This is a genomic window from Pseudomonas sp. JAI120 (assembly GCF_014207255.1).
Lineage (GTDB): Bacteria > Pseudomonadota > Gammaproteobacteria > Pseudomonadales > Pseudomonadaceae > Aquipseudomonas.
Genome location: NZ_JACHCZ010000001.1, coordinates 2,307,515 through 2,365,185, shown reverse-complemented (window position 1 = coordinate 2,365,185; position 57,671 = coordinate 2,307,515). Strand labels below are relative to the sequence as shown.

Here is a 57,671-nt window from a genome sequence, read left to right as displayed (position 1 = left end):
TAGCCTTTGCCGAAGGGCAGGGCGGGGGCCGGCACCTTGAATATTCCATCCTGTTCGCTCAGGTGTGCACCGGGGATCAGCAGGCTGTGGCGGATGCCCGGCTTGAGCGCCAGGCGCCGGTGCTTGGCGTCGAGATAAGTGCGTACGCCACCGCTGGCTGGGGCGTAGAACATGGTTATGTCAGCGATATGCACGATGAACATCCCTCCGATCCATTGCTCTCCCCTACGTGGACCTGAGGTAAGGATAGATGTTCGATCGGGATAGGTGTCGCTGCAGTCATCAGCTGGAAACGGGCCAGATGTGGGAGCAGGGCTGCTCCCACAAGGTTTTTTGCAGTGAGTGTCAGATCCGGAAGCTGCCCACCAGCTGTTTCAACCGCGCCGCCTGCTGTTCCAGGTCACCTTCGCCGTCGGCGATGTCCTGCATCGCGCGAGTCATCACGTGCAGCGGCTGCAGCAGCACGCATATCAGCATGCCGAGCAGGGCGATGATGATCACCACGGCAATCACGGTGGCGATTACGGCGGAGGTGCGAAATTTGCTGAGCATTGCGTAGGCATCGTCCTTATCCACCAGGGTCTGCAGGCTCAGGTCGCCGCCGACCACACCGATGCTCTGGCTATCTTGGCGCTGGGGGGGCGATGGAGATTCAGGGTTTCTGCTCCAGCAGGCTGGCAACCGCACCGGGTTCAGGGTTAATGGCGATGTTCTGTGCGGCGTTTTCTACCAGCGCGATACGTCAGGTCAGCCAGGTCTGGATACTGTTCGCGGTGACGTCGCCCATCTCGTGCAGGTAGCTATTGGGGTCGTCGCGTATCGCATTACGTTGCAAATAGTCGTTATAAAGGGTGAGCAGCGTAAATGCGGCGATGACGATAAGGGCGGCTGCAAGCAGGATTTTATGGCTGAAACGCAGATTTTTATTCATAGCTTGAAGGGGCCGCTAAGGTCTTAATATCCGAGACGCGTCCTTGTGGAACACGCGGAAGTGTAGCGTCAAAAAAAGTTTGATATTTCCGTTGGTCCCTGTAGGAACTATCTGAGCGTTTTTTAGACTTTGTAGGTCTCACATCTGTCTTATAGACCTGGCGATACTAAAGATTAACCATGGGTGACGAAATGCCTGACTCCACGCAACTCCTTATCGGTGCCGGTCTTGACGGCCAGCCCATTGCCCAGGCCATGCGCCTGGCCAACCGTCACGGGTTGATCGCCGGCGCCACGGGCACGGGCAAAACGGTCACATTGCAACGCCTGGCCGAAGCCTTCAGTGATGCGGGCGTGGCGGTATTTGCGGCTGATATCAAAGGTGACCTCTGTGGCCTGGGTGCCGCCGCCAGCCCCCAGGGCAAGGTGGCCGAGCGTATCGCCGGCATGCCTTTCCTTAATTACACGGCCAAGGCGTACCCCGTGACGCTGTGGGACATCCACGGGCAGTCCGGTCATCCGCTGCGCACCACCATCAGCGAAATGGGGCCGTTGTTGCTCGGCAGTTTGCTGGAGCTCACCGATAGCCAGCAGTCGGCCCTTTACGCGGCGTTCAAGGTGGCGGATCGCGAGGGCCTGTTGCTGCTGGACCTCAAGGACCTCAAGGCCCTGCTCAACCACCTGCGCTATCACCCGGAGTTGCTCGGCGAAGACGCGGCGCTGATGACTACTGGCTCCAGCCAGGCGCTGTTGCGGCGTCTGGCAGTATTGGAGCAACAGGGCGCCGAGGCCTTGTTTGGCGAGCCGGCCCTGCAGCTTGAAGACATCTTGCAGCCCACCAGCGACGGGCGCGGACGTATCCATCTGCTGGACGCCAGCCGCCTGGTGCATGAAGCGCCGAAGGTGTACGCGACCTTCCTGTTGTGGCTGTTGGCGGAATTGTTCGAGCAACTGCCGGAGCGCGGCGATGCCGACAAACCGTTGCTGGCGCTGTTTTTCGACGAGGCGCATTTATTGTTCGCGGATACGCCCAAGGCTTTGCAAGAACGATTGGAGCAAGTGGTGCGACTGATTCGTTCCAAGGGTGTGGGGGTGTATTTCGTTACCCAATCGCCGGGCGACCTGCCAGACACCGTGCTGGCGCAACTGGGTTTGCGGGTCCAGCATGGCCTGCGGGCGTTCACTACGAAAGAACAGAAATCCTTGCGGGCGGTAGCAGACGGGTTCCGGCCGAACCCGGCGTTTGATGCTTTATCGGTGTTGACCGAGTTGGGCACCGGAGAGGCATTGGTGGGCACCTTGCAGGAAAAAGGTACGCCGGAAGTCGTCCAACGCGTACTGGTCGCGCCGCCGCAATCGCGAATCGGGCCGCTGAGCGCCGCTGAGCGCGCCACATTGGTGGCCAGTTCGCCGTTGCAGGGGCGCTATGACAAGCCGATTGATCGCGAGTCGGCCTATGAAGTATTGATGGCGCGCAAGGCGCTTGGACCGACCGAAGAGGCCAGGCAGTCCGACGAGGAGCCTAGCTTCACTGACAAGGCCGGGGCGTTTCTGGGAACCACCGCAGGCAAGGCGCTGAAATCCGCGATGCAGCAGGCGGCCAATCAGATGGGGCGCCAACTGGTGCGTGGCTTGCTGGGGTCTTTGCTGGGAGGTAGTAAGCGCAAGTAGCGGTTCAGGGTTTGGGCTTGCCATGGGCGGCCAGCCGCTCAAGTGCCGCGCGCAAGCCCGGATCGCTGATCCCGTCGGCCGTGGCCTGAATCGTCTCGGCCGCCGTCTCCGACAAGTCCATCGTGTGGCCCGCCGCGCCTTGCTGCACGGTCGGCGGCTGCACCTTGAACTGGATGCGCGTCAAGCTGGCGAACTCATCGAATGCCATCAATTGACGCTGCAGGCGTTTTTGCTGATAGCGCAAGCGGGTCGCCCAGTGGCCATCTGTGACAATCAGCAGCAGGTTGCCTTCACGCCAGGACGCCACATGGCAGTGTTCGCGGGCGGCCGGTTGCAGTTGGCTTTCGAGCAGGCGTTGCAAGTGGCCCAAGCGTTGCGCATGGCCAAAGATGGCTTTCAACGGCTTGGCTTCGCGAAGCAACACGCTGGGCGCGCGGGCTGTAAGAGGGCGAAATGCCATGATTGGACACCTTAAGTAACAGAGCGGCCATCTTAGCAGAAAGCGTCTACGCGGCCCCGGGCAATGCATTGCCGGGGCTTTATCCACAAAATCAATGAGCTCCACGGGTTGAAGTTCGCGCAAAAGCCCTTATTTTAAACAATCCCTCTCACAGCCCCTTGCCCGCCTCGGGGAACAACGCCACTTTCCTCACCCACGATTCCGGGTAGAATGCGCGTTCGCATGCGGCCGTGAGGGCTGCTCGGGCCACTCACGGTGCGCCCTCCATCCCTATGTGTGGAAGAACCTGCCGATATGTTTGCGCCTTTGTTAAAGAAACTTTTTGGAAGCAAGAATGAGCGCGAAGTCAAACGCATGCTCAAGACGGTGCAGCTGGTCAATGCCTTCGAAGAGCAGATGGTTGCCCTTTCGGACGAGCAATTGCGCGCCAAGACCGAAGAGTTCAAGGCCCGCATAGCCAAAGGTGAAACCCTCGACAAGCTGCTTCCCGAAGCCTTTGCGGTTGCTCGTGAAGCCGGTAAGCGTGTCATGGGCATGCGCCACTTCGACGTCCAGTTGATCGGCGGCATGACCTTGCATGAAGGCATGATTGCCGAAATGCGTACCGGTGAAGGCAAGACCCTGGTAGCCACCCTGGGTGTTTACCTCAACGCACTGTCCGGCAAGGGCGTGCACGTTGTGACGGTGAACGACTACCTGGCTCGCCGGGACGCCAACTGGATGCGCCCGCTGTATGAATTCCTCGGCCTGACCGTCGGCGTGGTAACGCCGTTCCAGCCGCCGGAAGAGAAGCGCGCCGCCTACGCCGCCGACATCACCTACGGTACCAACAACGAATTCGGTTTCGACTACCTGCGCGACAACATGGCGTTCAGCATGGAAGAAAAATTCCAGCGCGAACTCAACTTTGCCGTGATCGACGAAGTGGACTCCATCCTCATCGACGAAGCCCGTACCCCGCTGATTATCTCCGGCCAGGCCGAAGACAGCTCGCGCCTGTACACCGAGATCAACAAGTTGATCCCGCGTCTTGAGCAGCACATCGAGGAAGTGGAAGGCGTGGTGACCAAAGAAGGTCACTTCACCATCGACGAGAAGACCCGCCAGGTCGAACTCAACGAAGCCGGTCACCAGTTCGTCGAAGACATGCTGACCCAGATCGGCCTGCTGGCTGAAGGCGAAAGCCTCTACTCGGCCCACAACCTGGGCCTGTTGACCCACGTGTATGCCGGCCTGCGCGCCCACAAGCTGTTCCATCGCAACGTCGAATACATCGTGCAGGATGGCCAGGTCGTACTGGTCGACGAACACACCGGGCGTACCATGCCGGGCCGTCGTCTGTCCGAGGGCCTGCACCAGGCCATCGAAGCCAAGGAAGTGCTCAACATCCAGGCCGAGAGCCAGACGTTGGCGTCCACCACCTTCCAGAACTACTTCCGCCTTTACAACAAGCTGTCCGGCATGACCGGTACCGCCGACACCGAAGCGTTCGAATTCCACCAGATCTACGGTCTGTCGGTGGTGGTTATCCCGCCGAACAAGCCGCTGGCCCGTAAAGACTTCAACGACCTGGTGTTCCTGACCGCCGAAGAGAAATACGCGGCGATCATCAACGACATCAAGGACGGCATGGCCCAAGGTCGCCCTATCCTGGTGGGTACCGCTACCATCGAGACTTCCGAGCACGTGTCCAACCTGCTCAACAAGGAAGGTATCGAGCACAAGGTCCTCAACGCCAAGTTCCACGAAAAAGAAGCCGAGATCATCGCCCAGGCCGGTCGCCCAGGCGCGCTGACCATCGCCACCAACATGGCCGGTCGTGGTACCGACATCCTGTTGGGCGGTAACTGGGAAGTGGAAGTGGCCTCGCTGGACAACCCGACCCCCGAGCAGATCGCCCAGATCAAGGCAGACTGGCAGAAACGCCACCAGGCCGTGCTGGAATCCGGTGGCTTGCAGGTGATCGCGTCCGAGCGTCACGAATCCCGTCGTATCGACAACCAGTTGCGCGGTCGTGCCGGCCGTCAGGGTGACGCCGGTTCCAGCCGTTTCTACCTGTCCCTGGAAGACAGCCTGATGCGTATCTTCGCCTCGGATCGGGTGAAGAACTTCATGAAGGCCCTGGGCATGCAGTCCGGTGAAGCGATCGAGCACCGCATGGTGACCAATGCCATCGAGAAGGCCCAGCGCAAGGTAGAAGGCCGTAACTTCGACATTCGTAAGCAACTGCTCGAGTTCGATGACGTCAACAACGAACAGCGTAAAGTGATCTATCACATGCGTAACACGTTGCTGGCCGCCGACAACATTGGCGAGACCATCGCCGATTTCCGTCAGGACGTGCTCAACGCCACCGTCAGCGCACATATCCCGCCACAATCGCTGCCTGAGCAGTGGGACGTCGCCGGTCTGGAAGCGGCGTTGAAGAGCGACTTCGGTGTCGACTTGCCGGTCCAGCAGTGGCTCGACGAAGACGACCACTTGTACGAAGAGACCCTGCGCGAGAAGCTCATGACCGAGCTGCTGGCCGCGTACAACGAGAAAGAAGAGCAGGCGAGTGCCGAAGCACTGCGCACCTTCGAGAAGCAAATCGTACTGCGTGTGCTGGACGACCTGTGGAAAGACCACCTGTCGACCATGGACCACCTGCGTCACGGTATCCACCTGCGTGGCTATGCCCAGAAGAACCCGAAGCAGGAGTACAAGCGCGAGTCGTTCACGCTGTTCTCTGAGTTGCTGGATTCGATCAAGCGCGATTCGATTCGCGTGCTGTCCCACGTTCAGGTGCGTCGCGAAGACCCGATCGAGGAAGAAGCTCGCCTGCGCCAGGAAGCCGAGGCACTGGCTGCGCGCTTGCAGTTCCAGCACGACGAGGCACCTGGCCTGGAAGCGCCTGAAGTATTGGGTGAAGAGGTCGATGTGGTCCTGGCCCAGACCCCGGTTCGCAACGAGCAGAAGCTGGGCCGCAACGAACTGTGCTATTGCGGTTCGGGCAAGAAATTCAAACACTGCCACGGCCAGATCGAATAAGATTTTCGCCTGACGCTGCTACACCCCGCGCCGCGACCGGCCCCTGCCGTCGCGGCGTTTTGCCATTAATTTCACCGTCGATCACGACGGCACAGACATCACCTATATTTAAGGAGCGCATTCATGGCTGTTGGTCTTGGTCCTTTGCCCACATTGCACCCGGTTGCCGGGTTTGAGCTCGGTATCGCTTCGGCCGGCATCAAGCGCCCAGGGCGCAAGGATGTGGTGGTGATGCGCTGTGCCGAAGGCTCGACCGTTGCGGGCGTGTTCACCCTCAACGCCTTCTGTGCCGCGCCGGTGATCCTGGCCAAGCAGCGTGTTGCCGGCTCGATCCGTTACCTGCTGACCAACACCGGCAATGCCAACGCCGGTACCGGCGAGCCTGGACTGGTCGCCGCTGCGCGCACCTGCGCCAAGCTGGCCCAACTGGCCGGTGTGGACGCCAGCCAGGTGCTGCCTTACTCCACGGGCGTCATCGGTGAGCCGCTGCCGGTCGAGAAAATCGAAGGCGCCCTGCAAGCCGCGCTGGATGACTTGTCTGTGGATAACTGGGCAGCTGCCGCCACCGGCATCATGACCACCGATACCCTGCCAAAAGGCGCGAGCCGCCAGTTCGTTCACGACGGTGTGACGGTTACCGTGACCGGTATCAGCAAGGGCGCGGGCATGATTCGCCCGAACATGGCCACCATGCTTGGCTACATCGCCACTGACGCCAAGGTTTCCCGCGATGTGCTGCACAGTCTGATCCTGGACGGTGCCAACAAGTCGTTCAACCGCATCACCATTGATGGCGATACGTCCACCAATGACTGCTGCATGCTGATCGCCACCGGCCAGGCCAACCTGCCGGAAATCACCGAGGCCAGCGGCCCGCTGTTCGCGGCGCTGAAGCAGGCGGTGTTCGAGGTGTGCATGGACGTGGCCCAGGCCATCGTGCGTGACGGTGAAGGCGCGACCAAGTTCGTGACCGTTGAAGTCAACGGCGGCGGCAACCACCAGGAATGCCTGGATGTCGGCTACACCGTGGCCCACTCGCCGCTGATCAAGACCGCGCTGTTCGCCTCCGATCCGAACTGGGGTCGCATTCTGGCTGCCGTCGGCCGTGCCGGCGTGCCGGACCTGGACGTGAGCAAGATCGACGTGTTCCTGGGCGACGTGTGCATTGCCAGCCGTGGCGCCCGCGCCGAAACCTACACCGAAGCCCAGGGCTCGGCGGTGATGCAGCAGGAAGAGATCACCATCCGCATCGAACTCGGTCGCGGTGAGTGCAGCGAAACCATCTGGACCACCGACCTGTCCCACGAGTACGTGAAGATCAATGCGGAATACCGCACATGATAGAAGAGGATAAGCGCGGTGAAACGAGTGCATGTAGCAGCAGCGGTGATCCGCGGTGTCGACGGCAGGATCCTGCTGGCGCGCCGTGCCGATACCCAGCATCAGGGCGGCCTGTGGGAGTTTCCCGGTGGCAAGGTGGAGGCCGATGAGTCGGTCGCCACGGCCCTGTCCCGTGAGTTGCAGGAAGAACTGGGCATCCAGGTCACCACGGCGAGACCGCTGATCAAGGTGCAGCATGACTACCCGGACAAACAGGTGTTGCTGGATGTCTGGGAAGTCTCGGCCTTTACCGGCGAGCCCCACGGTGCCGAGGGACAACCGCTGGAGTGGGTGGCCCCGCGCGATCTGCCCAACTATGAGTTCCCAGCGGCCAATGCGCCGATTGTGGCTGCTGCACGCTTGCCCGCCGACTACCTGATCACGCCGGGCGAGCTGGAAACGCCGACGCTCTTGCGCGGGATTCAGAAGGCTGTCGCCGGCGGTATCAAGCTGATCCAGCTGCGGGCGCCCAACGGTTACGATCCCAAATACCGCGACCTCGCGGTAGATGCGGTGGGCCTGTGCGCCGGTAAGGCGCAGTTGATGCTCAAGGGGCCGTTTGAATGGCTCGGGGACTTCCCGGCGGCCGGCTGGCATATGACCTCGGCCCAACTGCGCAAATATGCGAGCAAAGGTCGACCATTGCCGAAGGACCGCTGGTTGGGGGCGTCATGCCATAACGCGGAAGAACTGGCGTTGGCGGAATTGATGGACGTGGACTTTGTCACGCTGTCGCCGGTGCAGCCGACCCAGACCCATCCCGATGCCCAGCCGTTGGGCTGGGAGCCGGCAGCGGAGTTGATCCGTGGGTTCAGCAAGCCGGTGTTTCTGTTGGGTGGGGTAGGGCCTGCGCAGCGGGAGCAGGCGTGGGAAGCCGGGGCTCAAGGTGTCGCAGGGATTCGGGCGTTCTGGCCTGAGGTTTGATGGTGCTCTGAAGGGCTCTATCGGGGGCAAGCCCCCTCCCACATTCGACCGAGTTCCAACTTTGGAATGTGATCAAAATGTGGGAGGGGGCTTGCCCCCGATGAGGCCCTGTCAGTCACCGAATCATCATCAGTGTGGCTTTGCCGCCGCCTGCCACAACACTTCTGCAACACCCTGGCGCTTGGCAATCACCCGCGCTGCCACAAACAGCAAATCCGACAGCCGATTGATATACGCCAACCCCACCCCTTCCAACGGCTCGACAGCATTCAAATGCTGACAGCGCCGTTCGGCACTGCGCGCCAGGCTGCGGCATACATGGGCCTGGGCAATCAGCGCTGAACCACCAGGCAAGATAAAGTTTTCAAGCGGTCCGACTTCCTCGTTCCAGCGGTCAATCGCCGCTTCCAGCCGATCAACTTCCGCCGCGTTCAGTGCCTTGTACTCTGGCATCGCCAACTCGCCGCCCAGATCGAACAATCGATGCTGGCAAGGCGTAAGCACCTCGATCACGTCCTGTAAGCCTGGATGCTGCCCGCCGAGCGCTTCGAGATACGCCAGCAGTAACCCCAACTGGCTATTCAGCGTATCCACCTCGCCAATGGCTTCCACCCGGGGATGGTCCTTGGGCACGCGGCGACCGTCGCCCAGGCCAGTTTCGCCTTTATCGCCGGTGCGGGTATAAATCTTCGACAGGCGAAAGCCCATGGTCAGTGCTCCAGTTGGGTGAGTTCGTAAGGTGGCAGTTGGCCCGCCAAGGGCAGGCGCAAGGTGAAGCAGGTGCCTTGGCCGAGGGTGGAATGCACTTCCATCTGGCCTTTGTGGTTATTGGTGATGATGAAATACGACACCGACAGCCCAAGCCCGGTGCCCTGGCCGATTTCCTTGGTGGTAAAGAACGGCTCGAAGGTGCGTTTGCGCACGTTCTCGCTCATGCCGATGCCGTTGTCTTCCACTTGGATTTCCGCCCACGGCGGGTTAAGGCGCGTGCGCAGGATGATGCGCCCCGGTTCGCTGTCGTCTTCGCGCAGATGAATGGCCTGGGCGGCGTTTTTCAGCAGGTTGAGCAGCACCTGTTCCAGTTCGTTGGCCGTGCCGGGCACGGGGCCCAGCTGCGGGTCGAACTGACGGATGATCGCCTGGCCCTTGAAGTCGAAGCCAATAGCCAGGTCAAAGTCGTTACCGGCGATTTCTACCGCCTGGTCGATCAGCGCCGGCAAGTCGCAAGGCGCCATCTGCCGGTTGCTGCGGCGGCTGAAGCTGAGCATGTGGGTGACGATTTTCGCCGCCCGCGCCCCTGCCTGTTGGATACCGTCGAGCAGTTGCGGCACTTCGCGGCTTTGCAGGTAGCGGTTGACCGTGCCCAGCTCAATGCCCACCTGTTCGGCATGCTCCAGGTTCTTGGGCAGGTCCGGGGACAGGCGACGGCGAATGTTCTGCACGTTATGCAGGATCGCCCCCAGCGGGTTGTTGATCTCGTGGGCCATGCCGGCAGCAAGCCCGCCGACGGACAGCATTTTTTCCGACTGCACCATCATTTCTTCCAGTGACAGGCGCTGGGTGATGTCGTCGATACGGATCACCACGCCGCGCCCGGCACCGCCCATCAGCGGATAGAAGGTCAGGGCGTAATGCTTGGGTTCGTCGTCTTTGATCCAGGTAACGCGTTCGATGCGTTCCACCGTGTGTTGCTCCACCGTGGCCTTGATCTGCGGTAGGTATGGCTTGAGCGGCTGGAAGGCGAGGTAGATCGGTTGATTCAGCGCTTCATCCAGGCGCGTGCCGGACAAGGCCGTGGCCTCCTGATTCCATTGGGTGACGTAGAGCTGTTCGTCCAGGGCGATCAGTGCCGAAGGCATCGAGTCGATGATGCTGTTCAGGTAGTTCTGGAAACCGGTGAGCTTTTTCTCGATCTTGCTGCGCACCTGGACTTCCAGCTCCAGCTTGCGGTTGGTGTGACGTGTCTCTTCGGCCAGACCTTGTGCCTGGTCGTAGGCCGCCTGGGAGTCGTCCCGCGCGCGCTTGAGTTGCTGCTCCCGGGCTTCGATGCGCGACAGCATGGTGTTGAAGGCTTCGGCCAGGCTGCCGATTTCGTCGCGGTTGCCCCGGCCGGCACGCAAGGCGTAGTTCTCTTCGCGGGTGACCTGGCGTGACAGCTCTTCGAGTTCATGGATCGGCCGGGTGATCAGGCGTTTGATCTGCCGGGCGATGATCAACCATAGCAGCACACTGAAAATCAGGATGCCCAGGCTCGCCGTCAATGTGCCGGTATAGAAAGCCACCGGCAGCTCACTGCTGGCCACCAGCAGCAGGTGACCGGACGGTTGGCCGGGGCGGGGCAGGGTGATGACCTGGTTACTGCGAAATTCGGTCACTCGCCAGGCTTCGATATGCCGGTAGTTGTCCGGCAGGTGCAGGCGATCGCCGTGTTGCATCTGCGCCAGGCGATTGCCTTCGCCGTCGTACAGGGCGGCGGCGCGCAGGGGCGAATAGCTGGTCAGTTCATTGAGCAGCGCATCAGCCTTGGCCGGGGATTCAAGGGCTTCGGCGGCGAGGGCCGGGTTGGACACCAGTCGGCCAATGGCCTGCAAGGCCTGGGGTGCCATGCTTTCCTGGGAGATCCAGTAGGCGGCACTGATAAAGGTCAGGTTGGCCACCAGCAGGACAGTGGTGAGCAGCACCAGCAGGGCGGCCAGCAATTTCTGCCCGACCGGTAGGTTTTCTAGACGCTGGCGCAGCGGCATCAGGGTTTTTCCAGGTGATAGACAGGCGGGCAGGGTAGCGCGTGGCTCAGTCGCTGGGCAATCCGCGTGCAAGTAACTGCTCAACCAGGCGCACTTGCAGTTGTTGCAAATGCGGCAGGCTCAATTGGTGACGGGCGGCCGCCTGGCAAGCATAGCCCAACAAGTAGCTGATTTCGGTGCGGCGGGCATTGGCCACGTCCTGGTACATGGACGAGTAATTGGCAGCCGTGGCCTGGATCACCCGTTCCACTTCGTGCTGCAGATCCAGCGCGGCAGCGGGCTGGCCGCAGCATTCCAGCAGTTCGCCAAGTTCGGCGCACAGGGTAGCGATTTCACATTGATGGTTCTGCAGTTCGCCGTTGCGGCACTGGTAAAGCACAGTCAGCGGGTTGATCGCGCAATTGAGCGCCAGTTTGCGCCACAGGCGCGTCAGGATGTCGGTACTCCATTCGTGGGGGATGCCGGCAGCGTGCAGATCGTCCAGCCACAGCGGTGGGGTAGGGTGGCTCGCGTCCCCCAGCCAAGTGTAGCCGTGGCCGGCGAACACCACGCGCCAGTCACCGTCGCGAAACGCGCCTTCGGTGCTGGAGGCAAAAATGCAGCGAGCCTGGGGCAGTTGCGCGGCCACCGCGTCCTGGCTGCCGAGGCCGTTTTGCAGCAGGATCAGCTCGGCGTCCGGTGCCAGGCGATGTTGCAGTTGTGCGACCGCGCCCTCGGCGTCGTAGGCCTTGCACGCTACCAGCAGGCGATGAATCGGCTCGGGGCTGTCGGGTTTTTCGGCGAACACCGGGTAGGTATGGGCTACGCCGTGTTCCACCAGGGTCAAGCCTGATGAAGCCCGGTAGCTGGCCAGTCGCGCGGCATCGCGCAGGATCAACCTGACGGGCAAGCCGGCGCGAGCCAGGCGGGTGGCCCACAACGTGCCCAGGCTGCCGGCGCCGAGAATATGCCAGGTGGTCGACATCAGTTTTTGCTCCGTAGGGTCGCTCACAGTGAACGGGACGAAAGAACCGCTATAATGCCCCGGCATTTTAGCTCGGGCGCGCTCCATCTCTACTGAGCCCGCCCCTTATATTGGAGAAATCACATGCCTTCGTTCGACGTGGTATCTGAACTGGACAAACACGAAGTCACCAACGCCGTCGAGAATGCCGTCAAGGAGTTGGACCGCCGCTATGACTTGAAAGGCAAGGGCAGCTTCGAATTCAAGGAAAAGGAGCTGACCGTCAACTTGACCGCTGAAGCCGATTTCCAGCTGGAAGCGATGATCGAGATCCTCAAGCTGTCGCTGGTCAAGCGCAAGATCGACGCACAGTGCCTTGAAATCAAGGACGCCTACGCGTCCGGCAAGCTGATGAAGCAGGAAGCCGTACTCAAGGAAGGCATCGACAAGGAGCTGGCGAAGAAGATCGTCGCCCATATCAAGGATGCCAAGCTGAAAGTCCAGGCTGCCATCCAGGGTGAGCAGGTTCGCGTCACCGGCAAGAAGCGTGATGACCTGCAGGACGCCATTGCGGCCCTGCGCGCCAAGACCTTCGACATGCCGCTGCAGTTCAATAACTTCCGCGACTGATGGCACATTGGGGAACCTGCGTGCGTTTTCGACGTCCCACGCCCCAGAACCCGCGCCTGCAAATGAGCCCCACGGGGCTCATTTGCGTTTCCAGGCAGTCAATAAAGCCGCACATCCGCCACACAGGAGAAGCTACATGGATTTAAACGCTGAAATGGATCACTTGATCAAGACTTCGCAGTCGTGGATCCCGATGATCATGGAATACGGCAGCCGGGTATTGCTGGCGGTGATCACCCTGGCCATTGGCTGGTGGCTGATCAACGTATTGACCCACCGTGTGGGCCGCCTGCTGGCCATGCGTAACGCGGACCTTGCACTGCAGCACTTCATCACCAGCCTGGCGAACATCGCGCTGAAAGTCATGCTGATTGTCAGTGTGGCCTCGATGATCGGCGTGGCGACCACCTCGTTCGTGGCTGCCATCGGTGCCGCTACCCTGGCCATCGGCCTGGCGTTGCAAGGCAGCCTGGCCAACTTCGCCGGTGGCGTGCTGATTCTGTTGTTCCGCCCGTTCCGCATCGGTGACTGGATCGAAGCCCAGGGCACCTCGGGGACTGTCGACAGCATCCAGATCTTCCACACCGTGCTGCGTACCGGCGACAACAAGACCGTGATCGTGCCCAACGGCATCCTGTCCAACGGCATCATCACCAACACCAACCGTCAGCCGACCCGCAAGGTGGTGTTTGATGTGGGTGTGGACTACGAGGCCGATCTGCAAAAAGCGCGTGAAGTGCTGCTGGAACTGGCAAAAGACCCGCGCGTACTGACTGATCCTGCTGCAGTGGCCGTGGTGTCGACCTTGGGCGATAGCTCAATCACCGTTTCCCTGCGCTGCTGGACCAACACCCCGGATTATTGGGATGTAGTGTTCATGCTGAATGAACTGTCGCGCGACCGTTTAAAGGCGGCGGGGATTGATATTCCATTTCCGCAGCGAGTTATTCGCGTGATGCAGGAAGCAACCCCGAAGTAAACGAAAGAAGCGTGTTTAACTTGGCCGACAGGTCAGGTTAAACGTGTCACCTGAATCTCGTTAGTTAGCTTGCTAGTTATTATTTGTCGAAATAAAACTGCAATGAAAAAGCCGCTCCCTTGTAAGCAGGGGAGCGGCTTTTTGTTTAAGGCCGAGGCCTTAAGTCATCGTTGTAATTGAACCAGCAATTACAAGATGTTCAGCGGGTATTGCGCGATCAGACGCAGTTCGTCGATGGACGAAGAACCGTAGTACACGCCGTCAGACGAGCGATAGGTCGCTTGGCGAATACGCAGGCTCAGATCTTTGGCTGGGCCGCTCTGGATCACGTATTTACCTTCGATGTCGCGTTCCCACTCTTTACCGTTCGACGTCGTGGCGGTGTTGGCGCCGCTACCGGTCACGTAACGAGTCATGAAGCTCAGGCCAGGAATGCCGAAGGTTGCCATGTTGATGTCGTAACGAGCCTGGTAGGACTTTTCGCCTTCGGCGTTGAAGTCGGAACGGGCAACGGAGTTGGCCAGGAACACTGTGCCGCCGCCGTCTACACCGTAACCGTAGTCGCCGTCGCCGGTAACCTTCTGAGCTGCCAAGGTAAAGGTGTGAGCGCCGATGGTGTAGGCACCTTGCAAGCTGAATGCGCGGTTGTCGAGCTTGGTACGCTGATCAAATGGCAGCGCGCTGTCTTTGGAAGCGCGTTGCAGGCCTTCGCCTTCGCTCTTGGTGTCGTAGATGTTGAAGTCCAAGGCGAACGACTGGTCGTCGCTAAGCGCATGGGTCCAGTTCAGGTTGCTGTAGTACTTGCGGAAGTAATCTTCGGTTTTCGCGTAGTACAGGCTGCCGGTGAACTCTGGGGTAAACGAGTAGACGCCGCCGACAAAGTCGGTCTTCGTCAGGCCCAGGCTGTCATGGTAGGTCTGGTTCTGCGCAACGCTGGAAGTGAAGTGACCGCCTTCCAGTTTCAAGCCCTTGATCTCGTTGCTGGTGATCGAGATGCCTTGTGGCAGCTCTGGCAGCAGACGGCTGTCATCGGACGCGAACACTGGAGCTGTGGTGTACTGGTCACCTATTTTCAGGACGGTATCGGAGATACGGAACTTAATGGCGCCACCGCCTTTGGAGTAATCGTCTTGTGAACGACCATCGGAGCCGGTTGGGAACAGACCGGTACCCGCACGACCCTTGCCGCTATCGAGCTTCACGCCCAACAGGCCGATTACGTCAACACCGACACCGATGGTGCCTTGGGTGAAGCCCGATTGGTACAGGGCGTTGAAGCCCAGGCCGGACTCTTCAGTGCGGCTTTGTGAGGTCGGGCCCGACGGGTTGTTACGGAAGTCGCGGCTGAAGTACAGCGCGCGAGTGTTGATGCTGAACGTACTGTCTTCAACAAAGCCCTTGGAATCGTCCTGGGCGGACGCCATTGCGAACTGCGAGGTGCCTGCTGAAACAGCCAGGGCGATCATGCTCCACTTCATCACGCGCATCGTGATTTGCTCCTTTGGTTTTAGGAAGAGTACTGCCGTCCCACCTGTATTTTTATCTGGGCGGCTCTTTCTTTTTTGTGTCGGCGCAAAGTTATATCACGCAGACTCTATTGACGATACTTACCCATCTTTCCTTTCAGCTTCTTTACGAGGCTGTCGTAAATTGCTAGCTCCGTGTCGCAAATTCACAGTCCGAGTGTAACGGGACTGACAACTTCAATGCTGTTTTCAAACGTCTTTAGAAGTTTGAGGTTTTCCTTGAGGCGCATTGAAACGCTGCTTTTCTTCTATCGCGAAACACCTGCTTCCCAGCGGGTGTCGTTGCCGACGATATGGGTGTGAATGCAACAAGCGCGCCCAAATCGGTAATCGAATGTCATTTTTTCGTGAAAAACGTGAAAATCGTGTAAAGACCTCATAAACACGGGCTTTTTACGCCGTTTTGTTTGCGCTTGACGCGTCTGCGTTGTCCCTGACTCGTGAGGCAAAAATGCCGTCCCAGAGAAAAACGTTACCGGTTCACCCTGAGAGTGGGTAATCGGCGGATCCCTTTGAAGCACAAGTGGGTCATTTTGGTGCGCCCCTGGGAGGCCCGCGTTAGCGTAGCTCAAATATTGGCCTGCCTCTAAAGGGTGCAGTTTTTTATCGCGGTGCATTCGGTTTTCAGCATTCGCCGTGAAGCCAGGGGCGTTCGAAGGTATGCTGGCGCCCTGAACTTGACCTGCCCAACGGAGTGCCCGTGGTGTTCGCCTTAGATCAACGCTTGCAACAAGACACACTGCTCATCGGGGACTTCCCCCTGTGCCGCCTGCTGCTGTCCAATGACTCGAACTACCCCTGGTTCATTCTGGTGCCACGCATCAACGGTATCAGCGAAGTGTTTCAGCTGGATGTCGCAGATCAACAAATCCTCTGGAAGGAAACAACGGCCCTGGCGCAGTGGCTGAACGAAGGTTTGGCCGCCGACAAGATGAATATTGGTGCGCTGGGTAATGTCGTCAGCCAATTGCACGTGCATGTGATCGTACGCAAGCGTGATGACGCCGCCTGGCCGGCACCCGTGTGGGGCAAGCATCCGGCAAAGCCGTACACTGAAGAACAAGTGGCGGCCATTCGTGTGCGCCTGCGCGAGTTGCTGCCGGCCGACTTCATCTTTACCCAGGGCTGAATCATGGATCTGCAAGACCGCGTTACCGATCTGGAAAGCCGCCTGGCCTTTCAGGACGACACCATCGAAACTCTCAATGACATCCTGGTCGCCCAGCAGCGCGCGGTTGAACGCCTGCAACTGCAGATGACCGCGCTGCTCAAGCGTCAGGAAGAAATGAGTGGCCAGTTCGAGACGTCCGAAGAAGAGGCGCCGCCACCGCACTATTAATCCGAGTGCAATAAAAAACCGCGACCCAGCCAAGCTGGATCGCGGTTTTTTTTGCTGCGACGGCTGGAATCAGCGGCGCGGCAGGGCAGCGATCACGTCTTCGGCTTGCAGGCCTTTGTCGCGGTTCATGACGGAGAATTCCACGCGCTGGCCTTCCACCAGGACGCGATGGCCTTCGCCACGGATGGCCCGGAAGTGGACGAAGATATCGTCGCCCGAATCGCGGGAAATAAAGCCGAAGCCTTTGGAGGTGTTGAACCACTTGACGGTACCGGTATCCCGATTGGTCATGTCGTAGTTTTGCGACGCGGCCGCCGGGGACGAACGGTAGAAGCTGATGGCCAGATGAAGAACGATGGCGACCACAGCAATCACCAGGCTGAGCAGGATGGCCGGGTGGCCGCCGACTTCAGGCATAGGTGCCAGGAGGGTGAGGGTTTGTACGACAACGGTCAGTACCAGCAGCGCGCTGACCAGGTTTTGCAGTTGATGACGCGTGCCTTTGTTCCAGTAAGGGATTACCGGAGCGAGCGTCAGGTTAAGAAGGCCGAACAAGGCCAGGTACAGAGCGTCGTGTTGTTGCAGGTAGGGCAGGCTTTCAGGCTGCAGGCTCGGGATAAAGGACAGCAGCAACGCTGCAACGCCCGTTAGCAGGTGGACGATTTTCAACATTTTGATTAACTCACGTTAAGACGGATCACAAGGAAGAGCTGACTGGCACGGTTCGCTTCTGAACAATGGGAGGCGCTGGGCACGTGCGCGGGTATCAGCCTATGCCGCTTGCCGTGGAAATTAACGGCGGCGACACGCTGCCTATTTAACAGCAAAGGCCGTGCCTACTCAAATCAAGCATTTTCCGGGGCTGAAAGGGGCACGGCATTTCTGCGGGAAACGCTTGTCCTAGACATGTGCAGGTGTTTCAGGCGGCTTCAAAGGAAATTTCCTATGCGCCCCAAAGGCTTGTCCTGCAAGTGCTGATCGGTCGTGCAGGGACGATTTGCCGCATCTCGCCCGAGGGTGTCGGGCTGCGTATCTCCGGCGCTCTTGCTAGAGTGGTCCTGCACCTGATCAATGAATGCTTGTCAATTGAAGGGGATAAACATGGCAATCGATATCGGTATCAGTGAAGAAGATCGTAAATCCATCGTCGATGGGCTTTCACGACTGCTTTCCGATACCTATGTACTGTACCTGAAGACCCATAACTTCCATTGGAACGTCACGGGCCCTATGTTCCGCACGCTGCACCTGATGTTCGAAGAGCAGTACAACGAGCTGGCGCTGGCGGTGGACTCCATAGCCGAGCGTATCCGTGCCCTGGGTTTCCCGGCGCCGGGCGCCTATTCGATCTATGCCCGACTTTCCTCCATCAAGGAAGAAGAGGGCGTACCCAGCGCAGAAGAGATGATCAAGCAACTGGTGGCGGGCCAGGAGGCGGTCACACGTACCGCACGCGGTATTTTCCCGTTGCTCGACAAGGTCAGCGATGAGCCGACCGCGGACCTGCTGACCCAGCGCATGCAGGTTCACGAGAAAACCGCGTGGATGCTTCGCTCCCTGCTCGAAAACCAGTAACCGTCACCCGCAGTGGCGCCGTTATGGCGCCACTTGCTTGTTTCCACGCATTTCCTGGCGTTGTCCTACGCCTATCAACGCCCCGTCTTCTGGCTGCCTGCCTCGTCCTGCTGTCTTATAGGGCTACTGTCCAATGGGAGAACCCATGGGCTGTTGTTTGGCAATGGAGTGTCAGGTGTATGTCACGTGGAGTGGATGTTGGAGTGATGGAAACCGGTGGTTTCCACAAGATAAACGTCGACCCCTTCGCCAAGGGTTTCGATATGGGGCTGGCCAAGCCATTGTCCCGATCGGTAAGGCTCAATGGGTTTTCCACTTGTCTTCGGCTTGAGCAGATCTATTGGAATATCCTCACGGAAATAGCCAGGATCAATGCCTGCTCTGTCAGTGCATTGCTGTCCTATGTCGATCGGGAAGTGCACTTGCGGTATGGAGGAGTGAAGAACTTCAGTGGGTTGGTCAGGGTGGTGTGTGTGGTTCATCTGTTAAAAGGCCGTGCTACCTCACCGAACCCTGAGTAATCGGCAGGCCTCCGGGCTGGTCCGCCGTTGAGGTGGACCATGCTCCGGGCAGAAAGCCGGCTGCGCTGCCTTGATTTACCAGATATAATCCCGCGCTTTGCTGCTGCCGGGGCTTTCTCCCTCTGCTCTCTATCAGGAGCGGGCGCGGCACAGTAACGATCGATCGCCGAGACATCGCCATGCCCATGTACGACTATCAATGTGCTTCCTGTGGACATCAGTTGGAAGCCATCCAGAAGATCAGCGCAGCGCCGCTGGTCGATTGCCCTGCCTGCCAGGCACCGGAGCTCAAGAAGATGTTGTCCATGCCGGGCTTCCGCCTGAGCGGCAGCGGCTGGTACGAGACCGACTTCAAGACCGGCTCGAAGAAGAACCTGGCGGGCGGCGACAAAGCAGACTGAGTTGAACTCTACGCGCAGGCTCCTGCATTATCCGTCCCCTGCTTTAATGTACGGTGACGAGGCGGGCCTCCACCGAATTTCGAATTACGAGAAGTGAAACCACTACCATGATGCGCAGCCACTATTGCGGCCAACTGAACGAGACCCTGGATGGTCAGGAAATCACTCTTTGCGGATGGGTTCACCGTCGCCGCGACCACGGCGGGGTGATTTTCCTCGATATCCGCGATCGTGATGGTCTGGCCCAGGTGGTGTTCGACCCGGACCGCGCCGAGAGCTTCGCCGCCGCCGACCGCGTGCGCAGCGAGTACGTCGTGAAGATCACCGGTAAGGTTCGCCTGCGTCCGGCCGGTGCCGTGAACGCGAACATGGCGTCGGGTGCGATCGAAGTGCTGGGCTACGAGCTGGAAGTACTGAACGAATCGGAAACCCCGCCGTTCCCGCTCAACGAATACTCCGACGTCGGCGAAGAAACCCGCCTGCGCTACCGCTTCCTTGACCTGCGTCGTCCGGAAATGGCCGAGAAGCTGCGCCTGCGTTCGCGCATGACCACCAGCATCCGCCGCTTCCTCGACGAGAACGGCTTCCTCGACGTCGAAACGCCTATCCTGACCCGGGCCACCCCGGAAGGCGCGCGTGACTACCTGGTGCCTAGCCGTACCCACGCCGGCAGTTTCTTCGCCTTGCCGCAATCGCCGCAGCTGTTCAAGCAACTGCTGATGGTGGCCGGCTTTGACCGTTACTACCAGATCGCCAAGTGCTTCCGCGACGAAGACCTGCGCGCCGACCGTCAGCCGGAATTCACCCAGATCGACATCGAGACCAGCTTCCTCGATGAAAAAGAGATCATGGGTATCACTGAGCAGATGATCCGCAACCTGTTCAAGGAAGTGCTGGACCTGGAGTTCGGCGAATTCCCGCACATGACCTTCGAAGAAGCCATGCGCCGCTACGGTTCCGACAAGCCAGACCTGCGTAACCCGCTGGAACTGGTGGACGTGGCCGACCAACTCAAGGATGTCGACTTCAAGGTGTTCAGCGGGCCGGCCAACGACCCTAAATGCCGCATCGCCGCCCTGCGCGTGCCTGGCGGCGCGAGCATGCCGCGCAAGCAGATCGACGACTACACCAAGTTCGTCGGCATCTACGGTGCCAAGGGCCTGGCGTACATCAAGGTCAATGAGCGCGCCAATGGCGTTGACGGCCTGCAATCGCCGATCGTGAAAAACATCCCGGAAGCCAACCTGAACGTGATCCTGGATCGCGTCGGTGCGGTCGATGGCGACATCGTGTTCTTCGGCGCCGACAAAGCCAAGATCGTCAGCGAAGCCCTGGGCGCGCTGCGGATCAAGCTGGGCCACGACCTGGACCTGCTGACCTGCAAGTGGGCGCCGATGTGGGTCGTCGACTTCCCGATGTTCGAAGAAAATGACGACGGCAGCTTCAGCGCCTTGCACCACCCGTTCACCGCGCCGAAGTGCTCGCCTGAAGAGTTGGAAGCCAACCCGGCAGGCGCGCTGTCCCGCGCGTATGACATGGTGTTGAACGGTACTGAGCTGGGTGGCGGTTCGATCCGTATCCACCGCAAGGAGATGCAGCAAGCGGTGTTCCGCCTGTTGGGCATCAACGAAGCGGAACAGGAAGAGAAATTTGGCTTCCTGCTCGACGCCCTGAAATACGGCGCGCCGCCCCACGGTGGCCTGGCTTTCGGTCTGGACCGTCTGGTAATGCTGATGACCGGCGCCCAGTCGATCCGTGAAGTGATTGCCTTCCCGAAAACCCAGAGTGCTGCGGACGTCATGACCCAGGCTCCAGGTGTGGTGGATGCCAAGGCGCTGCGCGAGCTGCATATCCGCCTGCGCGAGACGCCGAAGGCTGAGTAAGGCTGCTGCGTGAAAGCGCACTGAGGTTTACGCAGTCAAAAAAGGCGCATCTTCGGATGCGCCTTTGCGTTACAAGGGGTGTATCCCACCCAGGGTGGGGTTGATAAGGTTTCTAGAGAATTTCGGAGTTGTGTTATGGCTGGCCATTCCAAGTGGGCGAACATCAAGCACCGCAAAGAGCGTCAGGATGCCAAGAAAGGCAAGATCTTCACCAAGTGGATTCGCGAGCTGACGGTCGCTGCCCGCCAGGGCGGTGGTGACCCGGGCTCCAACCCGCGTCTGCGCCTGGCGCTGGACAAGGCTCTGGGCGCCAACATGAGTCGTGACATCATCGACCGTGCCGTGGCCCGTGGCGCGGGTGCTGCCGACACCGACGATATGGTCGAGCTGACCTACGAAGGCTACGGCCCAGGTGGCGTGGCAGTAATGGTCGAATGCATGACCGATAACCGCAACCGTACCGCCGCCGCCGTGCGTCATGCGTTCAGCAAGTGTGGCGGTAACCTGGGGACTGACGGTTCGGTGGCCTACCTGTTCGAGCGCAAGGGGCAGATCTCCTTCGCGCCGGGTGTGGATGAAGATGCGCTGATGGAAGCGGCGATGGAGGCGGATGCCGACGACGTGGTGACCAATGAAGATGGCTCCATCGACGTGTTTACCTCGTTCGCCGGCTTCTACGCCGTGCGTAACGCCCTGGAAGCGGCCGGTTTCAAAGGCTCCGACGCCGAGATCGTGATGTTGCCGACCACCAGTGCCGAGCTGGACCTGGACGGTGCGCAGAAAGTGCTGAAGATGCTCGACATGCTCGAAGACCTGGATGATGTGCAAAACGTGTACTCGAATGCCGACATCCCGGAGTCAGTGGCCGAACAGCTAGGCTGAAGAATGACGTAGATCCAAATGTGGGAGGGGGCTTGCTCCCGATGGCGGTGTATCAGTCAGCTTATGTCTAACTGGACGATTGCCATCGGGAGCAAGCCCCCTCCCACATTGGAGCTACGGTGTATCAAAAATTGTGTTTACCCAACCCGCAGGCGTTATGACTTTAATCCTAGGTATCGACCCCGGTTCGCGCATCACCGGTTTTGGCGTGGTGCAACACACCCCGCGTGGTTGCGTGTATGTGGCCTCGGGCTGTATCCGTACCGGCGCGGGCGAGTTGGCTGAGCGCCTGCAGATCGTCTATCGTGGCGTGCGTGAAGTGATCCAGACCTACGGACCGGTGACCATGGGCATCGAAAAGGTGTTCATGGCAAAAAACGCTGATTCGGCGTTGAAGCTTGGCCAGGCCCGTGGCGCCGCCATCGTCGCCGGCGCCGAGGAGGGCATGGAGATCGCCGAGTACACCGCGACCCAGGTCAAGCAGGCCGTGGTCGGCACCGGAGCGGCAAATAAAGAGCAGGTGCAGATGATGGTCATGCACATGCTCAAGCTCACCTCAAAACCGCAGATCGATGCCTCCGACGCCCTGGCCATTGCCATTTGCCATGCGCATACCCGTTCCAGCCTTCTGCCTCACGGCTTGGGTACGGCACGCAGTCGTGGCGGGCGCCTGCGTCTCTGATAGCATCAGCGCAATCGTTATTTCCGGTCAGACCTCGCTCTGACCCCCAAGCTTTAAGGATCTGAACCGTGATTGGACGCTTGCGCGGCACCCTGGCTGAGAAACAGCCGCCGCACCTGATTCTGGATGTAAACGGGCTGGGGTATGAGCTGGAAGTGCCCATGACCACCCTGTACCGCCTACCGTCGGTCGGTGAACCGATAACGCTGCATACCCATCTGGTGGTGCGCGAAGACGCGCAACTACTCTATGGTTTCATTGGCAAGCGCGACCGCGACTTCTTCCGCGAACTGATTCGCCTCAATGGCGTGGGGCCTAAATTGGCCCTCGCGTTGATGTCGAGCCTGGAAGTGGATGAGCTGGTACGTGCCGTTTCGGCCCAGGATACCTCGGCACTGACCAAGGTGCCGGGCGTCGGCAAAAAGACCGCCGAGCGCCTGCTGGTGGAGCTCAAGGACCGCTTTAAGGCCTGGGAGGTGGTGCCGAGCATGTTTGCCCTGGTGCCGAACCAGCCGGACATGCCGGCGTGCCAGGTCGCGAGTGCTGAAAGCGACGCCGTCAGTGCGCTGATCTCCCTGGGCTACAAACCCCAGGAGGCCAGCAAGGCCGTCTCGGCCATCAAGGACAAGAACCTGAGCAGCGAAGACATGATCCGCCGCGCCCTGAAGGGAATGATTTAAGTGATTGAAGCTGATCGTCTGATCGCGGCCACTGGCCCGCGCGACCGTGAAGAAGTCCAGGACCGCGCCATTCGCCCCCTGAGCCTGGCCGAATACATCGGCCAGCCCACTGTGCGCGAGCAGATGGAGTTGTTTATCCAGGCCGCGCGCGGGCGCAGTGAGTCCCTGGACCACACCCTGATCTTCGGCCCGCCGGGGCTGGGTAAAACCACCCTGGCCAACATCATTGCCCAGGAAATGGGCGTGTCGATCAAGTCCACCTCCGGCCCGGTGCTGGAGCGGCCAGGTGATTTGGCGGCGTTGCTCACCAACCTTGAACCGCACGATGTGCTGTTTATCGATGAAATCCACCGGCTCTCGCCAATTGTCGAGGAAGTGCTGTACCCGGCGATGGAAGACTTCCAGCTCGACATCATGATTGGCGAAGGCCCGGCGGCCCGCTCGATCAAGCTCGACTTGCCACCCTTCACCCTGGTGGGCGCGACCACGCGTGCGGGCATGTTGACCAACCCGCTGCGAGACCGTTTTGGTATCGTTCAGCGTCTTGAGTTCTATAGCACGGCAGACCTGGCGACCATCGTCAGCCGTTCGGCGAGTATTCTCGGCTTGCCCCTGGACCCGGAAGGCGCGTTTGAGATCGCTCGTCGGGCCCGGGGCACGCCACGGATTGCCAACCGCCTGCTGCGTCGCGTGCGTGACTTTGCCGAAGTTCGGGCCAAGGGGCATATCACCAAAGCCGTGGCGGACCTGGCCTTGAACCTGCTGGATGTGGACGAGCACGGCTTCGATCATCAGGACCGGCGCCTGCTCTTGACCATGATCGAGAAGTTCGACGGTGGCCCGGTGGGTGTCGACAGCCTGGCGGCGGCCATCAGTGAAGAGCGTCATACCATCGAAGATGTGCTGGAGCCATACCTGATCCAACAAGGCTATATCATGCGCACGCCAAGGGGCCGGGTGGTGACGCGCCATGCCTATCTGCACTTCGGGTTAAACATTCCGTCACGATTGGGTGAGATGCCCGTGGTAGACGAATTCCTTGATGCAGTGGACGATTAAAAGCTTCACGCCAGTCGATTTATTCGATGTTTGTGCTGTCCTAGTGGCGGGCGTCGTCATTCAGTCACTGGATATGTTTTTCGAGAATGAAAAAACAGTTGCCCGACCGGATTGGCAACCTGAGGAGTAAGCACTAGAGTATGCGCGCGCAAAACGGGGATCAGTCGTTCGCACATCGCTGTCGCGTTTATTACGAGGACACCGATGCTGGCGGCATCGTGTATTACGTCAATTACCTCAAGTTCATGGAGCGGGCTCGTACCGAGCGGCTACGGGAGCTGGGCTTTGCCCAATCCCAGCTGGCAGGGGAGGACCTGTTATTCGTCGTGCATTCCAGCGAGGCGCGTTACCACGCACCGGCGCGACTGGACGACGAGCTGCTGGTCAGCGCTGAAGTAATCGAATTGAACCGTGCCAGCCTGCGTTTCAAGCAGCAGGTCAGGCGGGCAACGGATGCAACGCTGCTCTGTGAGGGGCAGTTTCTGGTGGCGTGTGTGCGCACCAACAGTTTGAAACCTCGGGCCATTCCCGAAACTCTACGTGCGGCCTTTGCCGCCGTGAGCGGCGCGGGTAAACAATCAAAGCAGGAGATTTAGCGTGGAACCTACCGTCGTCGACCATTCCTCCATGTGGAGCCTGGTCAGCAATGCCAGTGTTGTGGTTCAACTGGTGATGCTGACCCTGGTAGCCGCATCGGTTACCTCTTGGGTCATGATTTTTCAGCGCAGCAACCTGCTGCGTGCCGGTCGACGTGCCCTGGAGAGCTTTGAAGAGCGCTTCTGGTCGGGTATCGACCTGTCCAAGCTGTACCGCCAGGCCGGCAGCAACCCGGACCCGGACTCGGGCGTCGAGCAGATCTTCCGCGCCGGCTTCAAGGAGTTCTCGCGCCTGCGCCAACAGCCGGGTGTTGATCCGGAAGCGGTCATGGAAGGCGTGGCCCGTGCCATGCGCGTCGCCATTTCCCGTGAAGAAGAGAAACTGGAGCAGAGCCTGCCGTTCCTCGCTACCGTCGGTTCCGTCAGCCCGTACATCGGCCTGTTCGGTACCGTGTGGGGGATCATGAACTCGTTCCGCGGCCTGGCCCAGGCCCAGCAAGCGACCCTGGCCACCGTGGCCCCGGGTATTGCCGAAGCCCTGATCGCCACCGCGATCGGCCTGTTCGCCGCTATCCCCGCAGTAATTGCCTACAACCGCTTTGCTGCCACCAGCGAAACGTTGATCAGCCGTTACTACACCTTCGCCGATGAATTCCAGGCGATCCTGCACCGTAAAGTGCACACCAGCGAAGAATAAGCAGGTAATTCCCAATGGCTTTAATCGCTCGAGCTCGCAAAAAGCGCAAGCCGGTCGCCGAGATGAACGTAGTGCCCTACATCGACGTGATGCTGGTGCTGCTGGTGATCTTCATGGTGACCGCGCCGATGCTCAACCAGGGCGTGAAGGTTGATCTGCCCAAGGTTTCCAGTGAAGCCTTGCCGCAAGACAACAACACCCAGGTCCTGACCATTTCGATCAAGTCTGACAAGACCTATTACTGGAACCTTGGCAGCGAAGTCGACACCCAGAAGCAGCAGGACAAGGCTCTGACCCTGCCGGCGATGACCGATGCGGTGACCAAGATCATTCGCTCCGGTAACGAAGGCGGCAAGCACACCCAGGTGTTCATCCGCGGCGACAAGTCGGTCGACTACGGTTCCGTCATGGGCGCCATGGGCGGGCTGCAGAAGGCCGGCGTCGGTAACGTTGGCTTGATTACCGAGGCGCCCTGATGCACCAACAGCGAGAGCCGTCCGCCTCGGAAAGCTTCTTCTGGCCTAGCGTCTGGGCGATTGCCCTGCACGTCCTGGTCTTTGGCATGCTGTTCGTCAGCTTTGCCATGACCCCGGACCTGCCGCCAGCCAAGCCGATCGTGCAGGCGACCCTGTATCAGCTGAAATCGAAAAGCCAGGCCACCACCCAGACCAATCAGAAGATTGCGGGTGAGGCCCAGAAGTCGGCCGCGCGCCAGACTGAAGTCGAACAGATGGAACAGAAGAAGGTCGAGCAGGAAGCGGTGAAGGCTGCTGCGGAACAAAAGAAAGAAGAGGCGGCTCAAAAGGCCGAGGAATCGAAAAAGGCTGACGAAGCCAAGAAGGCCGACGAGGCGAAAAAGGCTGATGAAGCCAAGAAAGCCGAGAAAGCTGCCGAAGCTAAAAAAGCTGAAGAGAAACAATTGGCTGATATAGCCAAGAAGAAGTCTGAAGAAGAAGCCAAAAAGGCTGCCGAAGAAGAGGCCAAGAAAAAGGCCGCTGAAGACGCCAAGAAGAAAATAGTCGAAGACGCGAAAAAGAAAGCCGCCGAAGACGCCAAGAAAAAAGCTGAAGCAGACGAGGCGAAGAAGAAAATCGCCGACGACGCGAAGAAGAAAGCTGCCGCCGATGCCACCAAGAAAAAGGCCCAGGAAGCAGCGCGTAAATCCGCCGAAGAGAAAAAGGCCCAGGCCTTGGCAGATTTGCTCTCCGACACGCCGCAGCGTCAGCAAGCCTTGGCCGATGAGCGTGGCGATGAAGTCGCGGGCAGTTTCGACGACCTGATTCGGGCGCGGGCAGCAGAAGGCTGGACACGTCCACCTTCGGCACGCAAAGGCATGACAGTAGTGCTGCAGATCGGCATGTTGCCGGACGGTACGGTGACTTCGGTCAGCGTGGCCAAGTCCAGTGGTGACGGTTCGTTCGACAGTTCGGCGGTTGCCGCGGTCAAGAATATTGGCCGGTTGACCGAGATGCAGGGAATGAAACCAAGCGACTTCGCTCCCTATCGTTCATTCAAGATGACATTCACACCTGAGGATCTAGCCTTGTGAGAAACCTTCTTCGAGGAATGCTTGTCGTTATTTGCTGTATGGCAGGGATAGCGGCGGCGGATGAAAAGAACATCCTGGTCACCAGCGGTAGCGATCGGGCCACCCCGATCGCGGTAGTACCGTTTGGTTGGCAGGGCGGCAGCGTGCTGCCGGACGACATGGCTCAGATCGTCAGTGACGACCTGCGCAATTCCGGTTACTACGCACCGATTCCGAAAGGCAACATGATCAGCCAGCCGACCCAGGCCAGCGAAGTCATCTTCCGTGATTGGAAAGCGGTGGGCGCGCAGTACCTGATGGTCGGCAGCATCACGCCGGCCGGCGGTCGCCTGCAGATCCAGTACACCTTGTTCAACGTGGCCACCGAGCAGCAGGTCTTGACCGGCAGCGTATCGGGTACCGCCGAACAACTGCGCGACATGGCCCACTACATCTCGGACCAGTCGTTTGAAAAACTCACCGGCATCAAGGGGGCGTTCTCGACGCGTCTGCTTTATGTAACGGCCGAGCGTTTCTCCGTAGACAACACTCGCTACACCCTGCAGCGTTCGGACTACGACGGTGCGCGCGCTGTTACCTTGCTGCAATCGCGTGAACCAATCCTGTCGCCGCGCTTCGCGCCGGACGGCAAGCGTATTGCCTACGTGTCTTTCGAACAGAAGCGTCCGCGTATCTTCGTCCAGCACATCGATACTGGCCGTCGTGAGCAGATCACCAACTTCGAAGGCCTCAACGGTGCACCGGCCTGGTCGCCGGATGGTTCGCGCCTGGCATTCGTGCTGTCCAAAGACGGTAACCCGGACATCTACGTGATGAACATGGCTTCGCGCCAGATCAGCCGCGTGACCAGCGGTCCAGGCATCAACACCGAACCGTTCTGGGGTAAGGATGGTTCGACCATCTACTTCACCTCCGACCGCGGCGGCAAGCCGCAAATCTACAAAACGAGCGTTGGCGGTGGGGGCGCGGAACGCGTGACCTTTATCGGTAACTACAACGCCAATCCTAAGCTTTCAGCTGATGAAAAGACGTTGGTGATGATTCACCGTCAGGATGGTTTCACTAATTTCCGGGTTGCGGCCCAGGATTTGCAGCGTGGAACGGTAAAAATCCTCACAGATACCAACCTTGATGAGTCAGCCACTGTTGCGCCCAACGGCACCATGGTAATCTACGCCACCCGCCAGCAGGGCCGGGGAGTCTTGATGCTCGTGTCCATTAATGGACGCGTAAGGCTCCCGCTTCCTACCGCACAAGGCGAAGTCAGAGAACCGTCCTGGTCCCCTTACCTGAACTGACGCGGCGCTACAAAAAGAAGTACTTAACACACTGGGGTTCATTAGGAGTTTCACGATGGAAATGCTGAAGTTTGGTAAGTTTGCTGCTCTGGCTCTGGCTCTGTCCGTAGCCGTTGGTTGCTCGTCTAAAGGCGGCGACAATGCCGGTGAAGGCGCAGCTGTTGATCCAAACGCTGGTTACGGCGCTAACACTGGTGCAGTTGACGGCTCCCTGAGCGAAGAAGCTGCTCTGCGCGCTATCACCACTTTCTACTTCGAATACGACAGTTCGGACCTGAAACCAGAAGCCATGCGCGCTCTGGACGTTCACGCGAAGGACCTGAAAGCTAACGGCGCTCGCGTTGTTCTGGAAGGTAACACTGACGAACGTGGTACTCGTGAGTACAACATGGCACTGGGCGAGCGTCGTGCGAAAGCCGTTCAGCGCTACCTGGTACTGCAAGGTGTTGCTCCAGGCCAACTGGAACTGGTTTCCTACGGTAAAGAGCGTCCAGTTGCTACTGGCCACGACGAGCAGTCCTGGGCTCAAAACCGTCGCGTCGAACTGCGTAAGTAATTCGTCATGCGAACGTGCCGTCGTGCTCTAACTGTATTGGCTCTCAGCCTCGCTCCGCTTGCGGTGTGGGCTGCGGTTCCTGTGGAAGATAGCAACTCTGGCTATAACAATAGCGGGAGCAGCTATCCGCCAGCGGGTTATGGCACGAACGGCGCCTATGCTGGGGGGGCGGCTACGTCCGCTCCCTCGGCACAGGGCGAACTGTTCAACCAGCTGCAACGCATGCAGGATCAATTGGCGCAGCAACAAGGCACCATTGAAGTTCTGCAAAATGAGGTGCGTCAGCTGAAGCAAGAAGGCCTGGAGCGTTACCAGGATCTTGATCGACGTATAGGAGCCGGTGTTACACCTGCCGCTACTCCTGATAATTCTTCTGCCGGTGGCGCGCCCAGCGCGGCTATCGGTGGTGCTGCAGCAGGGGCCGCAGCTGCGAGCCAAGCCCCTGCCGCCGGCAGTGAACCGGGTGATCCGGCGAAGGAAAAGCTGTATTACGATGCAGCCTTCGACCTGATCAAGGCCAAGGATTTCGATAAGGCCAGCAAAGCCTTTACCGCTTTCCTGGGCCGCTACCCAAACAGCCAGTACGCGGGCAACGCCCAGTACTGGTTGGGCGAGGTGAACCTGGCAAAGGGTGATCTGCAGGGGGCGGGCCAGGCATTTGCCAAGGTCAGCCAGCTGTACCCCAAGCACGCCAAGGTGCCGGACTCGCTGTATAAACTTGCTGACGTGGAGCGCCGCCTGGGTCATACCGATAAGGTCAAAGGCATTCTGCAGCAGGTCGTAGCCCAATATCCGGGTACCTCCGCTGCACAGTTGGCTCAACGGGATCTGCAACGCTTGTAAGCGATGCAGCCGTTTAGAAGAAACCCGCGCCTGGCGCGGGTTTTTTCGTTAGAATCCACGCCCTTTTATGACACACGCTTCCTGGGACCTGCGCGTTGGCGGGGTTCCTTGAAGTGCCTGACGGAGGCGGACAGCCTGTTTAGCTGTTACGCCCGTGGCGACTATGCAAGACACATTACGTATTACCGAAGTTTTTTACTCGTTACAGGGTGAAACGCGAACCGCTGGGCTGCCTACTGTCTTCGTGCGCCTCACCGGTTGCCCTTTGCGTTGCCAATACTGTGACAGCGCCTACGCCTTCAGTGGCGGTACCCTGCGCACCCTCGACGACATCCTGGAGCAGGTTGCCGGCTTCAAGCCTCGCTATGTCTGCGTGACCGGTGGCGAGCCCCTGGCCCAGCCCAATGCCATCCCATTGCTTAAGCAATTGTGTGATGCCGGTTATGAAGTGTCCCTGGAAACCAGCGGTGCCTTGGACATCTCCGCAGTCGACTCACGCGTCAGTCGCGTGGTCGACCTCAAGACCCCAGGTTCCAAGGAAGCTCATCGCAACCGCTACGAGAACATCGAGCTGCTGACGCCCAACGATCAGGTCAAGTTCGTCATCTGTTCCCGTGAGGACTACGACTGGGCCAACTCCAAGTTGATCCAATACGGTCTCGACCGTCGAGCCGGCGAAGTGCTGTTTTCCCCAAGCCACCACGACCTGAACGCGCGCGACCTGGCGGACTGGGTGGTGGCGGACAACCTGCCGGTACGCTTGCAATTGCAGTTGCACAAGTACCTGTGGAACGACGAGCCGGGTCGCTGAGAGGTCGCACAAACGACCGCAATTGCGGCCCCAACGCGTTATTTCAGATTTTTTAAAATAAGGTGTTGAATAATCCTTAGAAATCAGTATTATACGCGCCACCACACAGCGGGTCGTTAGCTCAGTTGGTAGAGCAGTTGGCTTTTAACCAATTGGTCGTAGGTTCGAATCCCACACGACCCACCATTTTTAGCGGTTTAGAAAATCCGGAAGGCCCACGTAAGTGAGGATTTCCGGGTTTTTTTTTGCCTGTGATTTGGGCCTGACAGGTGCGCAATGCACCCGGCAATGCCAGCATTTGGCCAAGGCACCTGTTGACTCTTTTGTTACGAGCACGCCCTATTCTGAACGCTCAACTTTCAGGATGCGGTGATGATGAGTAAGGCGCGGAGCGTAAACCCTCCAGCGAGGGAAGAGTCAATGTGCTATTACCGTTTTTATCGCTTGCCCTGTGTCGGGCTGGTTGGGTTTAATCAAGGCTGTTCAACTCAAGACAGGGATCGTCATGACTACGCTTTCGCCTATCAGCTCCGTCAATACACTGGGTATTCGGCCCACCGAACCTTCGGTCAGCCTTGCGCAGAGCACCTCTACCGCCGTTGCACGACCCTCTTCGGTCGTCAGTCTGGGCAATGTGATGTCTGATACGCTTGCCGATACCTACTCGCGTCGCGGCCAACTGCGCGGCCAGGAGGTCGTGCGAGCGTGGGAGAGCGACAGCCAGGACGCCCTCAGCAAGGCGATCAATACCAATTTCAATTCATTGTCGACAGCCAATCGCTTCAATGGCCTGGGCGCCGGCCTTGTGGAGCTGTTCGCCAAGAACGGTACGAACATTTCTCAGTCTGTGCTCTACGCGAGCGCCGACCGCGCGCAAAATGCTGGTGAGATCAAAGTCGACCAGACGCTGCTGCGCAACAGCGCCGACAACCTGGTCAGCCTCAGTATCAAGACCGCCAGCGGCAAGACCGTCACCTTCAGCCTGGCCAGCCAGAGCGACGGCCTGGGCGTGCAGGCAACGGTGGAAGGGGGCAGCCTGACCGACGACGAACTCAAGGCCGTCGGCCAACTGGGCAGCGCCTTCCAATCAGCGATCGATGGCCTTACCGCAACGCCGCCTAAACTTGATCTGGGTAACCTGACCAAGTTTGACCCCAAGGTACTGGCCTCGGTTGACCTCAACGCTAAAGTGAAAACGCTGGACGGTCAGAACCAGACTCTAACCTTCCACGCCGACGCTCAGCGCCGCACCACGCGCATGAGTGGTCCGGACGGCGAAGTGAACCTGGCGGTAGACCTGAAAAACGCTGCGATCCTGGGTAACGCCCAGCAGCAGGCCAAGGCGCTGAAAAGCTACCTGGCCCAGTTTGACCGGGCGCAGGAGCGTGGCAATGCCAAGGCGGACCTGATGACGATGTTCAAGGACGCGTTCAGTGCCATGAACAGCAACTACCCGCAAGGTGTCAGCCTTCCTGAGGCGCTGACCCGCAACCCGACGGACCAAGGCTTGCTGACCGGCCTGGCGGACTTCAAGGCCTCCATCAAGCAAACCAGCGAATCCTCCAACCCGATGCGCCCCTCTGAAATCGACAGTTTTGCCTACAACGTGTCGCAGAAGACCCGTGTCAGTGGCAGCAGCGCATTGGACCGCAGCGTGACTCAGGACCAGCAGTCGAGGCTTTCGGCCAGTTATCACAAGGGCCTTGATGGCAGTAAAACCCCGGGACTGACTCGCGATGAAAACTCGCAAAACTACCTCTATGTGCAGGTTGAGGACAACGCGAGCAGTTCGGCCAACCTCGCCTATAAGGATGGCCTGCTGACCAACGCCTCTGTTTCGCAAGAGGCCAGCCAGTCCACCCGCACGCAGAAATACGTGCTGGGCAAGTTAGTCGACGAGACCTTTGTGCCCAAGCAAGCCTCGGTCCAGCGCGACTATTTGGTGCTGCTGGAGTACGCGGCGACGCAAAGCAAGAAGTCCAAGGACGCGCTGCAAGAGTCGACCTTGAAGGACGCCCTGGCGAACATGCATGAATCGGTGATGTTGCAGGAAGATCCCTCTGCACTGACACGCTGACGGCCGTCGTAAAAACGGGAAACCCCAATGGCGGGGTTTCCCGTTTTTTTTGCCCGCCAGACGCACTCGCGAAAGTCAGATTAGGCTTTTGAATCCATTCGATATTCTGTAGCCTTGCGCAGCTTCACCTTTACCCGTGCTTGATGAACACAATCACTTCGTCCGGCGGCGCCCGAAGGGCTCCAGAGCCGGTGGTACACTCGACTTTCGCGCAACTGCGCCTGCAGGTCTTGCGAACATGACGCACATTTCCGAACGCCTACTGGTTCAAGCCCACCTCGACGCCAAGCAGCCCAAGGCCCTCAGCGCCGAGGAAGAGGCGAGCCTGCGTGCCGCCATCGCCGCCGAGCTCAAGGCTCAGGACGCGGTGCTGGTTGCCCATTTCTACTGCGATCCGGTGATCCAGGCCCTGGCCGAAGAAACCGGTGGCTGTGTCTCCGACTCCCTGGAAATGGCCCGCTTCGGCGCAGCCCATCCGGCCAAGACCGTATTGGTCGCCGGTGTACGTTTCATGGGCGAGACCGCCAAAATCCTCACCCCCGAAAAACGCATCCTCATGCCGACCCTGGAAGCCACCTGCTCCCTGGACCTGGGTTGTCCGGTGGATGAGTTTTCAGTGTTCTGCGACCAGCATCCCGAGCGCACCGTGGTGGTGTATGCCAACACCTCGGCGGCGGTCAAGGCCCGGGCCGATTGGGTGGTGACCTCCAGCTGCGCGCTGGAAATCGTCGAAAGCCTGATGGACAACGGCGAGACCATCATCTGGGGCCCGGACAAGCACCTGGGTACCTACATCCAGCGCCAGACTGGTGCCGACATGTTGCTGTGGGACGGTGCGTGCATCGTCCACGAGGAGTTCAAGTCCAAGCAGTTGGAGGACATGAAGGCGCTGTACCCGGACGCAGCGATCCTGGTGCACCCGGAATCGCCGACCTCGGTGATCGAGCTGGCCGACGCGGTGGGCTCCACCAGCCAGTTGATTGCGGCGGCACAGCGTCTGCCGAACAAGACCTTCATCGTGGCAACCGATCGCGGCATCTTCTACAAGATGCAGCAGCTGTGCCCGGACAAGGTCTTCGTCGAAGCGCCCACAGCCGGCAACGGCGCCGCGTGCCGCAGTTGCGCACACTGCCCGTGGATGGCGATGAATACGCTGGAGCGCACGCTGCAGTGCCTGCGTGAAGGCAGTAACGAGATATTCGTCGAGCCTTCGGTGATTCCTCACGCCGTGCGACCGCTCAAGCGCATGCTGGATTTCACCCAGGCTGCGCGCCTGAGGCTGGCCGGTAACGCTTGAACGGAGGCGAACTCGGTTAAAAATGTGGGAGGGGGTAAGCCCCCTCCCACATTTTGATCTCGTTCAGGCAGCGGGTTATTTCTTTTGCTTCGGAATCCGCACCAACTGCGTGTCCGAATAGATGTCATGCCAGCTGCGTTTCTGCTTGTCGAACAACGACCAGACAAACCCCAGCCCCACGCACAACCACGATGCAATCGACACCACAAAGCGCAACAGCGCCTGCCACAGGCTGATTCGCGAGCCGTCGGCGTTTTGCACGCGTACGCCCCAGACCTGCATGCCCAGGGTTTGCCCGGAATGGGTCCAGAACTTGGCAAAGAAACCAAACAGCACAAAGAACAGAATCGTCGACAGCAGCGGGTCACCGTCCAGCGCGCCGGATTCGGTGAGGGTGCGCATCCTGGCTTCGCCCACGAACGCGATCCACACCAGCTTGTAGATAAACGCGGTGACGATCAGCAGGGCAGTGCACAACAGGAAGTCATAGAACATCGCTGCCAGGCGACGGCCCAGGCCAACGGCGGGGAACTCGCCTTGGGGACTCAGCAAGGGTTTGGGCATGGCAGGGCTCTCTGAGGAAAAAATCCATTTTACGGAATAGCGCCCATAAAAAAGCCCCTGATGTCATCTCAGGGGCTTTTTGTTGCAGAAAGGATCAGGCTTCTGCTTGTACTTCGTCAGCCTGCATGCCTTTCTGGCCTTGCACCGCAACGAAGGTGACCTTCTGGCCTTCCTTCAGGCTTTTGAAGCCGTTGCCTTGAATAGCGCGGAAATGCACGAACAGATCCGGACCGCTTTCTGGAGTGATAAAACCAAACCCTTTCTCGTCGTTAAACCACTTGACGGTACCGCTCTGACGATCAGCCATTTTCTTATTTCCTTGACGCTAAAAATTAATGACAGCCCCTTTCGCATGAAAGAGTACTGGGCTGGGTTGCAGGAAAGTAAGAGACGTCGAACGGGTTGTAGCACAACTACTTCAGCTACTGCCCAGGTCCAGGTTCCAAGCGACCCATGCAAACACAGTGGGCAAACTCTACGCCAACTAATGGAGAAAAAACAAGCCCTGCCAAAAGCCCAGCGTTTACTCGGCCACAAGGCACTTCGCTGAATAATGGGAGGCTTGCTTATTCGATAGGATGGGTCACTTGTTATAGGTTAATTCCTATAATAATGCCTATCGTTGCTGCACTATTTTATGGCGGTTGCGTTACAGATTAGTGCACGTTAATGCAACCGCGTTACTTATAGGAACAGTCAATCAGCCACGATAGTAACGTTGCGGCACAAATGGCATTTTGCTTACACGAAGTGGCACTTTTTTCCCACGCACCAACGCAGAGACCTCGGTGTCCAGTGCGATGAATGCACTGTCCAGATAACCCATGGCCAGTGGGCCACCCAGGCTCGGGCCAAAGCCACCGCTGCACACGCTGCCGATTACGGTGCCGTGTTCATCGACTATCTCTGCGCCTTCACGTACAGGCGTGCGCTCCTGGGGCAGCAGACCCACGCGCTTGCGGCTCACACCGGTTTGCTGCTGGGTGAAGATGCGGTCGGCACCCGGGAAGCCACCGGCGCGCGCACCGTCGGTGCGACGGGCCTTGGAGATCGCCCACAACAGGCTGGCTTCGATCGGGGTGGTCTCGGTGTTCATGTCGTGGCCGTACAGGCACAGGCCGGCTTCCAGGCGCAGCGAGTCACGGGCGCCCAGGCCGATGGCCTGCACTTCGTCCTCGGCCAGCAGGCTGCGTGCCAGGCTTTCGGCGTTGGCGGCGGGCACGGAGATTTCAAAGCCGTCTTCACCGGTGTAGCCGGAGCGGCTGACGTAGCAGTCCACGCCCAGCAGGCGCAGTGAGGCGAACTGCATGAAAGTCATCCGGGTGACTTCCGGTGCCAGGCGCGCCAGCACCTTAACCGCGGCCGGGCCTTGCAGGGCGAGCAGGGCGCGCTCTTCGAACAGCGGCTCGATGCTGCACTGGTCGCCGAGATGCTGGCGCAGGTGCGCCAGGTCCTGGTCCTTGCAGGCGGCGTTGACCACCAGGAACAGTTCGTCGTTACCCAGGTTCGCCACCATCAGGTCGTCGAGGATGCCGCCTTGGTCATTGGTGAACATCGCGTAGCGCTGCATGCCGACCGGCAGGTCGATGATGTCGACCGGTACCAGGGTTTCCAGAGCCTTGGCGGCGTTGGCGCCGGTGAGGCGGATCTGGCCCATGTGGGACACGTCGAACAACCCGGCCTGTTCACGGGTGTGCAGGTGTTCCTTCATCACGCCCAGTGGGTATTGCACCGGCATGTCGTAGCCGGCGAAGGGCACCATGCGTGCACCCAACTCGAGGTGCAGGGCGTGCAATGGGGTTTTCAACAGGGTTTCGGTGGACATATTCAGCTCCTGAAAAACGTGCTGGTGCGCCTTTAGGCGTCAGCACTCGATAATGTTGACCGCCAAACCGCCACGGGCGGTTTCCTTGTATTTGCTTTTCATGTCGGCGCCGGTCTGGCGCATGGTGCGGATAACCTTGTCCAGCGAGACGAAGTGTTGCCCATCGCCACGCAAGGCCATGCGCACCGCATTGATGGCCTTCACCGAGCCCATGGCATTGCGCTCGATGCAAGGCACCTGCACCAGCCCGCCAATCGGGTCACAGGTCAGGCCGAGGTTGTGTTCCATGCCGATCTCGGCGGCGTTTTCCACCTGGGAAACCGTACCGCCCAATACTTCGCACAACGCGCCAGCGGCCATGGAACAGGCCACGCCGACTTCACCCTGGCAACCAACTTCGGCCCCGGAGATCGAGGCGTTTTCCTTGTAGAGAATGCCGATGGCGGCGGCGGTGAGCAGGAAGCGCACCACGCCGTCTTCGTTCGCGCCGGGGATAAAGCGCATGTAGTAATGCAGCACCGCCGGCACAATCCCGGCCGCGCCGTTGGTGGGCGCCGTGACCACGCGCCCGCCGTTGGCGTTTTCTTCGTTGACGGCCAGGGCGTACAGGTTGACCCAATCGAGTACCGACAGCGGGTCGCGCAGGGCCGACTCCGGGTTCTTGCACAACTGGCGATGCAAGGCGGCAGCGCGACGCTTGACCTTCAAGCCGCCGGGCAAGATGCCTTCGTTGCGACAGCCGGCTGCCACGCAGTCCTGCATCACTTGCCAGATCTTCAGCAGGCCGGCGCGGGTTTCCGCTTCCGGGCGCCAGGCACTTTCATTGGTCAGCATCACTTGGCTGATGGACAGCCCATAGGTGGTGCAATGGCCAAGCAAGTCCTTGGCATGCTTGAACGGGAACGTCAGTGGAGTGGCATCTTCGACGATCCGGTCGGCGCCGGCAGCGTCTTCATCCACCACAAAACCGCCGCCCACCGAGTAGTACTCGCGGCTGCGGATCTGGATACCCGCCGCATCAAAGGCACGAAAAATCATGCCGTTGGGATGATAGGCGAGGGGTTTGCGAATCATCGCCAGGTGTTCTTTCTCGTTGAACGCAATGCTGTGTTCGCCGAGCAGGTTCAAGCGACCGTCGCCGCGCATCTGCGCCAGGCGTGCGGCAACAGTTTCGGTGTTCACGGTGTCCGGGTGTTCGCCTTCCAGGCCCAGCAGCACGGCCTTGTCGCTGCCGTGGCCTTTACCGGTGGCGCCGAGGGAGCCATAGAGTTCCACCTTGATGCCGGTGGTGGCGCTCAGCAGGTTGTCACGCTTGAGGCCCTCGACGAACCGAGCGGCCGCACGCATGGGGCCGACGGTGTGGGAACTGGAGGGGCCGATGCCAATCTTGAACAGGTCGAACACGCTTAAAGACATGAGTTGTTCTCCGGTTTCTTGTTATGTATTGGGTGTACTCGGTCAATGTGGGAGGGGGCTTGCTCCCGATGGCAGTGTGTCAGTCAACAGAGATGTTGAATGTAAAACCGCCATCGGGAGCAAGCCCCTCCCACATTTGATTGAGTTCAGCCTCAGGTTACGCGTAGCTCTCGATTGAAGGGCATGCGCATACGAGATTGCGGTCACCAAACACATTGTCGACCCGGCCAACCGGCGGCCAGTACTTGCCTTCGATCAACGAGGCTACCGGATACACCGCTTGTTCACGGCTGTAGGGGTGGCTCCATTCGCCCACCAGTTCCGCTGCGGTGTGCGGGGCGTTTTTCAGTGGGTTGTCGTCCTTGTCCAGGGTGCCGTTTTCCACCGCGCGGATTTCTTCGCGGATGGCGATCATCGCGTCGCAGAAGCGGTCCAGTTCTTCCTTGGATTCACTTTCGGTCGGCTCGATCATCAGCGTGCCCGCCACCGGGAACGACATGGTCGGTGCATGGAAACCAAAGTCGATCAGGCGCTTGGCCACGTCGTCCACGCTGATGCCGCTGCTGTCCTTCAGCGGGCGCAGGTCGAGGATGCATTCGTGCGCCACCAGGCCGTTGCTGCCGGTGTAGAGCACGGGGTAGTGCTCTTCGAGGCGACGGGAAATGTAGTTGGCATTCAGGATCGCCAATTGCGAAGCGCGCTTGAGGCCTGCGCCGCCCATCATGCTGATGTACATCCAGGTGATCGGCAGGATGCTCGCGCTGCCGAACGGTGCGGCACAGACCGCGCCTTCCTTGCGTTCCATGGCCGCATGGCCTGGCAGGAATGGCGTGAGGTGGGACTTGACGCCAATCGGGCCAACGCCCGGGCCGCCACCGCCGTGGGGGATGCAGAAGGTCTTGTGCAAATTCAGGTGGGACACGTCGCCGCCGAACTTGCCTGGGGCGCAGAGGCCGACCATTGCGTTCATGTTGGCGCCGTCGATGTACACCTGGCCGCCGTTGTCGTGAATGATGCCGCAGATTTCGCGGATACCTTCCTCGAACACGCCGTGGGTGGACGGGTAGGTAATCATCAGCGCGGCGAGGTGTTCGCGGTGCTCGATGGCCTTGGCGCGCAGGTCTTCGATGTCCACGTTGCCACGGGCATCGCAGGCCGTAACTACCACACGCATACCGGCCATGTTGGCAGTCGCCGGGTTGGTGCCGTGGGCCGACGACGGGATCAGGCAGATGTCGCGGCGTTCTTCGCCACGGCTCTGGTGATAGGCACGGATCGCCAACAGGCCGGCGTACTCACCCTGGGAACCGGCGTTCGGCTGCAGCGAGATCGCGTCGTAACCGGTGGCCGCGCAGAGCATGGCTTCCAGGTCGGAGGTCAGTTGCAGGTAGCCGGTACTTTGCTCGGCCGGGGCGAACGGGTGCAGGGCACCGAATTCGGCCCAGGTCACTGGGATCATTTCGCTGGCGGCGTTGAGCTTCATGGTGCACGAGCCCAGCGGGATCATGGTGCGGTCCAGGGCCAGGTCTTTGTCCGCCAGCTTGCGCAGGTAGCGCATCAGCTCGGTTTCGGAGTGATAACGGTTGAACACCGGGTGGCTGAGGATCGGCGACTCGCGCAGCAATGCGGCGGGCAGGCGGCTGTCCACCTCGGCGTTGAAGTCCGGCAGGGCTTTGCCAGCGGCGAAGATCGCCCACAGGGTTTCGATATCGGCTTGGGTGGTGGTTTCGTCCACCGACAGGCCAACCCGCTCGGCGTCCACCACACGCAGGTTGATGCGCTGGGCGCGGGCCTTGTCGTGCAGTGCGGCAGTGTCGGCACCGGTGTGCAGGGTCAGGGTGTCGAAGAAATGTTCCTGCTCGACCTTCAGGCCCAGCGCGGTCAAGCCCTTGGCGAGGATCGCGGTCAGGTGGTGAATACGGTTGGCGATCTGGGTCAGGCCCTTGGGCCCGTGGTACACGGCATACATGCTGGCGATGTTGGCGAGCAGTACTTGGGCGGTGCAGATGTTGCTGGTGGCTTTCTCGCGGCGGATATGCTGCTCGCGGGTCTGCATGGCCAGGCGCAGGGCCGGCTTGCCGAAGCGGTCTACCGACACACCGACCAGACGCCCCGGCATGTCGCGCTTGAACGCATCCTTGGTGGAGAAGTACGCCGCGTGCGGGCCACCGAAGCCCAGCGGCACGCCGAAGCGTTGCGCGCTGCCGATGGCCACGTCGGCGCCGAACTCACCCGGAGGGGTCAGCAGGGTCAGGGCCAGCAGGTCCGCAGCCACGGCTACCAGGGCATTGGCGGCGTGGAAACGCTCGGTCAGTGCGCGGTAGTCGAACACGTCACCGTTGCTGGCCGGGTACTGCAGCAGCGCGCCGAAGAACGGGCTGACGTCGGTCAGTTCGCGCTCATCGCCCACGACCACGTCAATGCCCAGCGGCTCGGCACGGGTGCGCAGTACGTCGAGGGTTTGCGGGTGACTGTGGATAGAGGCGAAGAAGGCGTTGCTGCCCTTGTTCTTGCTCAGGCGCTTGCAGAAGGTCATGGCTTCGGCGGCGGCGGTGGCTTCATCGAGCAGCGAGGCGTTGGCGATCGGCAGGCCGGTGAGGTCGCTGATCAGGGTCTGGAAGTTCAGCAGCGCTTCCAGGCGACCCTGGGAAATTTCTGGCTGGTACGGGGTGTAGGCGGTGTACCAGGCCGGGTTTTCCAGGAGGTTGCGCAGGATCGGCGACGGCGTATGGCAGTTGTAGTAGCCCTGGCCGATGTAGGTCTTGAACAGTTGGTTCTGGCTGGCGATGGCCTTGATCTTGGCCAGGGCCTCGGCTTCGCTCAGGCCATCTTCCAGGCCGAGCACGCTGGTGCCCTTGATGCTTTCCGGGATCACGCTGGCGCTCAGGGCCTCCAGGGAATCGAAGCCCAGGCTGGCGAGCATCTGCTGCTCATCTTCCTGGCGCGGGCCGATGTGGCGGGCGATGAATTCGTTGGCGGTGCTCAGGTTGATCGTCATGGCGCGCTCCTCAGGCTTCAGCGTTGGCTTTGATCAGGCGGTCGTACGCGTCCTGATCCAACAGTTTAGCTACCGCATCGGCATCGGCCGGTTTAAAGCGGAAGAACCAGCCTTCGCCCATCGGGTCTTCGTTGACCAGTTCCGGGCTGCCATCGAGCTTGTCGTTCACTTCCAGCACTTCACCGTCCAACGGCATGTACACGCCGCTGGCGGCCTTGACCGATTCTACGGTGGATGCTTCAGCGCCCTTGTCGTAGGCCTGCAACTCCGGCAGTTGCACGAAAACCACATCACCCAGCGCGTTCTGTGCGAAAGCGGTGATACCCACGGTGACGCTGCCGTCAGCTTCGGCGCGCAGCCATTCGTGATCTTCAGTGAAACGCAACTCGCTCATGGAAACTCCTCAGGGCCAGAATCGTCTGGTGGGCGGGATTGGAAATAATGGAGAGTTGCTTAGCAATATCGCGGCCAATGTCATTAACTCTTTATTAATCAATGGCTTGGTAAAAGCGGTTATAACGATAGCGCATTTGTGTGTAGCGATTTCGCTACACTCCGGCCGTCGAAAAAAAGCCTATGCGGATCAAAGCCTTGCATGGCGCGTAAAAAACAAGGTTGTAGCGATATCGTTCCACTGTAGCGCTTTCAGTACGGATGGACGTCGCTTTTGCGATTTATCTACCGTCTGGGAGGCCGGCCCGCGTTTTACCGTGCGCGCACTTCGTCATCAGGATGCGCCGCATGAGTACTTCAAACCTTATTCCCCCGGAGATTTCCCAGGCCCGGACATCTCGCGACTATTTATCCAACGTCTTCGCCCGGCGCCTGGGCCTGGCCCAAGTGGCCCGGGAAATGATCCAGGAATGGATCGGACAGTGGTTTGCCGGTTCCGGCCTGCAGGCCGCTAACAGCTGGATCGGTGTGATCCAGCCAACCTTGGCCGGCCGCCGCCACATTCCGCTTATTACCTTGAGCGACGCACTGATCAAGCGCTGCATGAAGGGTGACGCGCTGAACTACACGCCAGGCCATCATGTGCTGTTGGTGCAGTCTGCATCGCAGGTGTTTCAACCGGCGAGCGGCGCCCTCACCGTGGACGATATCGAGTGGATGCTCAACACCCTGGCGCCCGATGTGCTGGCGGGTTTTGCCGAGCGCTTGGTGCAATACTGGAACGCGAGCGTGTCGGACGGTTCGGCCGACAGCCGTTGGCACGCGGTCAGCAGCCAGTTACGTGCATGCCTGCTCACGGCGCGGCAGAACCCGCCATTGACGCCGGAGCAGGCGCGGCTGCTGCTGGGACTGGGCGATGAGCAGGTACAGCAGCTTTGGGGGTATCGGGCGGATCGAGAGGCCTTGGGTGATGCCGATGCGCTGCATATCTATCAAGTCTATGCGGCCCAGGCCGGGGACCCGGGCGAATGGCTGCCGCTGTTGGTCTTGCAGCGTCGGGTCGCGGGGCAACAGGTCACCCTCGTCTATATCCCGGTGATGAACCTGGTGCAGCTCGAATCCCTGGACGCCTTGGGTGACCTGCTGCCGCGCTATATGAGCCACTACCGGCCAGGGGCGCCGCTGCAATGGGTACTGCGCGAGCCCGAGGGCGATGTGTTCGATGCGTTGGCCCAGGCCTTGCTCGAACGACAACTTCGCGATGTACGGCGGGTTGACTGGTCGGCACTGCCCGATATCGGCAGCTATGAACAGCTGTTTATCACGCTCACCTCGCCACTGGCCTGGTTCGACCCGGATTACCTCGAGCAGCCTCACGAAGAACAATTGCCGGTCTGGTTGCAGCGGGCCAGCAGCGCGGATCGCCTGGCTTACGGTCAGTGGCTGGAGCGCCTGGCGCGCCTGCAACGCAGCACCGGCGGTGCAATGTTCCTCGATGGCCTTGAGCCAATCGATGTGTACGCGCGCAAGGCGTTGCAACGGCAAATGCGCCTGGATCATCCAACGCAAGCCCCCATCAACCCGGACGACTACCTCCTGACCTTCGAGCGCACCCAGGGTGGCACGGTTGGCTGGACGCAACGAACCACCCGGACGTTGACCCACTGGTCGCTGGAAAACCCCTTCGCCACCGCCTATGCCAGTGTGCACATCAGCCACCAGGCCACGCCAGGTAACGTGCCGCGCTGGGTCACGCCGGCCTATCTCAAGGGACTGATCGAGCGGGTGGACGTGGGCAAGTATTATCCGTCGTTGCTGGAGCACGCACTGATCGCCGACCCGATGCAGTCTGCACGGCGGCGCCGGTTGTTTGTCGATCAGATGGCGCTGCAACTGCCGATGCGCGCCCTTGAAAAAAGCCTTCGCCAGCGCAACGGTTTCACCCGGGCAGGCGCTCGGGTGGTGCAAGCGATGCTGCGGGAAGATCCGCGTCAGCGCGTGGTCGACGATGAGGTGATTGTCGCCCGGCCCCTGGCGTTCCTGGCCCATGCAGGCGGGCTGGCCCATCAAGCGCACAACCTGTTTGTCATCGGTCCCCGCGACAACAGCACGTTGCCGCATATTCTCTATCGGCCGGATCAAACCGACGCGGTGCTGCAACAGTTCCCCAGCCGCCAGGCGTTGCTCGACGAGATCGCAACGGTGGGCGGCGATCTTCAACGCGTGGTGCTGCAGCGTTTACCGGAGAACAGCCGCGCTCTGTTTGCCAACGGCGGTTTTCTTCGTCCTCATGTCCAGCGTGTGCTGCAGGGCGATGAGTTCGACGTGCTGCCCGCATCGAGCCCGGCGTTGTTGAGTGACGAACCGGTGCATGGCGAGTTCCTTGAGAGCGTCTTCGATGAAAACGCCAGAGACCTGTGGCAGCGCGCCGTCAAACAGTCGGTTTCCAACGAGGCGCTGCGTTGGACCCTGTTCAAGAATGATCTGTGGCAAGTGTTCAATGCGCTTTTGCCGATGGTCAGGGGGCCGGTGGCGGTGGCGGGCTGGTTGTCCCAAACCTTCAGGACGTTCCGCACGGTGCTGGCGCTGCCGGTTGAGACCAGCCGCGAAGATTCCGCCAATGCCTTCGCCGAGTTGATCGGCAGCGTGGCCGGCCTGCTGATGAGCCCTGTGGTCACGCTGGATCAACGGTTACGCCTGAATCCTGGCAGTGCCCAGGCCCGTGACGCGATCCCGGTCAGCCACACGCGCCACTCGGCGTCGACGTTTGCCTGGCAGCGTTCATTCGCCGACGTCACGGCAATGGATTTTTCCTGGGCCAACTCAAGGTCCAGGCTTACGACCCAGCAGCGTGCCCAGCTCGAGACGTTCCAATGGTCACCCAGGCAGGGCGAGCGCTGGCCCGACTCGCCGACGCTGGCCTCGGCGGCGAGCCCGGTGCGCGGTAGTCTGCTGGTACAGGGCGACAGTGGCGCGGCCCGTCAGGAGCCTTACACGTTGATAGACAGCAAAGTGTATGGCCTGAGCGCGGTCAAGGATGGCTGGCGGGTCGTCGATCTGCGGCAACCCCAGCGTCTCGGTCCGTGGCTGGGCAAGGATGCCCATGGGGTCTGGAAAGTCGACCTGGGCCTGCGCCTGGTTGGCGGGCAGCCAAAGAGCACGGTGGCCCAGCGGCGTGCCCACATCGAGCAGCAAAAGCTTGAGCTTGAGCGCGAATACAGCGCGGCAAGCAACGAATTGCAGAGCCTCGAGCGTGTCGTGACTGCGGCCGAAGACCTGTGTGAGAAGGCGCACCTGACCTCCGAGGCGGCCTTCACCGAGCAGCACCGGCGCGATGCCAGGGCGCGCTACCTGCGCGAATTGGAAAAAAAGACCGATGCGCAACAGAAAAAACTCAATGTGCTTATGCGCAGAAACGCCAACAAGCCCCTGGACGGCTTTGAACGGGAACAGTGCCTGCAGTTGGAAGATATCGTGCTGAACCTGCGCCGGCAGATGTTCGTGCTGACCTTCAGTCGCCGCGAGGAGCAGTTTTCCGAAGCGCATCTCGCGCAACTGTCGGGGCAGGACGCGACCGCGGCCCAGGCGGTTATCGGAATCTTGACCGAAGAGAGCCGCAGGATCGGCGAGTTTCACGACAAGATGGTCAACCTGAGCTTCTGGGAGCGGGTCAATTACGAGCGGTTGCTCAGCATTCCTGCCTACAAGTCATATACCGGTGAGTTGCAACCGTCCTCGTACGGGCAGCCATTGGGCTGGCGGACCGTGCAGTTGCAGGTGCTCAAGGAGCAGCTGTGGCGCCGGCGGCCCCTGCCTGAAGAGCAGGACGACTTCAGTCGGATCGACGCGGCCATGGATGAGGCGATCCAGTCGGCCCAGTCCCAGAAAACCATCGATGAGCCAGGCGTGCTGAGTGTGCAGCAGCGTATCGAGGGCACCCGGGCGGTGCTGCACGAATACGCCAAAACCCTGGCGCTCCTGGATGAATACCGTTCCGCCGCGCCGGAATTGATCCATGGGGATGTCGAGGTGCCGGTGGAAGCCACGATCCTCAGCCTGGAACAGGAGTCGAGAATCGCCCTGGCGAAGCTGCTGCGTGAGCACGAGCGCAACCCTCAGCCCTGCCGGGTACGCCCCCTTGAAGCCGATCAACGGCTGATCCGCGATTCGAAGAAGCGCTATCAATTGGGGCGGGTTCGCGCCCGCACGCCGGAAGCGACCGAAGACATCGTTGATGTCATCAACCCGATTGACCAGGCCGTGGTGGTGAGCCTGCATCAGCAGCCGGGCTCGGATGCGTTCGAAGCGATCACACCGGCTGGCGCCGTGGTGCCGCGGCCGACGCGCTCCCTGGAAAACCTCAAGGCCGACGCGCGCCGCTTGTTGGCCAGAGCACCGCTGGTGCTGCAGCAGACCCGCGACGAAGCGCGCAGTGCCAAGCTGCCGGCCAGCGTCGAAGCCCGGTTGACGCGGCAGTCCGAGGGCATCAAGGCGGTTGCCGAAAAGATTCGCAAGGCGCTGCCGTCAACGCCGGATACCGCGGCCCAGGCGCTGCTCGCTGAATTGGAACAGGCCGCCAGCCACTCTCTGGAGCAGGGTCGAGCGTTGCGCATCGAGATGATCAAGCGCTTGCCGCCCGATGAGGATGGGATTGCCTGGCTCCTGGCCCGGGACCAGGTGCAGATACTGCGCATCGAGGGGCGTATTGCGCTCAAGCGGGTGGATGATTTCCTGCAGGAGTATGTGGTCAAGGACAGGCAGGGCAAGGTCCTGGCTTATGCGCACTTTCATTATTCATCGCCCACGGACCCCGATTTACCCTACAACGCCGGCCATCTGAAAAGGCCGGAGCAGCGCTTCATGAGTTTTCGCAGCCTGCTCGACAAAACCGACAGTGAGGCCATCGCGATCTATTATTCGCGCATCAGCCCGCCCATGGCCGCGCAGCTGTTTTTCAGCGCTGCCGGCGTTATCAAGCATCGTGGCCGGCGTGCGTTCTGGTGATGCAGGCGCTCAGGGTTTTCCGGGAATGCCGTACTTGCGCAAGCGGTGAGCGATGGCGGTGTGTGAGGTTTGCAGGCGGCTGGCCAACTGCCGGGTCGAGGGGTAACTGACGTAGAGCTTCTCCAGCAGGCTGCGCTCGAAGTCCTCGACGGCCTGTTCCAGGCTATCGACTTCGCCGTCGTTCTGGCGGGCCACGGAGGTGCCGGCGATGTCCAGGTCACCGATGTCCACCAGGCTGCTTTCGCAGATGGCGGCGGCGCGGAAGATCACGTTCTGCAGCTGGCGCACATTGCCCGGCCAACGGTTACCCAACAGCGCCGGATAGGTGCCGGGCGCCAGGCGGCACACCGGGCGCTGGATCTGCGCACAGGCCTGCTGCATGAAGTAGCGGGCCAGCAGCAGGATGTCCTGGCCGCGTTCACGCAGGGGCGGAACTTCGACGTTGAGCACGTTGAGGCGATAGAACAGGTCTTCGCGGAAGGTGCCTTCGCTGACCATTTTTTCCAGGTCGCGGTGGGTGGCGCTGAGGATGCGCACATTGACCTTCACTTCGCGGTCGCCGCCCACCCGGCGGAAGCTGCCGTCGTTGAGAAAACGCAGCAGCTTGGCTTGCAAATAGGGCGACATTTCGCCGATTTCATCGAGAAATACCGTGCCCTGGTTGGCCAGCTCCATCAGCCCTGGCTTGCCGCCGCGTTGGGCGCCGGTAAAGGCGCCGGGGGCGTAACCGAACAATTCACTCTCGGCGAGATTCTCCGGCAGCGCCGCGCAGTTCAACGCCAAAAACGGCGCACTGTGGCGTGCGCTGATGGCGTGGCAGGCCCGCGCCACCAACTCCTTGCCGGTGCCGGTTTCGCCCTGGATCAACAGCGGAGCATCGAGTGCGGCCACCCGTTGTGCGCGTGCCTTGAGCGTGCGGATCACCGGGGACTCGCCCAGCAGCGCATCAAAGCCTTCGGCATGATCGTGGTGCAGCGCCGACAGTTGTTCGCCGATGCGGTTGGGTTGGTACAGGGTGAGCAGGGCGCCGGCATCGGTGATCGGCGTGGCGTCCAGCAAGAGGGTCTGGCCGTTGACGCTGATCTCGCGCAGGGGCAGGCGAAAGCCCTGTTCCAGCAAGGTGTCCAGTAATGCCGGGTCATTGAACAGCTCGGCGATGCTTTCCCCCGCTGGCTCGCGCCCGTACAGTGCAATCATTGCCGGGTTGGCCAGCAGGATCTTGCCCGCACTGTCCAGGGCCAGCACCGGGTCGGTCATGGCCGCCAGCAGGGCGTCGAGTTGCAGGTGGCGGCGTTGGCCGGGAAGGATATCCACTACCGTTACGGCTTGTACGCCGTGCACGCTGAACAGCGCGTCGCGCAGCTCTTCGAGCACCTCGGCGCTGAGCGTCGGGGCGTCGATGTAGACGTTGGGCGGCACCATTTCCACCGCATCCAGGTTGAGATTGCGCCCACCAAGCAAGGCCAGGACTTCCTGGGTAATGCCGACGCGGTCGATGAAGCTGACGTGGATACGCATGGGGCGCTAACAATTCTGGGGAGCGAGAGGCGGCAAGTATGCCTGACAGGCGATAGAGATCAAAAAATGTGAGAGGGGGCTTGCCCCCTCCCACAGTTGGAGCAGAGTTTTGTCAGTTATTCCAGGTGTTCGGGTTTGACCGGATCGCCCGATTTCACATCCAGCTGATGCCGCACATCCTCGAACATCTGGTCGTACTGCTTGTGCATCGAACCATTGAGCACGGCCGTCTTCGGCATCCCATACTTCTGCGCGATGTTCATCGCATGCCGGGCGAAGTCGAATGCCTGGTCCTTGGGCAAGAAGAACTCCTCCTTGAGGTCCTTGCCCTGCACCGAGCCGTGCAGCTTGAACAGCATGCCCTTGCCTTCCTTTGGATCCTGGCTGACTTCGTAATCGATGCACAGGTTGTAGCTGTAGTCGTCCTTGTTAAGGGCGTGACGTTCGACGTGCAGGTGACCGGGTTCAAAGGTGGCCATAGGCGTATCTCCTCTACTTCACAGATAGGTGATGCCAGGTGTTGCCGTGCTGATGCGCGTGCCGGCGCTGCCCTGGACGATGGCTTCGATGTCGGAGAGTGAACCGATCACCGCGGTTTTGCCAGTCTGGCGGGCGAACTCGCAGGCGGCTTGCACCTTGGGCCCCATGGAGCCGGCGGCGAAGCCGAGTTTTTCCATGTCATCGGGGTGGGCCTGGCCGATGGCTTTTTGCGTCGGCTTGCCGAAGTCGATAAACGCGGCGTTGACGTCGGTGGCTATCACCAGCAAATCGGCGTCCAGTTGCGAGGCCAGCAACGAGGAGCACAGGTCTTTGTCGATCACGGCTTCGATGCCCTTGAGCTTGCCGTCTTCACCGTACATGGTCGGGATACCGCCACCACCGGCGCAGATCACGATGGCGTTTTTTTCCAGCAGCCACTTGATCGGGCGAATCTCAAAGATGCGTTTGGGCCGTGGACTGGCCACGACACGGCGATATTTGTCGCCATCCGGGGCGATGGCCCAGCCTTTCTCGGCGGCGAGTTTTTCCGCTTCGGCCTTGGAGTACACCGGGCCGATGGGCTTGGTCGGGTTCTGGAAGGCCGGGTCCTTGGCGTCCACTTCCACCTGGGTGAGCAGGGTAGCGAATGGCACTTCGAAGTCCAGCAGGTTGCCCAGCTCCTGTTCGATGATGTAGCCGATCATGCCTTCGGTCTCGGCACCCAGCACGTCCAGCGGGTAAGGCGAAACGCTGGTGTAGGCGGCCGCCTGCAACGACAGCAGGCCGACCTGCGGGCCATTGCCGTGGGCGATGACCAGCTCGTTGCCGGCATGGATCTTGGCGATCTGTTCGGTGGCGATACGGATATTGGCGCGTTGGTTGTCTGCGGTCATGGGTTCACCACGGCGCAGGAGGGCGTTGCCGCCCAGAGCTACGACGATGCGCATAATGCAATCCTTCTATGGGTGTGAACACAGAGGCCAATGTGGGAGGGGGCTTGCTCCCGATAGCGGTATGTCAGGCAACTTATCTGTAGCTGATCCGCCGCCATCGGGGGCAAGTCGAATCGTCGCACCGCCCCTCCCACACTTGACCCGTGTAGCCTTTAGATATCCGCGAGTGCCGACACCAGGATCGCCTTGATGGTGTGCATGCGGTTTTCCGCTTGCTCAAAAGCGATGTTGGCCGGCGACTCGAAGACTTCCTCGGTCACTTCCACCCCATTGGCCAGGTTCGGATAACGTGCGGCGATGTCCTTGCCGACCTTGGTTTCGCTGTTGTGGAACGCCGGCAGGCAGTGCATGAATTTCACCCGAGGGTTGCCCGAGGCCTTCATCATCTTGGCGTTGACCTGGTACGGCAGCAGTTGCTCGATGCGTTCGTCCCACGCTTCCACGGGCTCACCCATGGACACCCAGATATCGGTGTGGATGAAGTCCACGCCTTTGACGGCTTCTTTCGGGTCTTCGGTCATGGTGATGCGTGCGCCGCTTTCCTCGGCGAATGCCTGGCACTGTTTGATGAAGTCTTCGTGGGGCCACAGGGCTTTCGGCGCGCCGATACGCACGTCCATGCCGAGCTTGGCGCCGATCATCAGCAGCGAGTTACCCATGTTATAGCGCGCGTCACCCAGGTAGGCGTAGCTGATGTCATGCAGCGGCTTGTCGCTGTGCTCGCGCATGGTCAGGGTGTCGGCGATCATTTGGGTCGGGTGGAATTCGGCGGTGAGGCCGTTGAACACCGGCACGCCGGCGAACTTGGCCAGCTCTTCGACGATTTCCTGCTCGAAGCCACGGTACTCAATGGCGTCGAACATGCGGCCAAGGACGCGGGCGGTGTCTTTCATGCTTTCTTTGTGGCCGATCTGCGACGACACCGGGTCGATGTAGGTGACGTGGGCGCCCTGGTCGTGGGCTGCCACTTCGAAGGCGCAACGGGTGCGGGTCGAGGTTTTTTCGAAGATCAGCGCGATGTTCTTGCCTTGCAGGTGCGGACGCTCGGTGCCGGTGTATTTGGCGCGCTTGAGGTCGCGGGACAGGTCCAGCAGGTAATTCAGTTCGCGGGTGGTGTGGTGCATCAGCGACAGTAGGCTGCGGTTGCGCATATTGAAAGCCATGATGGAATCTCCTTAATAGTCGATAGGGTCGCGGATGATCGGGCAGGTCATGCAGTGGCCGCCGCCACGGCCACGGCCGAGTTCACCGGCGCTGATGGTGATGACTTCCACGCCAGCCTTGCGCAACAGGGTGTTGGTGTAGGTGTTGCGGTCGTAGCCGATCACCACGCCAGGCTCCAAGGCCACCACGTTGTTGCCGTCGTCCCACTGCTCGCGTTCGGCGGCGAAGCTGTTGCCGCCGGTCTCGACCACGCGCAGGGCCTTGAGGTTGAGCGCAGCGGCCACGGTTTCGAGGAAGTTGGTTTTCTCCCGCTGAATGTCGATGCCGTGGGGCTTGCTCTCGTCAGGGCGCAGGGTGAAGGGCACGATCTGGTTGACCACTTCGGGGAAGATGGTCACCAGGTCGCGGTCGCAGAAGCTGAACACGGTGTCCAGGTGCATCGCCGCGCGGGATTTCGGCAGGCCGGCAACGATCACCCGTTCCACGGCTTTGTTCTTGAACAGGTTGCGCGCCAGTTGGCCGATGGCCTGGTGGGACGAGCGCTCGCCCATGCCGATCAACACCACGCCATTGCCAATCGGCATGACGTCACCACCTTCGAGCGTGGCGGCACCGTGTTCCTGGTCGGGGTCGCCGTACCAGATCTGGAAGTCCGCGTTGGTGAACTCAGGGTGGAATTTGTAGATGGCGCTGGCCAGCAGGGTTTCCTGGCGTCGCGCCGGCCAGTACATCGGGTTGAGCGTCACACCGCCGTAGATCCAGCAGGTGGTGTCGCGGGTGAACTGGGTGTTGGGCAGCGGCGGCAGAATGAAACTGGCGTGGCCGAGGAAGTCGCGGAACATCTCGATGGTCTTGCCACCGAAGCTGCTCGGCAGGTCATCGGCCGACACGCCACCGATCAGGAACTCGGCAATCTTGCGCGGCTCAAGGCTGCGCAGCCAGGAGCTGACTTCCTCGACCAGGCCCAGGCCCACGGTGTTGGAGGTGATCTTGCGTTCCAGGATCCAGTCCAGGGCCTCGGGGTTCGCAACGATGTCGGTCAGCAGGTTGTGCATTTCCAGCACATCAATATCCCGCTCGCGCATCTTGGTCACAAAGTCGAAATGGTCGCGCTTGGCCTGGGCCACCCACAACACATCGTCGAACAGCAATTCATCGCAGTTGTTAGGGGTCAGCCGTTGGTGGGCCAAACCTGGGGAGCACACCATGACTTTGCGCAGTTTGCCGGCTTCGGAATGTACGCCGTACTTCACTTTTTCCGTGGTCATTACAGATCCTCCAAGGAACAACAATTACAGAGTCAGGAAGCCGTCGTAGAGACCATAGGCAGCCACCAGGGCGCCAATGACTACCGCAGCGAAAATCAGCTTCTCGACGTTGGTGAAAATCGGTTTGCCCAGTTCATGCTTGGCCTTGGCGAACAGGATCGCGCCGGGGGCATAGAGCAGGGCGGACAACAGCAGGTACTTGGTGCCGCCGGCATAGAGCAGCCAGACCGCGTAGATCAGCGAAACCGCGCCGATGAACAGGTCTTTCCTGCGCTCTTTGAGGGCGTTTTCGTAGGTTTCGCCGCGCACCGCCAGCAGCAGCGCGTAGGCCGCCGACCACAGGTAAGGCACCAGGATCATCGAGGTGGCGAGGTAGATCAGCGACAGGTAGGTACTGGCGGAAAACAGCGTGATCACCAGGAATATCTGGACCATGGCGTTGGTCAGCCACAGGGCGTTGGCCGGCACGTGGTTGGCGTTTTCCTTGCGCAGGAACTCCGGCATGGTGTGGTCCTTGGCGGCGGCGAACATGATCTCCGCACACAGCAGCACCCACGACAGCAGCGCCCCCAGCAACGAGATGATCAAGCCGACGCTGATCAGCACCGCACCCCAGTGGCCCACCACATGTTCCAGCACGGCGGCCATCGACGGGTTCTGCAGCTTGGCCAATTCCGGTTGGGTCATGATGCCCAGGGACAGCACGTTCACCAGCATCAGGAACAACAGCACGGTGATAAAGCCGATCACCGTGGCCTTGCCGACGTCGCTGCGTTTTTCAGCACGGGCCGAGAAGATGCTCGCGCCTTCGATACCGATGAACACCCACACGGTGACCAGCATCATGTTGCGCACTTGGTTCATCACGCTGCCCAGGTCCGGGTTTTTCACGCCCCAGATGTCAGCGGTGAAGATGTCCAGCTTGAACGCGAACACGGCGATCAATACGAACAGCACCAGCGGCACCACCTTGGCGACCGTGGTCACCAGGTTGATGAACGCCGCTTCCTTGATCCCGCGCAGCACCAGAAAGTGCACGGCCCACAGTAAGACCGACGCGCCAATCACCGCCGCAGGCGTATTACCTTCACCGAAAATCGGGAAGAAATAACCGAGGGTGCTGAATAGGAGGACGAAGTAACCGACGTTGCCCAGCCAGGCGCTGATCCAGTAACCCCAGGCTGACGAAAAGCCCATGTAGTCACCGAAGCCGGCCTTGGCGTAGGCGTAAACACCGCCGTCCAGATCAGGTTTGCGGTTGGCCAGGGTCTGGAAGACAAACGCCAGGGTCAGCATGCCCACGGCGGTAATTACCCAACCGATCAATACCGCGCCAACATCGGCACTGGCGGCCATGTTTTGCGGCAGAGAGAAGATCCCGCCGCCAATCATTGAGCCGACGACAAGTGCAACCAGTGCACCCAATCGAAGTTTTCCGGGAGATTCAGACATTGCATAACTCCAATGCAGGAGAAGAGAGACCACAGAATAATTCCGTGTGCTAATCAAACAGCTGACTCAGATCACTTCATTGGCACATTCCATTGTGAATTAATGAGTTAGGAGGAAAGTCGCGAGCAATACCTCTCCCCCGCAAAGTCGCGTTCCAGAGCGATTTATGCGGTTTTATTAATTATTTAGTCTGCCGTGTGGACGTTTGAAACTAGACCCTTTTACTGAATACGCAAGTTTTTCCAAAAGGCGACAATAAATGACCTGGAAACGACAAAGTAGTGGCCATATTTAAATTCTAAATACGTCTGAACTGGATAAACTGTCATGCCGTTGAGTTATGAGCGTGGCGGTTTTATCGCTGTCTTTAATAAACGCTACACTCGCTGACTTAATTAGTTGAGTTCAGGGTTGTCAGCTCAATTTTTATTCAGGAGTCTGCATGTCTCAACCGGCCCAGAAACTTCGGCTTGGCGCCCTGATTGCCCTGGTGGTGGGGTCGATGATCGGCGGCGGGATCTTCTCGTTGCCGCAGAACATGGCCGCGCGCGCCGAGGTGGGCGCGGTGTTGATCGGCTGGGCGATCACGGCCGTGGGCATGCTGACCCTGGCCTTCGTCTTCCAGACCCTGGCCAATCGCAAGCCGGAACTGGATTCCGGGGTGTACGCCTACGCCAAGGCGGGTTTCGGCGACTACATGGGCTTTTCCTCGGCCTGGGGTTACTGGATCAGCGCGTGGATGGGCAACGTCGGTTATTTCGTGTTGCTGTTCAGCACCCTGGGCTATTTTTTCCCGGTGTTCGGCCAAGGCAACACGCCGGTGGCCATCGGCTGCGCATCGTTGCTGCTATGGGCCGTGCACTTCCTGGTGCTGCGCGGGATCAAGGAAGCCGCGTTCATCAACCAGATCACCACCGTGGCCAAGCTGGTACCGCTGCTGATGTTCGTGGTCATCGCCGCCGTGGCGTTCAAGGCCGATATTTTCACGGCTGACATCTGGGGCCTGGGCAAGCCGCAATTCGGCAGTGTGGTGGACCAGGTGCGCAATATGATGCTGGTCACGGTATTTGTGTTTATCGGCATTGAAGGCGCCAGCGTTTATTCGGCGCGGGCCGAGAAGCGCGCGGACGTGGGGCGGGCCACGGTGATCGGCTTTCTTGGCGTGCTGTTGCTGCTGGTGCTGGTGAATGTGCTGTCCCTGGGCATCATGAGCCAGGCGGAGCTGGCCGGCCTGCAAAACCCGTCCCTGGCCGGTGTGCTCGAGCATATCGTCGGGCCCTGGGGCGCGGTGCTGATCAGCATCGGCCTGGCGGTTTCATTGCTGGGCGCCTTGTTGTCCTGGGCGCTGCTCTGTGCCGAAATCCTCTACGCCACCGCCCATGACAAGACCATGCCGGCCTTCCTGAAGAAGGAAAACGCCAACCAGGTGCCGGTCAACGCCTTGTGGCTGACCAATGTGATGATCCAGGTCTTCCTGGTGATCACGCTGTTTTCCCACAGCACCTACACCACCCTGATTTACCTGGCGTCGTCGATGATTCTGGTGCCGTACCTGTGGTCGGCGGCGTATGCCGTGCTGTTGAGCGGGCGGGGTGAAACCTATGAAGGTGCCCACCGCCATCGCATCAAGGACTTGCTGGTGGGGTTGATCGCCCTGGGCTACGCCGTATGGTTGCTCTACGCCGGGGGGCTGAAATACCTGCTGTTGTCGGCGCTGTTGTATGCGCCAGGCGTGATCCTGTTCGCCCTGGCCAAGCGCGAACAGGGCCAGCCGTTGTTTACCCACGTAGAGAAAGGCATTTTCAGCTGCGTGATCGCCGGTGCAGGGCTGGCGGCGTATGGGTTGTACAGTGGGTTGTTGTCGTTGTGATGGGGTGAGGGGACTGGCCGCTATCGGGAGCAAGCCCCTTCCCACATTTTGAATATGTTCACCCATCAAAGTGTGGGAGGGGGCTTGCTCCCGATAGCGGCCGTCAAGTCACCATTGAGGCCTGTGCGAGCCCAATTCTCCAGCCGGCAAATCCCATTGCAATGGCGTTCCACCGATGGTCAGCGGGGGCAGCAGCCGGTGGGCCTGGCCCCAGGCGGTCTGTTCGACGACCAGGCCTTGATCCCCTGGTTCTTCCTCTCGCAAAGCCGGCTGCTCGGGCACTTGGCCTGCTTGCACCAGTAACGTTGCGGTGCGCGCCAACGACAACCGCGCCGAACCACCGCGCCCGGACTGCAGCCGTTCGCTCAGCGCCTGAATCGCACTGGCCGCCATCAGATACCCGGTCGCGTGATCCAGCGCCTGCAACGGCAGTGGCACCGGTTTATCCGCGTGTTTCCAGCGCATGCCCGCCTCGGCGATCCCGCTGCTCATCTGCACCAGGCTGTCGAAGCCCCGGCGATTACGCCACGGGCCGCTCCAGCCGTAGGCGTTGAGGCTGACGTCGATCAGGCCGGGGGCGATGTGTTGCAGTTCAGCGGCGGTGTAGCCCAGGTGCTCCAGGGCGTCAGCGCGGTAACCGTGGAACAGGATGTCGGCGTCCTTGAGCAACCTCTCGAAAGTCAGCCGGCCTTCGGGCGTTTTCAGGTCCAGGCGCGCGCAACGTTTGCCCAGGGTCATTTCCGGGATTACGCCGGGTTCGTTCCAAGTGGGTGAGTCGATGCGCAGTACATCCGCGCCGAGACCGGCCAGAAAACGACTGGCCACCGGGCCGGCCAGCACACGGGTCAAATCCAGTACCTTGAGGCCGGCCAGCGGGCGTGCCACCGAGCCGCGCCAGGGTTTATCGGTGGTAGTTTCGAAAGTCTGGCGTTGGACCAGCGCCTCGGCGTTCACCGCCAACCCTTGCGAATGTTGCTGCCAGGCCTGCCATGTACGCATCTGCGCCGCGCAGCCACCGTGGTCGACAATCGCCTGTTCCAGTTCTGCGGCGTTCCACGCCGCGACCTTGCTGGCCATCTCGGCGCGGTCGGCGACCTTGCCCAGCACCCGTTCGGCGGCGGCACGGTGATGGGGCGCGTTGGTGTGCAGGCGAATCCAGCCGTCGGCGCTGGCGTAGTCGCCGGCCACCGGGTCCCACAGGGGCGGCACTTGCCAGCCCAGCGGGCGGATCGAGGAAGAAAACCAGAAGGAGGCGAGGCGTCGGTCCACACTCACGCTGGGTAAGCGCCCGGTCTGTTGCTGGATCAGTTGGGCGACGGCCTGCCCGGCGGCGCCGATGCTGGCACTGGCCAGTTCGGTGACGGCGTAGGTCGAGGGCAGGGCGCCCGCCTCGGTGAAGCTCAGCGGGGTGTGGGGTAGATCGAGTGCGGCTTGGATGGGAGTCAGCAGGTCAGTCATCAAAGGCCCTCCTTAAGAGAAGGGCCACTATAGAAGATCATCACACCGGCGTGACAACCCCTGGTACCAACGGCAGGTCGATGCTGGCGATAAAACCACCGGCTGGGTGATTGGCCAGGATCAGGCTGCCGCCGTGACGTTCGGCCGCGCGTCGGGCAATCGCCAGGCCCAGTCCGTGGCCTTGGGCCGTCTGGCCGGGAGCGCGGTAGAACGGTTCACCAAGTTGGCTCAAATGTTCGGCCTCCACACCGGGGCCATGGTCGCGCACGCTGATCACGATACGTTCGCCCCGGCGCTGGGCGTGCAAATCGATCGGTTGCCCCGGCGGGTTGAAGCGCTGGGCGTTGCGCAGCAGGTTATCCACAGCCCGTTCGATCATGGTCGGCCAGCCCTTCAGTTGCAGGTCCGGGTCGGTGCTCAGTTGCACCACTTGGTCCGGCGCGCTGAGTTGGGCGTCCTTTTGCAGGGTTTTGAGCAGTGGGATGAGGTCGACGTCTTCGGCGCTGGCATTGTCGGCATCGACGCGGGCCAGTACCAGGATCTCGCTGATCAGGGCTTCCAGGCGGTCGCATTCGCGGGTCAGGCGTGGCCAGAGTTTTTCCCGTTCTTCGGAGCTGGCGCGTTCGGCCAGGGCCAGGGCGATGCGCAGGCGGGCGAGGGGCGAGCGCAGTTCGTGGGACACATCGCGCAGCAATTGGCGCTGGCTGCCGATCAGGCTTTGCAGGCGGGCGCCCATGCGGTTGAAGTCGGTGGCGAGTACGCCGAATTCATCGCGACGGTTGGCCAGCTGCGCCAGGCTGTTTTGCTGGTAGGTGGCCTGGCCGAGGTCATGCACCGCACCGCGCAGGCGGCTTAAGGGGCGCGTGATGGACAGGGTGACGAACAGGCTGAACAAGGTCAGCACCACCAGTGCAATCACCAGCGCGCTCAACGGCCATGCCAGGCTGCTGCGATGCCATTCGTCGAGCTCCGGGTGCGGGATGCGGTAGATCAACAGGTACGTGTCGCCGGTCTTCTCGCTGGTGTACTCGGCGGTCAGGCGCCGCCAGGGCAGATGGCCTTCCTTGCTGTCGTTCTGACGGGCTTCGAAGGCGGCGGCGCGGCGCGGGAAGGTGCCGCGCACCACCGGCTCGCCGCTTTCGTTGAGCACTTGCACGTCGATATGGTACTGGCGTTTGCGCTGTTGCAGCAGGTCTTGGGCAGCATCCTCGCCCTGGGCTTCGTAGAGTTGGGTCCACTCTTGCGCCAGGTTATTGAGGCCGGGGTGACGGCTGAGAATCCAGGCATCCTGGTTAAGCATGTGCCCAAGCAGGATCGACAGCCCGGCAACCAGGGCGATGGCCAG

General features: G+C 60.3%; 49 protein-coding genes, 1 tRNA gene and 1 pseudogene (2 of these 51 running past the window's edge). 29 read left to right on the top strand and 22 right to left on the bottom strand.

Features of this window, described 5'->3' with window-relative positions; genetic code table 11:
• Positions 1–203: the start of a glycosyltransferase family 1 protein gene (locus HDC32_RS11155; protein ID WP_184743948.1), read on the bottom strand. 919 nt of this gene lie to the left of the window's left edge; the window shows 203 of its 1,122 coding nt (coding positions 1–203); the start codon lies at positions 201–203; its stop codon lies off the left edge, out of view.
• A 184-nt stretch (positions 204–387) separates the two neighbouring features.
• A pseudogene (locus tag HDC32_RS11150) lies at positions 388–931 on the bottom strand (hypothetical protein); the annotation flags it as partial.
• Positions 932–1,122: 191 nt separating this feature from the next.
• On the opposite strand from HDC32_RS11150, the gene HDC32_RS11145 reads away from it, so the two are divergent.
• The gene (locus tag HDC32_RS11145; protein WP_145337942.1) at positions 1,123–2,601 is read left to right on the top strand and encodes a helicase HerA-like domain-containing protein; all 1,479 of its coding nucleotides are present in this window, start codon (positions 1,123–1,125) and stop codon (positions 2,599–2,601) included.
• 4 nt (positions 2,602–2,605) lie between these two features.
• Here the strand turns inward: HDC32_RS11145 and HDC32_RS11140 are convergent, their stop codons facing one another.
• On the bottom strand, positions 2,606–3,061 hold the full coding sequence (locus HDC32_RS11140; protein WP_027605525.1) for a DUF721 domain-containing protein: 456 nt from the start codon (positions 3,059–3,061) through the stop codon (positions 2,606–2,608).
• Between the two features lie 294 nt (positions 3,062–3,355).
• On the opposite strand from HDC32_RS11140, the gene secA reads away from it, so the two are divergent.
• From secA to HDC32_RS11125, 3 genes are all read left to right on the top strand, one after another.
• Positions 3,356–6,091 (top strand): preprotein translocase subunit SecA, encoded by a 2,736-nt coding sequence (gene secA, locus HDC32_RS11135; protein WP_131697900.1) that lies wholly within the window; start codon positions 3,356–3,358, stop codon positions 6,089–6,091.
• A gap of 123 nt (positions 6,092–6,214) precedes the next feature.
• A complete protein-coding gene (gene argJ / locus HDC32_RS11130) occupies positions 6,215–7,432 on the top strand; it encodes a bifunctional glutamate N-acetyltransferase/amino-acid acetyltransferase ArgJ (protein ID WP_027605527.1) in 1,218 nt (405 codons plus the stop codon).
• 18 nt (positions 7,433–7,450) lie between these two features.
• Entirely contained in the window at positions 7,451–8,395 is a 945-nt protein-coding gene (locus HDC32_RS11125; protein WP_184743945.1) for a Nudix family hydrolase, read from the top strand.
• A 129-nt stretch (positions 8,396–8,524) separates the two neighbouring features.
• Here HDC32_RS11125 and HDC32_RS11120 read toward each other — a convergent pair whose 3' ends face one another.
• Genes HDC32_RS11120 through HDC32_RS11110 form a run of 3 tightly spaced genes read right to left on the bottom strand, consistent with a single transcriptional unit; the run spans position 8,525 to position 12,103 of the window.
• Positions 8,525–9,103 carry a cob(I)yrinic acid a,c-diamide adenosyltransferase gene (locus tag HDC32_RS11120; protein ID WP_184743942.1) on the bottom strand — a complete coding sequence of 193 codons (579 nt, stop codon included), beginning with the start codon at positions 9,101–9,103 and terminating at the stop codon, positions 8,525–8,527.
• Between the two features lie 2 nt (positions 9,104–9,105).
• The gene (locus HDC32_RS11115) at positions 9,106–11,139 is read right to left on the bottom strand and encodes a PAS domain-containing sensor histidine kinase (RefSeq protein WP_145337862.1); all 2,034 of its coding nucleotides are present in this window, start codon (positions 11,137–11,139) and stop codon (positions 9,106–9,108) included.
• Between the two features lie 46 nt (positions 11,140–11,185).
• Entirely contained in the window at positions 11,186–12,103 is a 918-nt protein-coding gene (locus tag HDC32_RS11110; protein ID WP_145337863.1) for a putative 2-dehydropantoate 2-reductase, read from the bottom strand.
• Between the two features lie 123 nt (positions 12,104–12,226).
• Here HDC32_RS11110 and HDC32_RS11105 point away from each other — a divergent pair, with 123 nt between their 5' ends.
• Both HDC32_RS11105 and HDC32_RS11100 read left to right on the top strand, forming a co-directional pair.
• The gene (locus HDC32_RS11105) at positions 12,227–12,712 is read left to right on the top strand and encodes a YajQ family cyclic di-GMP-binding protein (protein WP_053135814.1); all 486 of its coding nucleotides are present in this window, start codon (positions 12,227–12,229) and stop codon (positions 12,710–12,712) included.
• Between the two features lie 136 nt (positions 12,713–12,848).
• A complete protein-coding gene (locus HDC32_RS11100; protein ID WP_131697896.1) occupies positions 12,849–13,691 on the top strand; it encodes a mechanosensitive ion channel family protein in 843 nt (280 codons plus the stop codon).
• A gap of 188 nt (positions 13,692–13,879) precedes the next feature.
• Here the strand turns inward: HDC32_RS11100 and HDC32_RS11095 are convergent, their stop codons facing one another.
• The gene (locus tag HDC32_RS11095) at positions 13,880–15,178 is read right to left on the bottom strand and encodes an OprD family porin (protein ID WP_145337864.1); all 1,299 of its coding nucleotides are present in this window, start codon (positions 15,176–15,178) and stop codon (positions 13,880–13,882) included.
• Positions 15,179–15,920: 742 nt separating this feature from the next.
• On the opposite strand from HDC32_RS11095, the gene HDC32_RS11090 reads away from it, so the two are divergent.
• Positions 15,921–16,346: an HIT domain-containing protein gene (locus HDC32_RS11090; RefSeq protein ID WP_131697894.1), complete on the top strand. Its 426-nt coding sequence runs from the start codon at positions 15,921–15,923 to the stop codon at positions 16,344–16,346.
• Between the two features lie 3 nt (positions 16,347–16,349).
• On the top strand, positions 16,350–16,556 hold the full coding sequence (locus HDC32_RS11085) for a SlyX family protein (RefSeq protein WP_167655108.1): 207 nt from the start codon (positions 16,350–16,352) through the stop codon (positions 16,554–16,556).
• Positions 16,557–16,625: 69 nt separating this feature from the next.
• On the opposite strand, the gene HDC32_RS32230 is transcribed toward HDC32_RS11085, so the two are convergent.
• The gene (locus HDC32_RS32230) at positions 16,626–17,228 is read right to left on the bottom strand and encodes a cold-shock protein (RefSeq protein ID WP_005790922.1); all 603 of its coding nucleotides are present in this window, start codon (positions 17,226–17,228) and stop codon (positions 16,626–16,628) included.
• A gap of 429 nt (positions 17,229–17,657) precedes the next feature.
• Between HDC32_RS32230 and HDC32_RS11075 the strand changes: the two genes are divergently transcribed.
• The 19 genes from HDC32_RS11075 (at position 17,658) to nadA (ending at position 33,963) form a co-directional block, all read left to right on the top strand.
• Positions 17,658–18,131, top strand: coding sequence for a Dps family protein (locus HDC32_RS11075; RefSeq protein WP_003193874.1), 474 nt, complete (start codon positions 17,658–17,660; stop codon positions 18,129–18,131).
• A 179-nt stretch (positions 18,132–18,310) separates the two neighbouring features.
• On the top strand, positions 18,311–18,652 hold the full coding sequence (locus tag HDC32_RS11070; protein WP_131697892.1) for a ribbon-helix-helix domain-containing protein: 342 nt from the start codon (positions 18,311–18,313) through the stop codon (positions 18,650–18,652).
• Positions 18,653–18,831: 179 nt separating this feature from the next.
• On the top strand, positions 18,832–19,053 hold the full coding sequence (locus HDC32_RS11065; RefSeq protein WP_010208103.1) for an FmdB family zinc ribbon protein: 222 nt from the start codon (positions 18,832–18,834) through the stop codon (positions 19,051–19,053).
• Positions 19,054–19,160: 107 nt separating this feature from the next.
• Positions 19,161–20,936, top strand: coding sequence for an aspartate--tRNA ligase (gene aspS / locus HDC32_RS11060; protein WP_131697891.1), 1,776 nt, complete (start codon positions 19,161–19,163; stop codon positions 20,934–20,936).
• Positions 20,937–21,071: 135 nt separating this feature from the next.
• Positions 21,072–21,818, top strand: a complete 747-nt coding sequence (locus HDC32_RS11055; protein ID WP_027605539.1) for a YebC/PmpR family DNA-binding transcriptional regulator — start codon at positions 21,072–21,074, stop codon at positions 21,816–21,818.
• Positions 21,819–21,975: 157 nt separating this feature from the next.
• Positions 21,976–22,500: a crossover junction endodeoxyribonuclease RuvC gene (gene ruvC, locus HDC32_RS11050; protein ID WP_024077147.1), complete on the top strand. Its 525-nt coding sequence runs from the start codon at positions 21,976–21,978 to the stop codon at positions 22,498–22,500.
• A 68-nt stretch (positions 22,501–22,568) separates the two neighbouring features.
• Positions 22,569–23,180 (top strand): Holliday junction branch migration protein RuvA, encoded by a 612-nt coding sequence (gene ruvA, locus HDC32_RS11045; RefSeq protein WP_184743939.1) that lies wholly within the window; start codon positions 22,569–22,571, stop codon positions 23,178–23,180.
• On the top strand, positions 23,181–24,239 hold the full coding sequence (ruvB, locus tag HDC32_RS11040; RefSeq protein ID WP_003193867.1) for a Holliday junction branch migration DNA helicase RuvB: 1,059 nt from the start codon (positions 23,181–23,183) through the stop codon (positions 24,237–24,239).
• A 140-nt stretch (positions 24,240–24,379) separates the two neighbouring features.
• On the top strand, positions 24,380–24,835 hold the full coding sequence (ybgC, locus tag HDC32_RS11035) for a tol-pal system-associated acyl-CoA thioesterase (protein WP_032890914.1): 456 nt from the start codon (positions 24,380–24,382) through the stop codon (positions 24,833–24,835).
• A 1-nt stretch (position 24,836) separates the two neighbouring features.
• Positions 24,837–25,532: a protein TolQ gene (tolQ, locus tag HDC32_RS11030; protein WP_053135845.1), complete on the top strand. Its 696-nt coding sequence runs from the start codon at positions 24,837–24,839 to the stop codon at positions 25,530–25,532.
• Positions 25,533–25,555: 23 nt separating this feature from the next.
• Positions 25,556–26,008: a protein TolR gene (gene tolR / locus HDC32_RS11025; RefSeq protein WP_162276129.1), complete on the top strand. Its 453-nt coding sequence runs from the start codon at positions 25,556–25,558 to the stop codon at positions 26,006–26,008.
• Entirely contained in the window at positions 26,008–27,081 is a 1,074-nt protein-coding gene (gene tolA / locus HDC32_RS11020) for a cell envelope integrity protein TolA (protein ID WP_053135848.1), read from the top strand. Before tolR ends, tolA begins: the two co-directional genes overlap by 1 nt.
• 17 nt (positions 27,082–27,098) lie before the next feature.
• Positions 27,099–28,379, top strand: coding sequence for a Tol-Pal system beta propeller repeat protein TolB (gene tolB / locus HDC32_RS11015; protein WP_043293513.1), 1,281 nt, complete (start codon positions 27,099–27,101; stop codon positions 28,377–28,379).
• Positions 28,380–28,434: 55 nt separating this feature from the next.
• Entirely contained in the window at positions 28,435–28,935 is a 501-nt protein-coding gene (gene pal / locus HDC32_RS11010) for a peptidoglycan-associated lipoprotein Pal (protein WP_003209827.1), read from the top strand.
• 6 nt (positions 28,936–28,941) lie between these two features.
• Positions 28,942–29,778, top strand: coding sequence for a tol-pal system protein YbgF (gene ybgF / locus HDC32_RS11005; RefSeq protein ID WP_131697890.1), 837 nt, complete (start codon positions 28,942–28,944; stop codon positions 29,776–29,778).
• A gap of 163 nt (positions 29,779–29,941) precedes the next feature.
• Positions 29,942–30,589, top strand: a complete 648-nt coding sequence (gene queE, locus HDC32_RS11000; RefSeq protein ID WP_131697889.1) for a 7-carboxy-7-deazaguanine synthase QueE — start codon at positions 29,942–29,944, stop codon at positions 30,587–30,589.
• A 110-nt stretch (positions 30,590–30,699) separates the two neighbouring features.
• Positions 30,700–30,775: transfer RNA gene (locus HDC32_RS10995), tRNA-Lys, on the top strand.
• Positions 30,776–31,226: 451 nt separating this feature from the next.
• On the top strand, positions 31,227–32,666 hold the full coding sequence (locus tag HDC32_RS10990; RefSeq protein WP_184744163.1) for a lactate dehydrogenase: 1,440 nt from the start codon (positions 31,227–31,229) through the stop codon (positions 32,664–32,666).
• A gap of 238 nt (positions 32,667–32,904) precedes the next feature.
• Complete coding sequence (gene nadA / locus HDC32_RS10985) at positions 32,905–33,963, top strand: quinolinate synthase NadA (RefSeq protein ID WP_184743936.1); 1,059 nt, start codon at positions 32,905–32,907, stop codon at positions 33,961–33,963.
• A gap of 75 nt (positions 33,964–34,038) precedes the next feature.
• Here nadA and HDC32_RS10980 read toward each other — a convergent pair whose 3' ends face one another.
• From HDC32_RS10980 to gcvH, 6 genes are all read right to left on the bottom strand, one after another.
• Complete coding sequence (locus HDC32_RS10980; protein ID WP_184743933.1) at positions 34,039–34,527, bottom strand: RDD family protein; 489 nt, start codon at positions 34,525–34,527, stop codon at positions 34,039–34,041.
• Positions 34,528–34,621: 94 nt separating this feature from the next.
• Positions 34,622–34,834, bottom strand: coding sequence for a cold-shock protein (locus HDC32_RS10975; protein WP_002552288.1), 213 nt, complete (start codon positions 34,832–34,834; stop codon positions 34,622–34,624).
• Between the two features lie 393 nt (positions 34,835–35,227).
• Positions 35,228–36,352 carry a glycine cleavage system aminomethyltransferase GcvT gene (gene gcvT / locus HDC32_RS10970; RefSeq protein WP_131697887.1) on the bottom strand — a complete coding sequence of 375 codons (1,125 nt, stop codon included), beginning with the start codon at positions 36,350–36,352 and terminating at the stop codon, positions 35,228–35,230.
• 39 nt (positions 36,353–36,391) lie between these two features.
• Positions 36,392–37,768 carry an L-serine ammonia-lyase gene (locus HDC32_RS10965; protein ID WP_065947880.1) on the bottom strand — a complete coding sequence of 459 codons (1,377 nt, stop codon included), beginning with the start codon at positions 37,766–37,768 and terminating at the stop codon, positions 36,392–36,394.
• Positions 37,769–37,925: 157 nt separating this feature from the next.
• Complete coding sequence (gcvP, locus tag HDC32_RS10960; RefSeq protein ID WP_167655105.1) at positions 37,926–40,766, bottom strand: aminomethyl-transferring glycine dehydrogenase; 2,841 nt, start codon at positions 40,764–40,766, stop codon at positions 37,926–37,928.
• Positions 40,767–40,776: 10 nt separating this feature from the next.
• Positions 40,777–41,160: a glycine cleavage system protein GcvH gene (gene gcvH, locus HDC32_RS10955; RefSeq protein ID WP_005790845.1), complete on the bottom strand. Its 384-nt coding sequence runs from the start codon at positions 41,158–41,160 to the stop codon at positions 40,777–40,779.
• 347 nt (positions 41,161–41,507) lie between these two features.
• Between gcvH and HDC32_RS10950 the strand changes: the two genes are divergently transcribed.
• Positions 41,508–46,163, top strand: a complete 4,656-nt coding sequence (locus tag HDC32_RS10950) for a hypothetical protein (RefSeq protein WP_184743930.1) — start codon at positions 41,508–41,510, stop codon at positions 46,161–46,163.
• 9 nt (positions 46,164–46,172) lie between these two features.
• On the opposite strand, the gene HDC32_RS10945 is transcribed toward HDC32_RS10950, so the two are convergent.
• The 6 genes from HDC32_RS10945 to arcD (HDC32_RS10920) all read right to left on the bottom strand — a co-directional run bounded on the left by HDC32_RS10945 (position 46,173) and on the right by arcD (HDC32_RS10920) (position 52,998).
• Positions 46,173–47,681, bottom strand: a complete 1,509-nt coding sequence (locus HDC32_RS10945; protein WP_131697884.1) for a sigma-54-dependent transcriptional regulator — start codon at positions 47,679–47,681, stop codon at positions 46,173–46,175.
• Between the two features lie 116 nt (positions 47,682–47,797).
• Positions 47,798–48,160, bottom strand: a complete 363-nt coding sequence (locus HDC32_RS10940) for a DUF5064 family protein (protein ID WP_131697883.1) — start codon at positions 48,158–48,160, stop codon at positions 47,798–47,800.
• Between the two features lie 18 nt (positions 48,161–48,178).
• Positions 48,179–49,108 carry a carbamate kinase gene (gene arcC / locus HDC32_RS10935; RefSeq protein ID WP_131697882.1) on the bottom strand — a complete coding sequence of 310 codons (930 nt, stop codon included), beginning with the start codon at positions 49,106–49,108 and terminating at the stop codon, positions 48,179–48,181.
• A 158-nt stretch (positions 49,109–49,266) separates the two neighbouring features.
• A complete protein-coding gene (locus HDC32_RS10930) occupies positions 49,267–50,277 on the bottom strand; it encodes an ornithine carbamoyltransferase (protein ID WP_184743927.1) in 1,011 nt (336 codons plus the stop codon).
• 12 nt (positions 50,278–50,289) lie between these two features.
• The gene (gene arcA, locus HDC32_RS10925) at positions 50,290–51,546 is read right to left on the bottom strand and encodes an arginine deiminase (protein WP_131697881.1); all 1,257 of its coding nucleotides are present in this window, start codon (positions 51,544–51,546) and stop codon (positions 50,290–50,292) included.
• A gap of 24 nt (positions 51,547–51,570) precedes the next feature.
• Positions 51,571–52,998, bottom strand: coding sequence for an arginine-ornithine antiporter (gene arcD / locus HDC32_RS10920; RefSeq protein ID WP_131697880.1), 1,428 nt, complete (start codon positions 52,996–52,998; stop codon positions 51,571–51,573).
• 442 nt (positions 52,999–53,440) lie between these two features.
• On the opposite strand from arcD (HDC32_RS10920), the gene arcD (HDC32_RS10915) reads away from it, so the two are divergent.
• Positions 53,441–54,868, top strand: a complete 1,428-nt coding sequence (arcD, locus tag HDC32_RS10915) for an arginine-ornithine antiporter (protein WP_145337870.1) — start codon at positions 53,441–53,443, stop codon at positions 54,866–54,868.
• A gap of 108 nt (positions 54,869–54,976) precedes the next feature.
• On the opposite strand, the gene HDC32_RS10910 is transcribed toward arcD (HDC32_RS10915), so the two are convergent.
• Positions 54,977–56,326 (bottom strand): CoA transferase, encoded by a 1,350-nt coding sequence (locus tag HDC32_RS10910; protein ID WP_184743925.1) that lies wholly within the window; start codon positions 56,324–56,326, stop codon positions 54,977–54,979.
• 40 nt (positions 56,327–56,366) lie between these two features.
• Positions 56,367–57,671, bottom strand: the 3' portion of a protein-coding gene (locus HDC32_RS10905; protein ID WP_145337872.1) for a HAMP domain-containing sensor histidine kinase. 39 nt of this gene lie beyond the right edge of the window; only the last 1,305 of its 1,344 coding nucleotides appear in the window; its start codon lies off the right edge, out of view — the gene reads right to left on this strand; the stop codon is at positions 56,367–56,369.

Excerpts from the sequence above, each read along its gene's own strand:
- HDC32_RS11145 (WP_145337942.1), top strand. The coding sequence starts at position 1,123 with ATGCCTGACTCCACGCAACTCCTTATCGGTGCCGGTCTTGACGGCCAG.
- HDC32_RS11140 (WP_027605525.1), bottom strand. The coding sequence starts at position 3,061 with ATGGCATTTCGCCCTCTTACAGCCCGCGCGCCCAGCGTGTTGCTTCGC.
- secA (WP_131697900.1), top strand. The coding sequence starts at position 3,356 with ATGTTTGCGCCTTTGTTAAAGAAACTTTTTGGAAGCAAGAATGAGCGC.
- argJ (WP_027605527.1), top strand. The coding sequence starts at position 6,215 with ATGGCTGTTGGTCTTGGTCCTTTGCCCACATTGCACCCGGTTGCCGGG.
- HDC32_RS11120 (WP_184743942.1), bottom strand. The coding sequence starts at position 9,103 with ATGGGCTTTCGCCTGTCGAAGATTTATACCCGCACCGGCGATAAAGGC.
- HDC32_RS11115 (WP_145337862.1), bottom strand. The coding sequence starts at position 11,139 with ATGCCGCTGCGCCAGCGTCTAGAAAACCTACCGGTCGGGCAGAAATTG.
- HDC32_RS11110 (WP_145337863.1), bottom strand. The coding sequence starts at position 12,103 with ATGTCGACCACCTGGCATATTCTCGGCGCCGGCAGCCTGGGCACGTTG.
- HDC32_RS11105 (WP_053135814.1), top strand. The coding sequence starts at position 12,227 with ATGCCTTCGTTCGACGTGGTATCTGAACTGGACAAACACGAAGTCACC.
- HDC32_RS11100 (WP_131697896.1), top strand. The coding sequence starts at position 12,849 with ATGGATTTAAACGCTGAAATGGATCACTTGATCAAGACTTCGCAGTCG.
- HDC32_RS11095 (WP_145337864.1), bottom strand. The coding sequence starts at position 15,178 with ATGCGCGTGATGAAGTGGAGCATGATCGCCCTGGCTGTTTCAGCAGGC.
- HDC32_RS11085 (WP_167655108.1), top strand. The coding sequence starts at position 16,350 with ATGGATCTGCAAGACCGCGTTACCGATCTGGAAAGCCGCCTGGCCTTT.
- HDC32_RS32230 (WP_005790922.1), bottom strand. The coding sequence starts at position 17,228 with ATGTTGAAAATCGTCCACCTGCTAACGGGCGTTGCAGCGTTGCTGCTG.
- HDC32_RS11075 (WP_003193874.1), top strand. The coding sequence starts at position 17,658 with ATGGCAATCGATATCGGTATCAGTGAAGAAGATCGTAAATCCATCGTC.
- HDC32_RS11070 (WP_131697892.1), top strand. The coding sequence starts at position 18,311 with ATGTCACGTGGAGTGGATGTTGGAGTGATGGAAACCGGTGGTTTCCAC.
- HDC32_RS11065 (WP_010208103.1), top strand. The coding sequence starts at position 18,832 with ATGCCCATGTACGACTATCAATGTGCTTCCTGTGGACATCAGTTGGAA.
- aspS (WP_131697891.1), top strand. The coding sequence starts at position 19,161 with ATGATGCGCAGCCACTATTGCGGCCAACTGAACGAGACCCTGGATGGT.
- HDC32_RS11055 (WP_027605539.1), top strand. The coding sequence starts at position 21,072 with ATGGCTGGCCATTCCAAGTGGGCGAACATCAAGCACCGCAAAGAGCGT.
- ruvC (WP_024077147.1), top strand. The coding sequence starts at position 21,976 with ATGACTTTAATCCTAGGTATCGACCCCGGTTCGCGCATCACCGGTTTT.
- ybgC (WP_032890914.1), top strand. The coding sequence starts at position 24,380 with ATGCGCGCGCAAAACGGGGATCAGTCGTTCGCACATCGCTGTCGCGTT.
- tolA (WP_053135848.1), top strand. The coding sequence starts at position 26,008 with ATGCACCAACAGCGAGAGCCGTCCGCCTCGGAAAGCTTCTTCTGGCCT.
- tolB (WP_043293513.1), top strand. The coding sequence starts at position 27,099 with ATGCTTGTCGTTATTTGCTGTATGGCAGGGATAGCGGCGGCGGATGAA.
- pal (WP_003209827.1), top strand. The coding sequence starts at position 28,435 with ATGGAAATGCTGAAGTTTGGTAAGTTTGCTGCTCTGGCTCTGGCTCTG.
- ybgF (WP_131697890.1), top strand. The coding sequence starts at position 28,942 with ATGCGAACGTGCCGTCGTGCTCTAACTGTATTGGCTCTCAGCCTCGCT.
- queE (WP_131697889.1), top strand. The coding sequence starts at position 29,942 with ATGCAAGACACATTACGTATTACCGAAGTTTTTTACTCGTTACAGGGT.
- HDC32_RS10990 (WP_184744163.1), top strand. The coding sequence starts at position 31,227 with ATGTCTGATACGCTTGCCGATACCTACTCGCGTCGCGGCCAACTGCGC.
- nadA (WP_184743936.1), top strand. The coding sequence starts at position 32,905 with ATGACGCACATTTCCGAACGCCTACTGGTTCAAGCCCACCTCGACGCC.
- HDC32_RS10980 (WP_184743933.1), bottom strand. The coding sequence starts at position 34,527 with ATGCCCAAACCCTTGCTGAGTCCCCAAGGCGAGTTCCCCGCCGTTGGC.
- HDC32_RS10975 (WP_002552288.1), bottom strand. The coding sequence starts at position 34,834 with ATGGCTGATCGTCAGAGCGGTACCGTCAAGTGGTTTAACGACGAGAAA.
- gcvT (WP_131697887.1), bottom strand. The coding sequence starts at position 36,352 with ATGTCCACCGAAACCCTGTTGAAAACCCCATTGCACGCCCTGCACCTC.
- HDC32_RS10965 (WP_065947880.1), bottom strand. The coding sequence starts at position 37,768 with ATGTCTTTAAGCGTGTTCGACCTGTTCAAGATTGGCATCGGCCCCTCC.
- gcvP (WP_167655105.1), bottom strand. The coding sequence starts at position 40,766 with ATGACGATCAACCTGAGCACCGCCAACGAATTCATCGCCCGCCACATC.
- gcvH (WP_005790845.1), bottom strand. The coding sequence starts at position 41,160 with ATGAGCGAGTTGCGTTTCACTGAAGATCACGAATGGCTGCGCGCCGAA.
- HDC32_RS10950 (WP_184743930.1), top strand. The coding sequence starts at position 41,508 with ATGAGTACTTCAAACCTTATTCCCCCGGAGATTTCCCAGGCCCGGACA.
- HDC32_RS10945 (WP_131697884.1), bottom strand. The coding sequence starts at position 47,681 with ATGCGTATCCACGTCAGCTTCATCGACCGCGTCGGCATTACCCAGGAA.
- HDC32_RS10940 (WP_131697883.1), bottom strand. The coding sequence starts at position 48,160 with ATGGCCACCTTTGAACCCGGTCACCTGCACGTCGAACGTCACGCCCTT.
- arcC (WP_131697882.1), bottom strand. The coding sequence starts at position 49,108 with ATGCGCATCGTCGTAGCTCTGGGCGGCAACGCCCTCCTGCGCCGTGGT.
- HDC32_RS10930 (WP_184743927.1), bottom strand. The coding sequence starts at position 50,277 with ATGGCTTTCAATATGCGCAACCGCAGCCTACTGTCGCTGATGCACCAC.
- arcA (WP_131697881.1), bottom strand. The coding sequence starts at position 51,546 with ATGACCACGGAAAAAGTGAAGTACGGCGTACATTCCGAAGCCGGCAAA.
- arcD (WP_131697880.1), bottom strand. The coding sequence starts at position 52,998 with ATGTCTGAATCTCCCGGAAAACTTCGATTGGGTGCACTGGTTGCACTT.
- arcD (WP_145337870.1), top strand. The coding sequence starts at position 53,441 with ATGTCTCAACCGGCCCAGAAACTTCGGCTTGGCGCCCTGATTGCCCTG.
- HDC32_RS10910 (WP_184743925.1), bottom strand. The coding sequence starts at position 56,326 with ATGACTGACCTGCTGACTCCCATCCAAGCCGCACTCGATCTACCCCAC.